Raw genomic sequence first — 57,671 nt, forward strand, 5'->3', positions numbered from 1 at the left:
CAAAATACCCCTTGGCAAAGCTTCATCATATTGAGGCAAATCAATATCTTCACAAAAAAGAGACATGGCGGTTTCGTCGTCATCATCGTTTTCTTCGCCGTCTTTTTCTATCCCCAAATCAGGGGTTTGCGCTATGTACCGATCAAAATCTCTTTGATCATTAAAAAAACCTACCCAAACAAATATTTTCTCTTCTGTCATTGTCATAAAAAAAAATCCCCTTACTGCATACAACCACAATAAGGGGAAACATAATGTACTTTTTAAAATCTACTTTTTGTCCGACTCAACGCCGTTATCATCTAATAAACCACAGTAGAAAGCCTCGTTGCCAGCACCTGACATGCATATAGGCGTGCTTTGGTTATCTGCCGAGGAGTTTTGAGTGGCTGCTAACGACTCCTTGTTCGTTTTGTTGTTTAGTTCGAGTGTATAATTCATCTTCATTTAGTATATATTATAGTATCAAATGATGAACCCGTGTTGAGTTCAATAACTATTGCTTTGATAAAAGCAAAACCTGATAGTCATGATAACTTATTTCGAAATAAGTTAAATAACCTACCAAAGATACGCACTAAAATCTGAAAACGATACAAAATATGCTCATTTAGAGAAATTTCGCTAAAGTCAAATCATGTAACAAAATGGAGTAAAAAAGCCTTTTAAATAGTTTAAGGCTACTTTATTTGCCAAAAACTCACAACTGCCAAAAGTTCTTTTGGATAATATGGGCTTTTAAAAAATAAATATCCAACAGACCGATAGCACTTGGCAATCAGTTGCGCACTATAGAAAAACGCCTGCCCTCTATGCGGTAACGGGTAGTTTTTTGTTGGCCGTTTTCTACTTCATGAAAAGAAACCACTCCTTTTTTGTCTCTTGATAAAGTACTGGTATAGACTGTTTTGTTGATTTTGCCATGGGTGTACAAATAACGCTGAATATTGGTGGGTTGCAGCTTTTTTTTGTGCAGTGCAGTAGCACTTAAATAGATAATTTCGCCACCTTGGTCTGCGGTGTAATAAAAAATCACAATTGCCCTCTTTCCTGTCAACTTGGCAAACGGATATACTACTTTGTCGCCAATGGCTGCTCCTTCGGGAAATAACTTTTGTGCTTGGCGTACATCTTTGCCAGTGTAAGTTTTGCCTACCTCAAGTTCGGGAACTTTGTTCAATACTTTTTTGGTGTATTCTTGTGCTTGGCTATAAAAACTGAGCAAGCACAGGCTGGCAATGAAACAGTATAAACGGTGATTTTTCATAGTATTTTTTTGATTAGTGAATAAGTAAAGGTAACGAAATATACTGGTTTTAATTTTTGATAATTCACCCATCCGGCATTTTAGCCGATAAAACACCTCCCTGAGTTTATCAACTGTCTCTTTATGTCCGTTAAATGTCCTTTGAGTATCCCCTTAAATCCTTTAGATTTGTATACATACATTAAGTGATCTTTCATAAATAATTTGAGCCATTAAAGTGTATCTATTGCCCTCATTCTTCTCAAAAAAAAAAGCCCCATAGCTTTGGCTATGCACCGTTTTTTTTGAATCGTCTGAGAACAATATATTTTCTTAAATTGGCACATCTTATTTTTTCCAGATCACTAATTCAAATAAAAAATGAGTTTAAGAGAAAAAAGCCCTGCCTTGTTGGTGGTAGATATTCAAAAAGGATTTGATGATATAGCTTATTGGGGAGGCGCGCGTAACAACCCTGATGCTGAAGAAAAAGCTGCCCAAATATTGAAAGCCTGGCGTACTGCCAACTTACCAGTTTTTATTATTCAGCATAGCTCTACTGAGCCCCAATCGTTGCTCAACCCTGCTCATCCTGGGTTTGAGCTACAAGACGCCTTTAAGCCTGAAGCCAATAAGTCGTTGATTGTAAAAAACGTCAATAGTGCGTTTATTGGCACCAACCTGCAGGCACAACTCGATGCGCAAGGCATTGATACAGTGGTGATAGTAGGGCTTACTACCAACCACTGTGTGTCTACCACTACCCGTATGGCGGGCAATTTGGGTTACCATACCTATTTGATTGCTGACGCTACTGCTACCTTTGATCGGGTTGGAATCAATGGAGAAAAATACAAGGCAGAAACGTTGCATCTTACTACCCTGGCAAACCTACGTGATGAGTTTGCCACAGTAATGAATACCGCACAGCTGCTCGAAGCCTTGTAGTAGTTACAAAGTCTGAGACACTTGTTGCCTGGGCAAAACCTCTTTTTGTCTATAGTTTTTAGGCAAATGCTTTTTCAGACTTTTTACAAAACGGTGGTAGTCTACTGTAATGGTGTGTCGTGGGGTATCTACTTGTCTGTAGTGTGGATGAGTCACCTCACGTTCACATAATTTGGCGATGTTTTGAGGACGTTGCCATTTTCCGGCAAGCTCACGTGCCATCAATTTACTTTGTAGCTCGGCACCTGGCCATATACAACCCAGTGGTTGAAACATGCCTACAAAATAAAGGTTTTGGTAGTTGGCATGAAACATTTTAAGGTACAAAGGCACCGGGCCTGAGCTATAGTCTATAAAATCTTTGTTGAAAAACGGATGCACCAATACAAAACCAGTACAGGCAATGATGGTGTCATATTCACCAAAGCTGCCATCTTTGAAGCATACTGTTTTGCCCTCCAAGCGTTCAATGTCACCTTTGGGCGTTACTTTGCCGTGCCGGATTTTGTATAGTAGTTCACTATTAATGGTAGGGTGGGTTGCCCCAAACCGAGTAGTGGGTTTAGGCAGTCCGTATTTTTCGTTTGCCCCAATCATCAAACTAATCATTAGGTCTGACAGGCGAGTGCGCAACCACGTAGGCAACCAATAAGTACGTGCCCCAAACACATCGGTGGGTACTCCCATCACAAACTTAGGGATGATGCGATACCCCCGGCGCCAGCTAATGCTGGTGTGCTTGCTCACCCGGCTGGTTTCTACTGCTACATCGCACGCCGAATTGCCTCCACCGATCACCAATACTTTTTTATCTCTGAAGGGAGTGGCTTTTTTGTAATTGTGGGAATGAATAAACTCACCCACAAACTCGCCCGGATAGTCAGGGTAACGTGGTTGCCAATGATGTCCGTTACACACCACCAAATCACTGAATACTTCGGTGCGGGTTTGCCCTTGTTGCTCAATGGTTACTTGCCAGGTGTCATTGTCTATGCGCTCGCAATGCTTGACCATTGTGTCAAATTCTATATGGTTGTATAAACCAAAGTGGCGGGCATACGCCTGAAAGTAGCGCCTTAGTTCATCGTGCGAGGGGTAGTCGGCAACACCAGGGTCAAAATCATCGAAGGTAAAGTCTTCGTACTGCGATAAAGTTTTAGAACTAATAATATGGGTAGTTTCAAATACACTGGAATGACTCTCATTTTCATTAAAAATCCAGTTTCCTCCTACTTCCAGGTTTCTGTCATAAGCTACTGCGTTCAGCCCCTCATCCAGCAGGTTTTTAAGCGCTGTAATGCCCGAAGGTCCAGCACCGATTACACAAATGCGTTTTTGATGGCTCATTGTTTTTTATATAATTGGGAGATTTATAAAAATGACAACCTTGTCACTTTTACAATATACAATAAAATGACAGGGCTGTCATTTTTTTCATTACCTTTCTTTGGTATATGCCCAAAATACTCATAGCAATGAACAAAAGACTACAAAACAAGCAACAAAACGACGCTGCTATTATGCAGGCAGCTATTACCCTTTTTGCCCAAAAAGGTATGGAAACTACTACTATAGGCGATATTGTAGCGACCAGTGGGCTGGCAAGGGGTACTTTTTATAATTATTATAAGAGCAAAGCCGAAATATGGGACAAGCTGGTTAACCAGTTGATAACACGAGTAAACGATACGCTCAAAACCCAGCGTCAAGGAGCCAAAACTGCTTATGAGTTTGTATATAGCGCGTTTATAGGATATGCTCAGGTGCTTTTGCAGCCGTTGGTGCTCCCGCTCATTATTAAAAACCAAGCCGCTTTTCGCAACAGCTTGTTTGCCAGCAATTCTTTACGTTCTATTTACAAAGACCTGGAAAACGACTTAAAAAATGCCCCTTTCTTTCAACAACTTGCCCCACAACAATACCGAATGATAAGTTATGCCATGGTGGGTAGTGGACTGGAAGTAATGATTCAATTGTTTGATCAAAAAGAGGAGTTGACTGTGGAAGAAGCAGGACGCTTTTTTACCGAGCTTTTTTTGGGAGGGATAGCCAACCTAAAACAAATCGATTAAAGCTACAGGTGATGATTGAAATAATACTACAAATCGCATTCGCATCAACTTTTATGAAAATCTTAATTTCTATAAACTGATTCATTGGCAGTTTAAAGGCTCCTTCAAAAGGTTACCGTTCAAACTTCCTTAATTGAAACGACTTCTCTTCTCCATTAATCAGACATTTCACCAATGCTTTGTTTTTCTTAATCTCTACTCTTTCAGAGAGGATATTCAATACATTTTTCTATTCAAACAATGCTCCCTTAAGAATATTTACCCTTCTCCTTCTGTGTTGTATGAATAAAACACTTGAGTGTATGAATATTCTAATATTGTTTTTTGTTTATAAATGGTGTTATTTGTTTTTTTTGACCACTCCCTCTCGAATATTTAGCGTATTTTGAATACTAAATTACCTTGTATTGATACTCTGTTTACCACTTTAATGTAAAAATTAACGCATTCATAAGATGTTTGCTACCTTGCCACAATATTTTAAACTTTTGTTAAATTTGAAATCAAACTTATGAGACACAAAAACATTTTTGTACTATTATGCAGTATATTGTTGTTGGTAAGTACAACAATAAGGGCGCAGAGTGTATCGGAAAAGGAAGCAAAACTGGTCGCTAAAAACTATTATTCAAGCAATTTATGGGCAAAAAATCAAGAGGCTCATTTTACAGTTACCAACATTCGGTCTGAGCTTAACCCTCAGGGGCAAGTGATGTTTTATATACTACAAATAAACAACACTGGATTTATGATTGTTGCTAACGACAAACGTGTTCCGGCAATATTGGCCCATGGTAAAACTGGCGGCGAAGATTTTAAAAACTTTGAAAGTCCAGAAATTCGCTATTTACTCAATCGGTACAAAAAACAAATTGCTTGTATCAAAGCTTCAAAAGTAAAGGCTACCCAAGCAACTGCCAAACAGTGGAATACGTTGCTTCGCAGCTCAAGGGAAAGCAAAGAAATTCCCTCTGAGGTAATTGTAGCACCATTGACTACTACCAAGTGGAACCAAATGGGGTATTATAACGACGCTGTACCCAACAACTACCCTACGGGTTGTGTACCTACAGCTATTTCTCAGTTTTTGCGCTACCACGGCACGCCTACCAAAGCTACTGGAACCAACTATTATAAAGTATCTATGAGTCAGACCAAACACTGGCTTAACCTTGAGCAAAAAGATCATGACTGGGAGGCAATGCCCAATGTATTGAATAGCCCCAATAAAGATGTAGCTGACTTGATGTTTTACGTAGGTGCCTCACTCAATGCGCACTATGATCAAGGCAATACAGGTGTGTATGAGCATCGCATAGCCGAAGGACTACAACAACATTGGGGGTATGCCAACACAGGACTTATTCCTCGGGCAGATTACAACGACCAGGACTGGGCAACTATGATCAAGGCTTCACTGGACAAATCATACCCTGTGGTGTATGTAGGCTACGACGATGCGGGTGGACATACCTGGTTGGTGGATGGTTACAGTGATGACGAATATTTTCATATGAACTGGGGCTGGGGGGGCGCCTGTGATGGTTGGTTCTCGCTCAATGATTTGACTAACTGTTTTGATTGGACGTTTGACATCAACGAAAAAATTATTCTGAATACTCCCAACGCTGAACCAATCTGGGCAGATTTGACCATAGAAAATCTGCATTTACAAGACACGGTTGTGGCAGGTGACAGGTTGGCGATAAACTTTGACCTCAAAAATATTGGAGATGCTTATACCAACCGAGGATTTAGGCTTAATTACTATTTCTCTTCTGAGCCCGTACTTAACCCTGACTCAGCAACAGTATTTCAGTCCTGGAGCGGCGAAAATATTACAAGACCTATGCCTTTCAGAAGTGAAAAATCACTGAGTATAAGCAGTACTATCAAGAAGGATTTGGCAGCAGGTATATACTACTTCATTGTGGTAATTGACGAGAAAGATGATATTATTGAAAGCAACGAAAACAATACCTTTGTTCAGCCTGTGTATATCAAAGCAAAGGAGGTTGTGGTAGACACGCCAAGCATAGATTTGATCGTCAACTCGGTAGCAGGTACGCCTATGCAGGTGCAGGCAGGTAAAAAAATATCTTATGCCTATGGCAGTGTGCGCAATCAGGGAACCATAAAGTCAGTGGCTACCACTCTAAAGTATTACATTTCGGCCCAGGCTACTTTCGACTCTACTGCCTTGTTTTTGGGCGAAAAAGAAATGAGGGCGCTTAATGGCGGATCAAGTAGTTACTATACTGTCTATGGTATAACGGTTCCGGAAGACATTCCAGCCGGCGATTATTATTTATTGTTTTGGGCAGATGCCAATAATGTCCAACCAGAAACTGATGAAACGAACAATATAAAAGCAAGCCGAAAGATTCGTGTAACTACTCCAACAAGCAGAACGTCGAAGAATATTCAGACACAAATACAGGTGTATCCCAGCCCAACTCAAAATACATTAAAGATACATTTGGGCGGAGTAAAGGTTCAAAATATAAGCGTTTACACGCTAAACGGTGTATTTCAACGAAATATAAATGCTATTGAGCAACAAGACGGCACAATAGTATACGATACCTCAGCTCTGAAAGCAGGCACTTATCTAATGAACATAAGTTTACCTGACGGGCACCAAATCATCAAACGCTTTCTGGTGTTTAAATAGCATCTACCCTATTTAGTGACATGTTCGTAATGACTGTCTGTTTTTACTGTAAAAATCGACATTTATATTGTCCAAGTTTCTTCACATTGGGTTAACTCAAGCCTTGAAAAAAACACGCTTTTTTTTCAAGGCTTTTTTATGACTAAAATCTAGATAGTGATCTTATACCAAGTCTGATTAAAAACCCATACAAACTCACTTGTAGTGGTCTTTTTTGGCAAGACCAACACAATGCAGGTTCTTCGCTATCGTTACCCGCTCTCTTGGTCAGCTGCGCTTAAAGAGGAGGGGACAAGCTTGGTGATGGCTTTTAGATGTAGACATACATTAGTATATGGGTAATGCAACGATTTGGTATTATTTATGAAAGATCACATAAGAGTTTGTCTAAAGGAGGTCTTATGATGCAATGCCTGTGGCTACCCAATCGAGGCTTGTTAGGTCATTGCGCAACATCATGATGGCATTCAAGACGCCTACGGTGAATCGTGCGATTATTCAGACCGTAGTCTGAAGGTACTATTTTCACAGATTGACCTGACTCTAAAAGATCAATTGTCATTCCCTTAAATTCTTGGTCATATTGTTTCATAAGTCCTCAGATAAAGGCCCTTCTAACTAATAAATTTATAAACCATTGAAAATGAGTATGCTATAAATTCGTTAGCTGCCTATGGAATAGGGAATAGCACTGATATTCATCGGTATATAAGGACTTGCGACTTGTCGCTTAAAGCTTGCCCCTGTTGGGGTTTCTTACCATCACAACAAATGTAGCAATGCCATTTTTGGGAAGGATACCTAAAACAAACCGATTAAAACTACCAGTGATAGTTAGAATAATACTATTTTAACTAGTTTTTAAACAAAAATTTCAATAAACAGATATTTTTATTGTTATATTTCTATTATAACCCAATAAGTCATTATTTAGAGGGCTAAAGTTCTTTAAATATGGGGCTACCCCAAATAACATACAATGTATTTTCTAAACAACATCATCATTCAAATGAATAATGCCATGAAAAAAACATACCTAGGTTATATTATACTATGGCTCTGCCTGCTCAGCGCCCCTTTGCTGGCACAAACCAACAAAAAACAAGTTACAGTAGACCGCTTATTTCTCACGTCCGACTTTCAGGTTGACTATTTCAGCCAACCCCGCTGGATAGAAGGTGGCAAAGCATATACGACGCTTGAGGCCTCAACAAAGCATAAAGGTGCCCGCGACATTGTTAAATACGATACCCGATCGGGTAAACGCAATGTACTAATTGATGCACAAAAACTGATTCCTTCCGGACAAAGTAAGCCTTTGTCTATTAGTAATTACCAATGGTCGGCAGACAAACAGCAATTGTTGATATTTACCAATACTCGCCGCGTGTGGCGTTACCATACCAAGGGCGATTATTGGGTACTTTCGCTCAAATCGGGCAACTTGAACCAATTGGGCAAGGGTTTGCCTAAGTCATCGTTGATGTTTGCCAAGTTTTCGCCCAATAATCAACAAGTGGCTTATGTAAGCAAGCATAATGTATATGTAGAACAACTGACTGACAATAAAATCAAGCAATTGACTTTTAATGGAACAGATAGACTGATCAATGGAACGTTTGATTGGGCTTATGAGGAGGAGTTTAATGCTAGAGATGGATTTAGGTGGAGTCCTGACAGCAAACAAATTGCTTTTTGGCAGGTAGACGCTCGCAATATCCGCAACTTTTATATGATCAACAACACCGATTCGGTATACTCGCAACTCGTTCCTGTGCAATACCCCAAGGTGGGCGAAACTCCTTCGGCTTGCCGGGTGGGGGTGATTGACCTGAACGGAGGCAAAACCCGCTGGATGGCTATACCAGGAAATAACCAACAAAACTACTTGCCCCGTATGATGTGGGGCAAACAACCAGGTAAAGTTTATGTACAACAGGTAAACCGCAAACAAAACCACCTCAAAGTATGGGCTTGTAATACTTATACAGGCAAGGCAAGCCAGATTTATACAGAAAAAGAAACTGCTTGGATTGATGTAGTTAGTCAAAGTGACTGGAAATGGCTCAAAAAAGGCAACGAATTTACCTGGACTACCGAAAAAGATGGCTGGCGACACTTATACAAAGTGGCTAAAGATGGTAGCAAACAACAATTGATCACTCAGGGCAATTTTGATGTGGTCAATGTACTAGAGATTGACCCAAAAGGTGGCTACTGCTATTTTATTGCCTCGCCCGATAACCCTACTCAACGTTATTTGTACCGTGCTTCGTTGTATAAAAAAGGCAAGGCTACCCGACTTACGCCCAGTAACCAACCAGGTACGCACAACTACAATGTGGCACCCGGAGGTAAATATGCCATTCACACTTACTCTACAGCCAACCAACCACCTGTAACGGAGCTAGTGACCCTGCCCAACCATAAGGTAATCAAGACTTTGATAAGCAACGACAAAATAAAGGCAACCCTTGCCAGTTTAAACATTCGCCCGATAGAGTTTTTTAGTGTAACCACCCAAGACAAGGTAACGATGGAGGGTATGATGATTAAGCCGCCCAACTTCAACCCTGCCAAAAAATATCCAGTATTGTTTTATGTATATGGCGAGCCTTGGGGACAAACTGCTCGCGACACTTGGTCGTGGCGTAACCTTTGGTTTCACTCGCTGGCACAAAAAGGATATATTGTGATGAGTATGGACAACCGGGGGACACCTTCGCCGAAAGGAAGAAAATGGCGCAAGAGCATTTACCGAAAAATCGGGGTGGTTAACTCGCGCGATCAGGCAATGGGTGCTAAAGAAATAATGAAATGGAAGTTTGTAGACGCCAATCGCATTGGCGTATGGGGCTGGAGCGGTGGAGGCTCTATGACGCTTAACCTGTTGTTTCGTTACCCAGAAATCTATAAAACGGGCATGTCGGTGGCTCCGGTAGCCAACCAACTTTATTACGATAACATTTACCAGGAACGCTATATGGGCTTAATCACCGAAAATAAGGAAGATTTTATAGAAGGTTCGCCCATCACTTATGCCAAAAACCTACAAGGCAACTTGCTGTTGGTACACGGTACTGGTGATGACAATGTACACTATCAAAACGCTGAGGCGCTCATCAATGAATTGATTCGCCATAATAAGGTTTTTCAGGTAATGCCTTATCCCAACCGTTCGCACGGTATCTATGAGGGGCGCAACACGTCGCGTCACTTGTATACTACGCTTACTCAATATTTGTTGAAAAACCTGAAGCCGGGCTCAAAGCCTTAAATTGCATATACCATAAACACGAAGCCCCGTAAAATGATTGTTTTGCGGGGCTTTTTGGTTGGAGGCAAAAACGGGAAGGTAAAAGCTAACCGAAAACATAACTTTAGCAGATACCTGAGTTGAATAGGTGGGTTACTTGCAGGAACATTGTTCAGGTTAGCCTTTAGTAAGGTTGTTGGGTGCTTTCACCTTGGGCAAACCAATCCACTCGTGGTCAATATCGTGCATCAGCAGCGCATTGTCAAATACTACTGACCCTTGCGGGAAAACTGCTTCATTCTCAAAAAAACTTGAATGCACTTCTGCTACTTCCAGCAGCGATACCTTCCAGTTATACGCTTTAAGCTCCAGCCCATCATAACTTCCTGCTTTGTGTTCAGGTGAATAACCTACTGAGCCTTGCTCAAAAAAATCGGACACACAACTCAAATCATCGAATACACTTTGGGTATTCCACTGCTCCGTTTTTTTTGCTTTAATCGATAGCGAAGTATCATCGTCGCTCACAAAAGCTACTTCATAATTGCCGTTACCCTCATTCACCGTAAAATTGGCCAAATGATGTACTCCTGGAAACACCCTGCCACCCGCCAAAGAGTTAAGCCGCGATGAAGTGTCACGCCTTGGTATATAAACCCCTTCCTTGCGTTTTCCGTTTTCTGTCCATTCTACAGCAATGCGGTGTGCACCATTTTCTGACCCAATGCCTATAGCTTTGGGCAATCCTTTGGGGCGAATCTCTTTGAGTCTGATCAGGCATATACCAGCAATGCCTTTGCCTTTGACTAGTTTGGGAGTAAAAGGAGGGGGTAAATAACGACGCAGTACCTCAGGCGCTATTTGGTAATTAATAAGTATACGGCGGTCTATCAAACCTTTTATTCGAGGGATTTTCATAATCTTTGTTGTTCGTTTGTTGGTATAACGCCTTGGGTCAGGAGATGGTTAACAATGAGTGAGTGTTAGTGTTACTTAAGACACTTTTTTTATAAAAAAACTCCACTAATGTGGGCTTGTATGGTAAAGTAAAACACTGTCCTGCGAATTTGGGTAATGCATAAATATTTTTATAATTTTAACTGCACAAATTTATTGTTAAGTGTACAAAGGTTAACTTCTTCGTAAAGAATTACTTATAATTATTTAAAAGACATTCTATTTCTATGAAACTTAAAAAAACTTTTACTTCATTTTTGAAAAAAATACCCTTAACTGCTCACCTGTTGCTGCTTGCTTTGATGCTGTTTTTGATGACCAGTTGTGGAGGCAAAAAGAACAACCAAAGTGAGACCAAAGATTCTACTGCCCAAAGCACCCCACCACCTGTTGCCAAACTCATGACTAACCAGGAGTTGTATAAGACTGAAGAGGTAGAGGGCTTGGAGGCTGCATTAAAAAAACCTGCCCATGTATACCGATTGTCTTTACAGCAATCAGGGTTAAAAACCCTCTCCGATGACATACAAAAACTGAAAAATCTGCAAAGTCTTGCCGTTGGCATGAATCCAGGACTAAATCTGGGGCAGGTAATAGGGCAACTGGAAAGCTTACCTTTGCTGCAAGAGCTCAATACAAGCGATAACGAACTTAAGCGCATTCCTGCGAATATAAAAAACTTACAGCAGGTACATTCTATTTGGTTAGACAACAACCCCACCCTTGACCTCAAGCAAGCCTTTACAGCGATGAGCGCCATGCCCAAGCTGGAAGAAGTATCTTTAGTAGACAGCAAAGTGATGGAATTGCCTGCTGACATAAGCAAAATGAAGGGGCTTAAAAGATTGGTAGTAAGCCACAATAAGTTACAGACTTTGCCTAATAGTTTTGATCAATTACAAAAATTAGAGTTTGTAGACTTATCGAGTAATAAAAAGCTTAATATATCTCAGGTATTGAACGAATTGGTAAAAATAAAAAGCCTGAAAAGGTTGTTTTTGAGCAAATGTGAGCTAAAAAAAATACCGGATACTATAGGTAAGCTCGAAAACTTAGAAGTATTGATACTGAACTCGAACCAAATAGAAACCCTGCCCGCTTCAATGAAAAATCTTACAAAACTGAAGGAATTGTATATCGCAGGCAATCCACTGGTACCCCAGGCAGTAGAGGGGCTCAAGACCTTGTTTCCTAAGGTAAGAATCACCAAATAATGGAATTGTCATAAAGATGTTTAAATTTGGACTCAAACGGCAAAGCCTTTTTAAAGTCAAATATGGGCTTTGCCATTGATCTTTTTTTGAGTTCAAAACGTGAGTTATGCCTTGTAGCCCACATAAATTTAGACAACAAACATGACAACATTTAAGACAGTAAACCCCAAAGAAGTATCCACGGGAGCATTTCACGGTTTTATGTTAGGTGCAGTAGCACCCCGTCCCATCGCCTTTGCCAGCACCATCGATAACGAAGGAAATGTTAACTTAAGCCCATTTAGTTTTTTCAATGCTTTTGGTGCCAACCCTCCTACGTTGATTTTTTCTCCAGCACGCCGTGTGCGTGACAACACTACCAAACACACCCTCGAAAATGCCCAGGCTACCAAAGAGGTCGTGATCAATATTGTAAACTACCCTATAGTAGAGCAAATGTCGCTGGCAAGCACCGAATACGACCAAGGTGTGAATGAGTTCAACAAATCAGGCCTGACCGAAGAGCCCTCTTTATTGGTCAAACCTCCCAGGGTAAAAGAAGCCCCTGCTGCATTTGAGTGCATAGTAAAAGATATTATCGAAACAGGAACAGAAGGTGGGGCAGGTAATCTCATCGTTTGTGAGGTTGTAATGGCGCATTTTAATGAAGCCATTCTGGATGAAGATGGTAAAGTAGACCCTTTTAAAGCTGATTTGGTAGCGCGTATGGGGGGCAATTGGTACTGTCGTGCCAACGGTGATGCTTTGTTTGAAATAGAAAAACCTATTCGTAATAAAGGTATCGGAGTAGACCAGTTGCCCGAAGCTGTGCGCAACAGCCATGTATTGACCGGGAATAACCTGGGTAAATTGGGCAATGTAGAAAAACTGCCTGAATCTGCTGAAGTAAGCAAGTTTAGCGAAAGCGATGCCATACAAGCTGTGCGCAAAGAAACGGGTGATCTACAGGAAAACCTACATCGCCTGGCGCAAAAATACCTGGCCAACAATGAGGTAACTCAAGCCTGGTTGACACTGTTGCAAAAGTAAGGATACATTTAAAATAGCGGTTGGCTGTGAACCGCTGGTTGTAGGGTGAGCGCTATGGCTAAATATTACTTGCCAATTTGCAAATATGATAATAAACATACCACAAGATTTTAATAACAAGTAAAAAATCTGCGTTAAATAAAAAATCTGCATATTGTTTGAGTAGATAGTTTAAATCATACTATCTACTCATTTTTTTTTGTATCCTAAATTTAATATCATTGTTAAAAAGTGATTTATTGAATCAAATCAATTATTTTGCTGATTGACACAACAAGTGGAGTATTAAAAACCGAGTAAAGGCTATTTATTAAAATACAAGCGTTTGGCAGTCCCTCAGGATCGTTTATCAGTTTGTAGTTTGTAATTACTTATCATTTATGAGTGTGAAAAAAAGAAATCGTTTATCTTACTTTATTCGTCTGGACTTTAGCAGCATACAAGGACGCATTACATTTGTGTTTGTCCTGCTTGCTTTGCTAATGTTTAGTGTGATTCTCTTGATTAACTACACCTGGCTGAGTAATAACCGACAGTATAAAAAAATCATAGACACCACCCAACCCATTCAGCGTCATAGCATTAGCCTGCTCAATACTGCCAAGCAAACCCAGGTAAACCTACATAAATACCTGATATTAAAAGATACCACTTACAAAACCAAAAACCGTAAAATCTGGTTACTCACCATTCCTGCACAAAAAGACTCCTTGTTGTTTAATTTGGCTCAAAACTCAGACAACACCCGCCTGGCGTATGTTAACATTACCCAACGCCTTGAAGAACTCAGACAACTACAAAAACAAGCCGAAATAGTATACCAACGAAAAGATGTAGTGCTTGCCATCCGTCAGTTTTTAGTGTCAGACCTTCCGTTGGCATTGAGCGAGCTGGAGAAAGCCGTAAATAGAATGACAGGTATTCAAAAAGACAGAGAGATAGAGTTGCTGGAAGAATATGCCAACAGCAACCGCAAACGTTATGTCATATTTGTAGTGTCATTGGTGGCGATCATCTTATTCCATTACTTTTTGGGAGCATTTATTATGACAGCCCTCATGAGCAAAATTATGCCAATAAAAACACAGATTGCTAATTTGAGCAAAGGTGATTTGCCCGACCCTTTGCCCAAAAAATCAGATGAGTTTGGCTCTACTGTGCGTTACATCAATGAGTTGTCTCACAACCTCAAACTGGTGAAAAACTACGCCAATCAGGTGGGAGAGGGGCGTTTTGACTCTAACCTTACCATATTTAACGAAGGAAGTGAGCTAGGAGTAGCCCTAAGTGAAATGGGAAGAAGCCTGCAGAAGGTATACGATGAAGAGCAGTTGAGAATATGGATTACAGATGGTTTGGCTAAGTTTGCCGAAATATTGAGGCAAAGCAGCGATGATTTAGACCACCTGTGCTATGAGGTAATCTCACAGTTGGTAAAATATATAGACATTGTGCAAGGTGGCATATTTATTCTCAATAATCATGAAGCTGCTCCTTTCTTTGAACTTCGGGCGTCGTATGCTTATGATAGAATGAAGTTTGTCGAACGAAAGGTTTCGGTAGACGAAGGCTTGATTGGTAGGGTATACAACGAAAAAGAAATGGTATATGTAGAAACCATTCCCGAAAACTACCTCTATGTAGAGTCAGGATTGGGCGAAACTCCACCCAAAACCTTGGTTTTGCTGCCCCTCAAAAACGACAAAGAAATAGAAGGAGTAGTAGAGTTGGCTTCATTCCGCAAGTTTGAGCCACACGAACTGGAGTTTTTGCAACGCCTCAGCGAAAGCATTGCTGCTACTATTACTGTAGTAATTACCCATCAAAAAAACGAACGAATGCTTGCAGAGTATCAAGAAATGACCTCTACCCTGAAAGAGCAACAAATAGAGCTGCAGCAAAACTCTGAAGAACTGCACATAGCCAAACAAGAAATTGAAAAAAAATTAAAAGATAGCCAAGCAAAGCAGTAATAAAAACAATGCTTTGACCAAGTGGTTAAACAGAAGTTGTGAAGAAAAGCTTATTGAAAACAAACCCAATACATATACACTGATGATATGGTTTTTTTATTACGAGATTATGCCCGTACAATTTATTTTACAATCATAACTATAGGCGCATGTATTTTAATTACATTGCCTGTTCAAGCCCAGTTATTGCCTGCCCGAGAAGAAGAAGCAAAATATGATGAAGGCAAACTGGAGATCATTTGCCAGTCCATTAAGTTTTATTTGAGTGCCAACGCCAGAGAAAATGCCAGCAATGCTATAGGTTGTAGTTCACTGGAAGCTATAGAACAAACCATTCCGGAAGATTACAGGGCAACCAATCGTTTTTTTAACCTTTTTAAAAAGAAACGGTATCGTAGCTATGGCCGTGGTAAGTTGGATAGAAGACTTGAAAAACTAATCAAAGACATTAATACTGAACTACAAAAAACTCGTCAGGACACTGCCTGGACTAATAAGTTGGCGAAACTTATTGAACGCTTGATAAAAGTGAAAGACCTGGTAGTACAAGGCAAAAGTGTAAATAGCATTAACGAAACAAGTGATACCAGCCAGCAGGCAAATGTGCCAACAAGCACCACGCAACAAAAACCAAAAGAAAAGACACCAAAACAAACAGATGATAGCCCAATGAGTATTTTTTTATCTATAGTATCTTTACTTGCCGTAATTGCCCTGGGGGTGATGGCTTATAGGTTTTTTCAGAAACTGAACGAGATACAAGAACAAATTGCCGATTTGGATGAGGCTTTTAAGGAAAAATACAGTCGCCTCGACAACCGAATAGATACGATGACACCAGTAAGGGATTTTCGGTCTGTTTTTCCGCAAATACAGCAGTTAAACGACGATATTCATGCATTGGGACAAGAGATACAGTTGCTAAGAACCCGAAATCAGTTTAAAATTTCGCCCGAAGAACTATACGCCAAGCGAACCGAACACCTCGAAACCCATAGTTACAGCCCTGAAATAAGAATTTATTATGCAAAATTTCATCCTGAGCAAAACGGTTTTATGCATCAGGAGTTTCATACCGAACCCAGCAAAGAATACATTTATAAAATAGAAATAAGTACCCAAAACCCGTTAGAAGCTTATTATCAAGTAGTAAGCCGCAATGAATACCACCACTTGGCGCTCAACTATGAGGGGTCTATGCTGGCACCTGTTGCCGAATACCTCAACCGTCCTGTCAATGCTTATCGCATCATTACCAAAAAACCGGGCAAACTCAAGAGAGAAGAAAATACCTGGGTGATTACCGACAAAGCCCAATTAGCGTTTGAATAAACATTAAAGCAAGGTTTGATGGCTAATTTATCAAGCCTTGCTTTACATTAAAAATAAATAGTACAATTAGGCAACCATTCCTTGATTTGTGCCTGTCCTCTGCTACGCGGCACCCGCAATGCTGCTACTGGGTTGTTGCATATATACAATTTTTGCAAACTTTGCAATTGTCTGATTTCTTCGGGCAAAGAGGAAATTCTGTTGTCGGCAATCCCCAATACCCACAAACCTTGTAACTCTCCTATTTGTGGAGGCAAAGTAGTAAGTCGATTACTGCTCAAGTGCAACTCCCTTAAATTTTGCAGTTGACCTATAGTAGCTGGCAGGCTGGTGAGTTTATTCTGACGTAAATCAAGCACTTGTAAGTTTGTCAAGTTTCCTATAGCTTCAGGCAAAACACTCAACTCATTTTTATGAATATCAAGCTCTTGCAAGTGATGCAGTTGCCCTATACTTTCGGGCAGAGCTTTAAGTTTGTTTTCGTTGAGCCATAAGGTAGTCAAACTAGCCAATTGTCCAATTTCATAAGGCAAAGCCTGTAGTCCATTTTTATACAAATCAAGCTTATGCAGACTGTGTAATGCACCAATAGACGCAGGGAGGTGTGCTATTTGATTGTCATACAGATCAAGTATTTGCAAAGCCTTCAATTGCATGATCTCTTTAGGCAAAGTAGTAAGCTTGTTTTGTCGCAATTCAAGCGTTTGCAGATTTCGTAACAAGCCAATTTCGGTGGGGAGTTGGGTTAACTTATGATTGTTTAAACAAAGGGTGGCTTGGTTGAGGTAAGCAAGGTGAGCCGCTTCTATTTTTTGTAGTTGCTTGTCAAAAATACTTTGGTATAACCTTAGGTAGCTTGTCAGGTATACTTCCAGCTCGGGAGCATTGCGTGTCATTTCTAAAGCACGGTTTACCTCGGTGGGGTTAGGCGAGTGCAAAAAATCAAAAAAAATTGCTTGATTGCTCATAGGTTGTAGAAACTTGACTCAGGGAATAATCATTGTTGGTAATCAAGTATTTAGAAATTAAAACAGGCATTTAAAGCTAAGAATTTTTTTTCTGATTTTAAAACATACCTATCAGTTAGTATCAATAGCGAGTTTCTACATCGTCGTGAGGCTAAATTAACTTCGCCAAGCTCAACACAACTGCTTCAATCATAGATTCAGTTTAAAAATATGGGTAGTGAAAGCCGCATAAAGCGCGCAAGGGATGAATTTTAAAAAGCCCTCAGCGCAAAACAGCCATTATTCAAAAATAACCTTACAATCAGGCAACCAACTCGTAATGAGTGCCCTTTCTTTGGTAGAAATGGGGTTTCCTTTAAGATACAGCCATTTTAGTTTTTTTAGTTGAGCAATTTCAGGTGGGAGTTTGCTTATTTGATTGTTCTGTAGATGTAAAGAAACAAGCCCAGTCATTTTTTTAATATCAGCCGGAATGCTTTTCAGACGATTGCTTTTCAAGTATAAATATTTTAATTGAGCCATTTGGGTAAGCACTTCTGGGAAGACTTCGAAAGAGTTATACCGACAAAACAGATGTGTTAGTTTTTTCAATTGAGCAAGGCTGGCTGGTAGTGTAGTCAAACGGTTACGGGTAAAATAAAGCCTGGCGAGGTGAGACAGGCGAGTAATGGATGAAGGTACTTTAGTGAGTCCACGATTGCGTAAATCGAGTTTAATCACACTATCAGGGTTTGTGAGCGCTATTGGTAAGGCAGACCGAGGATTGTTTTGGGCAACAGCAATAGGAGTGCTATTCAATGCCGCAAGCTTGTCATCATCATCACCTTCTGCCTCACTTTCATATTCGAGCATTTGCTTGTTTGCCAGTATAGCTTTGCTCAAGGCAAGAATGTTTTTACCATTAAAATCGCTTTGGTACAGTTGGTGGGCTTCTTGAAACAAACGGAGGGCATTGGCTCTATCTCCTTTTTCTATAGCTATTTTGCCCAAATATATTTTACAATATGCGATTGCTCGATGATTACCCGTGTTTGGCGAGCTTTTTATTTGTTTTAAAAAGTGACCAAAATCTTTTTGTGCTTCATCGTTTAAGTGAAGGTAATATTTGATCAAACCACTGATAAAATAAGAAACATAATGGGCATGGTTGGGAATAGAGAATTTGAAAGATGCAGGAGGTTCTTCCAGTTGGTGAGTAATTTGTTTTTTTACATTTACTACTTCTATCCAGCACGTCAGGCTTTCTTCCCCTGATTGAGCGTTGCGGTCGCCATAGACCACCAGCCCCCGATATTGGCAGGTTTTGGCAATGAGTTTATCCACCTCAAGCGCAGGTTTTGCCTTATTAAAAAAATAGTCATTGTATTTTTCTACGGCTACCTTGTTTTGGTATGCTAAAGGTACTCCTTGTTTGATCTTACTTACCAGTTTTACAGCAAAACTAGGGCGTTTTGGGTTAAAGTGTGCTACATCTACCCTAAATGCAGTTGTTTGAGGTTTACAAGGCACTTGTACGATGCTTGATTTTGGCAAAGCTTGTTGCATTGTTTTTTTACCACTTTTGCCCGAAAACTGAATTGCATACCAAGACACAACCAATACACCTATCATACCAACAAAACCACCTAGTTTTATATTATTAATAATAACCTTGTTGCCTTTTACCTGGTCTTTTTGGGTGTTTTCTATATTGACATTTCCACTCACCTGATTATGATTCAATTGGGTTTTTACTTTCCCTTGGTTGTGAGTGTTTCCGTTGTTTTGTTCTGGGTTAGGATTATTTGTGTAAGTACTCATAGTAAAGTATTTGGCTGTGATAGCATCATCACCCTATAGAATGAATAGAGTTGCAATCTAACAGGAAAAGCGGATATAACCAGTTAAAGTTAGGCAATCATTTTTCACTTTTTTTGGCAAGGCATTACTTCTTTCTACAAAGTTATAACTCCTGAGAGTAACATTTCTCCTCACTACTAAGGATATGCAAAATAGTATTTTTTGAGGAGAAAAAAACGCTTGATTATCAACTATTTGCGGTCAATTAATTCACCATTAATATTTACTGCAATGACAATACCATCAGGTAAAATACCAAAAGCCCAGCCCAGCGATTGCCCTACGCTTATCATTGATGAAGCATATCAGGTTTGGCTCTGTTACGAAGACTCCAAAGTAGAAGTTAAAATGACTCCTTTGTGCAAAGCCCTTTATTTGTTGTTTTGGCAAAATCCTCAAGGCATTATTTTGTATGAGTTACATACTTATGAAAGCGAATTGCTAGAAATCTATAAGCACCTGAGCCCGCATCATAGCTATTGGTTGATGCAAGCCAACATCAACCGTTTGGTCAACAGATATAATAACTCTATCCACGAAAAACTGTCGCGAATAAAGCAAGTCTTTCTGAAATTGCTACCTGCCGATCAAGCAAAATATTTTTATATTGTAGGCAAACGAAGAGACGTAAAAAAGATAGTGTTTTGTAGTTTGCCTCCGGGGACATTTATTTGAGAAGCACATTATTTTTCAGTAAATTAGGTTTTTAAAATACTGATCGTTATAATAGCGTTATGGGTAAGAGTAAAAAGTTTTCGGACAGAGAAAAAACCAGGGCAGATATTATTCAAAAATCGGCAATCTTATTCAATAAAAAAGGCTATTTAAGCACTTCTATTGGCGATATTGAAAAATGTACTGGGTTTAGTCGAGGGAGCATTTACGGAAACTTTGACAGTAAAGAAGAAGTAGCACTAGAAGCGTTTAGGTATAATTTTCGTCAAATGTTTTCGGGCATCAAGGCAATGGTAGACGTTGCTACCACTGCCAAAGACAAATTATTGGCTTATCCACGTTACCACAGGCAACACCATCCATATTATATCAATAGGGGTGGTTGTGTGGTGCTCAACACCTCTGTAGATGCTGACGACACCAACCCTGCCCTTAGTGCCAAAGCTGTGCAGTATATCGGAGTATGGGAAAAGTCAATCAACTATATACTTGATTTGGGCGAAACCCAAAACGAATGGAAAGCCCCCATCAACCGAAAGGCTTTTTTTGCACGCTTTGTTGGTTTAATTCAAGGAGGAATTTTTTTGACTAAAACCACCAGCGATGATGAGTATTTGTTGGGCAACCTTGCCTTGCTTGAAGAGTACATTGAAGATATGAGTAAATAATTTTTTTTACATTTTAAAATACCATTCAGTATTTTAAAATAAAAGCTGATACATAATATTTTTTTACGCTTTAAAATAACGATCAGTATTTTAAACGCAAACACATTATAAACCTTAAAAAAGATAATAATGAGCAATTTAAAATTACAATTAATCAAAACCAGCCTAACCTTTGGCGCCTTATTTACACCTCACCGAGTAATGAATTACTTTTGGGACAAAATGTTTACTACCCATAAACGTAGCCTTAAACCACCACATACACAAATACTGGATGCTGCCAAAAAAGAACGTTTTGAAGTAACCTTGTTTAACAACGAGCCAGCTACCATTCATACTTATAGTTGGGGCACAGGCAAGCAAACCATACTTCTGTTGCACGGTTGGGAGTCAAAGGCAGCCGATTATTATAAGTTGATTCCTTTGTTGCTTCAGCAGGGATACAAAGTTTTGAGCCTCGATTTTCCAGCCCATGGCAGCTCCAACCAACTACAAACCAGTTTGCCTGAATTTATCAAAGTTGTGCGTCAGTATATGCAGGCTCATCTAGAAATAGAAACTATAGTTGCCCATTCGCTGGGAGGAACTGCTGCTGCTACCTGGTTAGGCGAACAAACGAATGCCAAGGTAAAGCAGTTGATAATGATCGGCAGCCCCATCATACCTAAAAACTTTTTTGAAGGAGCGTTCAATTTTTTTGGAGTGCGCCGCAAAGTCAGGACATTATTTTATGCCAAAGCTCACCGTACTTTTGGCAAAGGGATAGAAGATTTTGCTCTTGCCAATGCTTTGACTACCACAAACCAAGCTACACAAGTGTATGGTATATATGATGTAAAAGATCGGGTGGTTTCAATTGACGAAGTAAAAACATATGCCAGCCAAAACCCCGCAGTACACATGCAGTATTTTGATGGAGTAGGACACCATCAAATGATTAAGCACCCAGAAGTTTTACAAGCTTGTCTGAGTATTTTGGCGCAAGCGCAAGCATAAAGTTATAGTGTAAAGTCAAGATTGCTTTACCAATTCTTAAAATTTAATCGTTATTTTGACATTGTATTTTCACCTTGACTTTACTTTTATGAAAAAAACTTTCCTATTCGCCCTGATTTCCTTTGTGTGGTGCTTCCATCAATTTTGTCAAGCTCAGACAGGCACTCAATTGGTGGAAGCCAATCAAAACGGGTTTTATTACCATGGTCGGATCAATTTTGCCAACCCTAAGGCTCCAGAGTTTTATTGGCCAGGTACTTCGGTTGATTTTATTTTTCGTGGAAGTAAACTACTTAAAATCTTATTGGAAGATGAAAAAGGAAAGAACTACTTCAATGTGATTTTGAATAACCAGCATACCAAACCCTATATACTTAAGTGCCAAAAAGGAAAAAAGAAGTATGCGGTGTACAACAATCTGGATGCTAGTAAAAGCTATTCGGTGAGTATCTTTAAGCGTACCGAAACTGATGAAGGTTACACAAAGTTTATGGGAATTGAGTTGGACAATGGAGCAAACCTTGCAATGGTGAAACGAGCCTACTCACCTCGGATCGAGTTTTTTGGTAATTCGATTACTGTAGGCATGGGCAACGAAGACCCCACCGGGAGAGACAATATGAATCCAGCAAAAAAGAACAACTATTTATCGTATGCAGCCATTACTGCAAGAGACTTGGGGCTTGACTATAGATGCACTGCCAAAAGTGGTATAGGAGTCATGGTAAGTTGGTATGACTTGATTATGCCCGAAATGTACAATCGTGTACACCCTGATAAACCAGCGTTAAAACACGACTTTAAGAGTTGGGTACCCGACATTGTGGTAGTGAATCTTTTTCAGAACGATAGTTGGTTGGTAAATATGACCAGAGACCCTAATCACAAAAAACGTTTTAAGCAGGGGAAACCCACTCCACAGCAAATTGTGCAGGCATACGTGAACTTTATTAGTAGCTTACGCAAGGTGTATCCTAAAGCTAAAATTGTGTGTACTTTGGGGTCAATGAACGCTGTAAGCCCAGGTAAGCCTTGGAAAGGCTATATTCAACAGGCAGTAAACCTAATGAAGAAATACTATAAAGATCAGCAATTGTATACCTTATTTTTTGCCTATAATAACCGCAAAATTGGGCATCCTACCGTGGCAGATCATATTAAAATGGCTGATCAGCTCAAAAAGTTTTTGAAACAAAACATATTAAAATAAAACCGTATATAGGCTAATGGTGATAAGCCTATCAGCCATTAGTCTACATACAACCAGTTACTTTTGGTATACTCTTTTAGCCAAGGTGCATCTACCACTTCCAGGTGCAAGGGCTGGTCGGCTTCTACTGTCAGCAACAGCATTGCTCCATAAGCCAAAGTCTCTTGTCTTTTGTACTCTAGCTCGGCTACCTTCACCGACTGAGTTACTTGGTTATTGTCTGGTTCCTGATGAAAAGGTTTGCCAGTGTGCCCGTAAAAATGGTATGTTGGACGCAATGCATCCAGTGCCGGGCGTAACTCTTTCATCCCATAGCCAGGGTCGGTCATATCGGTAGGCACATCGTGCGAAATAAGTATATCTATAGTTGGCTTGGCGCTCAGGGTTTGTCTCAATTGACGACGTTCATAGGGTTGAATGAAAGTAGCATTGTCACGGTTTTTACGATCGCCAGCTCGCCCAACCCCCAATACGTTCAGGGTGGCGTCTTCGTAGGTAAACTGTTGGACATGTCCCGATTTACACACAAAAACCCGTTTGTAACAATCTACTGGAAACAGGGTTTGATCAGGACTTAATTGCTCCAACCCATCCAAAAACTCGTGATCTTCGTGGTTGCCCCTTACACATACCATCTGGCAATCGGTTTTTTCTAACACTTCCTGGGCTTTTCGATGGGGAATAGTGAAATAATCGTGAAAACCCAGCTCGCTTCTGTCTCGTCTGGCAAAACGCAAGGTAGCAGTATCTAAGTGATCCAGTTCTGGAAATATACCCACATCACCACATTGTAAAATCAAGTCAATATTTTGCCCGGTTTCTCTTTGGTACCGTTCTACCAGCTTGAAGGCAAGCAAAAGTCGACCATGTAAATCGGCAAAAATAGCTACTTTCATAATAATTGTATTTTGTGAAGTTAATTATTTATGTGTTCAAATGTTATTTGCACAGCTTGGGTGTAAGTTTGTGTCTTATTACCATAAAGTGACCCAGAAAAAAAGCAAAGGTGAGTTCACAGAATAAAAGTGCAAAGTTATCATTAAAAATACCTTTGTTTGATTTAAATTAAGATTATTGTCTCATTTTAACTGTTGTAAACGTAAAGGTTTAAATAAAATGTAGTGTAAAACTGGGCAGAACAAATTGCCAAAATTTACCCTTCGGTAAAACAGTTTGAGCGAATTCTGGTGAACTTATGTATAAAAAGTCCCTACTTTAGTAGTCAATCCTGCGTTTAGAATAATTGAAAAAACTCTTATTAAACCCTATACATTAGCTAATTAATTGATATACAATATGAGAAAATTTGTAGCACTAGTAGTTTTTATCGGTGTAATTAGTGGCTTTATTACGCCAACTTACGATGGCTACCGTACCATAAAAAACGACGTGTTTAACCCTGGTGAACACCTGGAGTATATAGCACATTATGGACCTATCAATGCGGGAGTAGGCATTGTTGATGTAAGTAAAAAACTGTTTTACCTTAATGGCAGACTTTGCTATAGAGTAGATGTTTTGGGTAAATCAGTGGGAGCCTTTGATGCCATTACCCGGATACGTGACACTTGGCGTTCTTATATAGACACGTCGGCTTTTGTAAGCCATCGTTTTTATCGCCATATCGAAGAGACCGATTATCGTCGAGATGAACTTACTCATATAGAACCTTCCAAAAACAGAGCTACTATGCGTTATGAGCAATGGAAGGAAAAAAGAAATGGAGCTAAGTCTAAACTTGAAAAAGGGAACAAAGTTGTAGTGGTGCCAAGAAATGCCCAAGACATGATTAGTGGGTATTATTACCTGCGTATGTTAGATTTTAATTCTTTAAAACCAGGTCAGATTATTACGATTCCAGGATTTTTAGAAGACAAAATTTATGACCTTAAAATAAGGTACAAAGGAAAAAGTATAGCAAAAACTAAATTTGGGAAAATTCATGCCCATAAATTGGTACCTATTATGCCTAAAAATGGGCTGTTTTCTGGTGAAAACTCGATTCGTTTTTGGGTATCAGACGATGGCAACAAAATACCTGTAAGAATAGAAGCCGATATGTTTATAGGCAAAGTAGTGATAGAAGTAAAGAGCTTCCGCAACTTGCGCCACAAATTTAACTTTAAAAAGAAGAAGTAATATTTTACCTCGTTTTGACAAGCCCGGATGTTTAACCATAAACATTCGGGCTTTTTTTGTGTGGCTAAAATTAAATATAAACAAAATGCCTCTGGCTTGGCAACTCACCTGTCTTTATGATTTTACCCACAAAAGTAACCTGAGATTATGCTTGAGTTTTTGTAAGTTTGCTTGCCTTAAAATTGATCTATAACACTAAAACTAGAAAAAATGCAAGGATTAAAATATACTGTAGACATTGTAATGTGCATTGATGCTACTGGAAGCATGCAACCCATCATTGATAAAGTGAAAAATAATGCCCTGAAGTTTTATGAAGACCTCAACCAGGTAATGGAAGAAAAAGGCAAGGCTATAGATACTTTGCGGGTAAGGTTGGTTGCTTTTAAAGATTACTATTATGATGGAGAGGAGTCTATGAAGGCTTCAGAGTTTTTTGTTTTGCCTGATCAAAAAGAGGCATTTAAAAATTTTGTTGATGGCATTGAAGCCGACGGGGGGGGAGATGAGCCCGAAACTGGCTTGGAAGCAATAGCCCTTGCCATAAAGTCGCCCTGGAATAAAGTTGGCGATAAAAAACGACAAATTGTAGTAATGTGGACAGATGCCAGTGTACATCCGCTTGAAAAAGATGCAGGGGCTAAGCCTACTCACTACCCAGCAGATATGCCTGGTAATTTTGATGATTTAACTGACTTGTGGGATGGACAATATATGAACCGGGCAGCAAAGAGGCTGATTGTTTATGCACCAGATGCCTATGCTTGGACAGATATTGCTAACCACTGGGAAAATACGATTCAGTATCCTTCGAAAGCTGGTGAGGGGTTGAATGAGGTAGACTACCAAACAATTTTGGATGCTATAGCCAGCAGTGTATAATAAAAATGAGTACAAAAGAGTAGAAGGTGTCTTTACTAATTGTATAATACACCGTTGCGGTAACTCTTCTGGTGGTGATCTATTACAACTTATAAGTAAAAAAAGTTTTTTAAACTTAAAAAAAACCAGGTTAGACACAGTTTTTGCATGTAGTAAGAGATGCAAAATTGAAGAGTTATATACAAGTATTAGTTTTTTGCTAATTTTAACCCGTAAATTCTTTTTTTTGTGGTAAATTTGCCAATGCTATTTTAAAACTGACCAAAAGTTTTCTTTTTCTTGTACATAATAAAATCAGGTACATCAAAGTAACTAACAGATCAAATAAGTAAGTTTATTATCATGTCTGAACAAGCCATTACCCAATCCAGCAATTCTATCAACACAGTTGACAGACGAAACCCGTTTCCGGGATTGCGTTCATTTAAGTATGAAGAAAGCCACCTCTACTTTGGACGCGACAACCAAATAGAAATGGTGCTGAATAAATTAATTAAACACCGTTTTGTTGCCGTTGTCGGAACATCAGGAATCGGTAAATCATCTTTTCTCTATTGTGGATTGTTTCCCACACTTTTTGGCGATTACCAAACCGAATATAGTAACAAATGGGAAGTATGTACTTTTCGCCCCGGAGAGTCTCCTATCAAAAACCTGGCACAGTCCATCACTGACGAAGCAGTAAAAAACAACCCCGAACTAGATGCTGAAATGACATTTAATGTAGAGTATTCTACACTCATGAGTAGCTCTACTGGGTTGGTTGATGCCTTCAAAGGCAAATACGAAAAACATCAAAAAAACTACCTCATATTTGTTGATCAGTTTGAAGAACTTTTCAGATTCAAAGATATTGACTCTAGTACTACAGAAGAAACGTTAGCATTCATAAAATTGTTGCTTACTGCCACAGAACAGAATGATGTACCTATATATGTAGCACTTACAATGCGTTCTGATTTTGTGGGAGATTGCTCTCAATACCCTAACCTGACCAATGCGATTAATAACAGTCAGTTCTTGATTCCGCAAATGACCCGGAATGAGAAAAAGGCTGCAATCGAAGGACCTATCCAGGTAATGGGAGCTGGCATTGACGATCGCTTGGTACAACAAATATTAAATGATGTAGGCGACAATGCCGATCAGTTGCCTATTATGCAACACGCACTCATGCGTACCTGGGATTATTGGGAACAAAGCTCTATTCATGGCGAACCTATCAACACTGGTCATTATGAAGCCATTGGAGGAATGAAAACCGCTTTGGAAGTCCATGCAAACGAGGCTTTCAATGAATTGAATGATGAGCAAAAAAGGACTTGTGAACTTATTTTTAAGGCAATTACCCAAAAAGGAGACGATGGTAGGCGTGTACGTCGCCCAACCCAGTTGAGCGAAATAGCAGCAGTAGCTGAAAAGTCTATCGAAGAGTGTATTGTAGTGATCGATAACTTTCGTCGTGCCGACCGTACCTTATTAATGCCCCCTCAGGAGGTTCCATTAGACGAAAATAGCGTGATAGACATCTCGCACGAGAGTTTGATGCGTATTTGGGGAATGTTGATTTTTTGGGTAGATGAAGAGGCTGAATTTGTAAAAGAGTATTTAGGGTGGGCAATGGCTGCCGAAAATCACCAATCAGGACAGGGTGGTCTTTTGAAAGATGCTGACCTTAAACTGGCTCTTGCCAAAAGAGAAGAGAAAAAGCCCAACCTTGCTTGGGGGATGCGTTACCATCCGGCGTATGAGCGCACCATGTCTTTTCTCGATTTTAGTAAAAAGTCTGATGAAGAGGCGATCGCCAACCGCAAGAAATTGGCAGAAAGGCGTAAGCAGATTTTTAGGGCAATATTTGCGTTTATCTGTGTAATTATGGTAGGGGCGCTGATTGCTTCTTACTTTGCTTATGAAGCCAAACAAGAGGCCAATAAAAACTTAGGAGAAGCTAAAGCCCAAAAAGAAAAGGCGGTGGCAAGTGCCAAAGCAGCAACTGTAGCTCAGAAAAAAGCAGTAAAAAGTGCTGAAACAGCAAAAAAAGCACAAGGAAAAGCATTGGCGGAAGCAGACAGAGCAACTAAAGCCCAAAAGGCCGCTCTGAGAAGTGCAAAACTTGCAAGGGCTGCCAAAATCAGGGCATTGCAAGAGAAAAAAGCAGCTGATGAACAACGACAGAGGGCGGTAGCTGCCAAGGCTTTGGCAGATACAGCTACCAAAAAAGCAGAGCAAAGTGCGATTGTGGCAACCAAAGCCAAAGGAGTAGCTGAGCAAGCCAAACAAGCAGCCGATAACCTAAGTAAAAAGGTGATTGCTCAGAAAATGGGACTGCGTTCTATTCAATTAACTGATCATATAGAACAAGCCTTAGTGGCTCAGCAGGCATACCATATTTTCAAAAAATCAAATGTCAGAGGTGAGACACAAGACCCTAACATTTACGATGGACTATACTACGCTATCAAGAGGTTGTCAGACCCTAATTATAATCAATTTAAAGGACACTTTTCTACCATTCGCTCACTAGAACCTACATTTGGTAATGTAATATATTCTACGGGTAGTGATGGAACTATTCGTAAGTGTGATGTAGGAAACGATTTGTCTACTGGGGTAGATGTTCCTGCATTGGTGACTACCGGGCAAGTAAACCGTTCCTTATCATTGAGCCCTGGTAAAAAAGTAATGGCTTGTGCCGGAAACTCAGCTACTATCAGGCTTTACAATGTAGCCAATGACGGAAACCTTAGCATGGCAAGCAGAATTAATACAGGGCAAAGCGAAATCCGAAGGATTGTAATGGCTGGAAATAATGTATTGTATGCACTAAGTGCCAATGGGGAAATTACTTATTGGGAACAAAAAGGACGTAGATGGAAAAGTGAGCCTGTAGCACAAGATAAAGCTACTTTGATGGCTGCTAATAGTCAGAAAGTGGCTTGGAATAAGGCAAAAAATGTAATTGTTTATAATAACCGTGTGACAACCAAAAGTTATGAACTAACCATCAGCAATCAAGATAGAATCGTTTCTCTTGAGTTTAGCCAGGATGGAGCTTGGTTGGCAGCAGGTACTCAGGCTGGTTTCTTGTATTTGTGGAGTGTAGCCAATGGCAAGCCCGTTTCAATGGGCACAGAGCAATCACTGCCTCGTCACCTTGCCCGAATTAATAATATTGCATTTAATTATAACGATAGTGGTAAAGCGACCCTAATGGCTACTGGTAGTTGGGACAAGTCGGTACGTATTTATGAGCTAAAGAATTTAGGTAAGTCTCCCATTGTTTTAAATGATCACCGGGATTGGGTTTGGTCTATTTGTTTTAGTGGTGATGGCACCAAGTTACTTGCTGGTTGTAAAGACAACCTAATACGAGTATGGCCAACAACAGTAGAAGCCATGAAAGATGTAATAGCGTCTACTGGGAAAGTTAAAAGAAATATGAGTATTAAAGAATGGAATCGTCACGTGTCTAAAAACATTAACTATGCACGTACCTTCTCTAATATGAAAGATGGAGCAGGAGTAAAACCTGAGCATAAGCGGAGAGAAAAAGAGTAAGAACTTGTACTGTTTCTGCTCTGCAAAAGAAAATGACCAGGGTAAGTAAATGATCTTTTCAAAAATATTATTTACTTACCTTTATCTGGATTTACCCAAGATAATAAATAACATAGTTCGGTATAATACTATGCTCGTACTTGATCAAGGGATGAACTGAGAATAAGATTTATTGGAATAGTAAAAAAGAGTAGGTGAAGGTGCTATAAATGATCAAAGTTCGCTTTTTGAATTCTGTGAGCTGTATAAATTTTTAGCAATGAAGAAGGACAACGCTATTCTGCAAATATATCCTTAAACTTGGCCTTGACTGAGTGCTAGTTTTACGGAAAAATTGAAAAAAGACTAACCAGATAATTGACAATGTTAAAACGAATTTATCTCTTACTGTTTGCCTGTTTGTTTGCTATGGCAGGATACGCCCAAAAAGAGAAAGCCTGCAAGGATAAACTGAAAGATGCTACCAGGGCCTACGATGAAGGGCGTGTAAGCGAAGTGGAAATTTTGATAAAAGATTGCTTAAAGGACTTAGATCGCGCAAAACAAAAAGAAGCTTATCGTTTGCTCACGCTTAGTGGTCTCTACCTTGATGATAGGGACATGGCTGAGCATAACATGCGTGAGTTTTTAAGAATAGAAAAAGAATACAAGCCTGTGAGAGGTACTGGCGAGAATGCTGATCAACCAGAGTTTGTAGAGCTTTTTGATAAGTTTCATACCAAACCTATTTACCTTTATGGTTTAAAACTAGGTGTATCATACAGTGTTACACAATCTACTATGACTTTTAGTGTAGATGATAACGCCAAGACTGGTATATTTAAGCCACGAGTAGGTTTCTTGATAGGAGGAATGTTTGATATTCCTGTGACTGATAATCTACACGTGGGAGCAGAAGCCTACTATGCCACTCGCAACTATACACACACAGAGAGTTTACTTGGTTTTACTGATGTAGTTTTTCAAGAAAACCAATCAATGGTAGAGGTTCCTATATATGCACGCTATTTATTTGGCAATACTGATAAGCGCTTCAGACCTTTTGTTACAGCAGGTGTTTTTGCTGATTTAGTTCTATCATCAACAGCTGAAGTTACCAGAACTGATTTAATAGGCGACACTAAGAAAGAGTTTAAACTGCTGGGTGAGGATATGACGCCTCAACGTAAAAAACTGAACTTTGGAGCAATGGTTGGTGCTGGGTTTTTGCTCAAAACTAAAGGTGGTTTTTTTACAGTGGATTTTCGTTATAATTTTGGCCTGACGAACATTGTAAAGACTTCGGAAAGAGGGGCAAACGTTCCACTGATTTATCGTTACGGTTATATAGACGATAATATGGTAATTAGCCCTTTTACATTTTCTCTAGGGTTTTTTATCCCAAAATACAACCCAAGGTTAAAGAAAGAATACAGGAGAGTAGTGCCTCAGAAAAGTGGAAATCGCAAGAGAAAGAGAAGGCGAAAGAAGTAGTGGTACAATGGCATTGCTACTATTTGGTACTTGAAAATAAGCATAAAGTCGTATAGTAATTACCGTTTTTTTGGTATGACTAACAAAGTAAAAATCACAATAAGGATATGGCAGATACACCTAACAAACTAAAAATTCAGCGAAAGGCTTATGTAGGGGCAACATTGAAGAAGGATAATACAATGACTGGTGGCACAATTCAGTCAGATGGTTCAATCACTGTAGCAATTAACCCTGCAAACCTAAGTTATTCTGTAAATGTCAAATATGATGAAGTAGAGATTCCTGGTAGTACTCATCCAGTGGCAAGGTTTAAAAATATTCAACCAGAAAGTGTAAGTTTTGACCTGATCTTCGATGGTACAAATATGATATACCAAAACGATGAAGGGGTACTGGAAGAAATTGAAGCTTTTAAAAAGCTAACTTACGGCTATAGTGGTACACATCACGACATTGGTTACTTAGAAATTTCCTGGGGTTCGTTTATTTTTGAGTGTAGACTAACTTCCTTATCTGTAAAGTATACATTGTTTGATGAAAAAGGAAATCCCATCAGAGCTACTGCATCTTGCCAGTTTCGTAGTCATACTTCACCAGACGAAGAAACTAAAAAACAAAAACAAAGTTCTCCTGATTTGACCCACGTAAAGGTTGTAAAAGCAGGGTATGGGTTAAGGCATATGTGCTATGAAATATATGGTGATACCAAACTAGATGTAGCAGTGGCAAAGTTTAATGGTTTTACCACCCGCTATGTGTCTGAGGGTACGGAAGTGATATTACCACCTCTACAGTCAATCTAATTAAAAATGCAGCAAAAACAAGAAAGTGACGGTCAACTCATTCATTTCCAAATCACATTGGACGAAGCAAATGTCATATTCAAAGCTTTGGGACAAATGCCTTTTGCTGATGTATATGCGTTGATAGGTAAACTAAATGAGCAAGCAAACCGACAACTTAACCATCCAAATTCTCAACAAAATCAAACACGTGACTAACCTGTAAGTTTTATGGCAGAGCCTCAATTCATAACCGACGATATATTAGAAAATAAAGGGTTTAACAGCGAGTTATTATTCGAAGAAGGACTTAAAATTATCCAACAACTTACGGGTGGTTTTTGGACAGATTACAACGCGCACGACCCAGGTATCACTATACTGGAGTACCTTTGTGATGCTATAGTAGAGCTTAACAGCCGTGCTGATGCAGCAATTGAAGATCACCTCTACAATAAGGCAACAGATAAAAAAATATTTTATGAATCAAGCGAAATACTATCTTGTAACTCATTGACAATTAGCGACTACCGAAAGCTGATTTTGGATGAATTACCAGAAGTGAAAAATGTTTGGTTTTTTCCTACCGACCCATTAGAAAATTCACTAAACGGCTTATATAAAGTATATGTAGATATTCATGACGAATTGGAAACAGAGGAGGTACAACAGAGAATAACCATACAAGTTAAAGATATATTTTGCGCAAACCGTAATATATGTGAAGACATAGATGAAGTTGTAATTGTAGATACTTTGCCTATTCATATTCAAGGTGATATTGAGGTACGGCGTATGGATGAGGTGGAGAATATTCTGGCGCATATTTTATTTGATCTGAATGAGTACTTTAACCCTACAGTAAGTTTTTACTCTCTGAAAGAGATGATAGAAAAAGGGTATAGTTTAGATGAAATATATAATGGACCTTTGTTGAAACATGGCTTTATTCGTCAGGAAGAGTTGATCCCAAAGACTGAAAGAATACTTATTTCTGAAGTGATTAAGATCATCATGCAGATAGATGGCGTGTCAAGTGTAAAAGACTTGTACTTGCAAATAGATGGCAAAACGCATGATAACCAAATAGAAGTAGGAAAAACGTTGATTCCAGTGCTTGTTTTTGATACAAATTTAGAACAAGGAGGAAACAGTATTAATTTCTATAAAGGAGATGTAGTTTATAACTCTCTTGACTTAATGCTTACCAAGCGCAAGTACAACGAACTTGAGTCTGCCCATAAAAGAGTTTATCGTCAAAACGAAGAAAAAGTAGAGGTGCCAGAAGGACGCCCGTTAGATATACAAAGCTATAGTTCTTTACAGTATTTATTTCCAGAAGTTTACGGCATTGGAGTACAGGGTGTACCCAATGGAGGTGGTGAGTTAAGGAAAGCCCAGGCAAAACAACTTAAGGGTTTTTTATTATTATTTGAGCAGTTATTATCTAACCACTTGGCTCAATTGGCCCATGTCAAAGACTTATTCTCAACAACCAATGGAATACAGCAAACATATTTCCATCAAAACTTAGATGTTGTTCCTGACGTAGAGCCTTTGTACAGAGAATCAGAAGGTGATTTTATAGACAATGGAGTAGATGGTGAAACCAAGATTCCATTGAATTATAAGCAAGGGTTGCCTAAACTAGTACAGGCTCGCGATAACTTTATCGACCGTCGTAACCGTATTTTAGATTTTTTACTTGCCATTCATGGCGAAGATTATATGAGGTATGCAACCTCTCAAAAAAACTATTATTTCCGCACTAAAGATTATCAAAGTTACCTGATAAAAAATAAGAGTCGTTTCTTTGAACACTTGGTGAAAATGAATCAGCATCGCTCAAAAGCGTATGATTATCGCAAAGAGTTGATTGGAACAGAGAATGTACCAGGTTTAGAAACAAAAATTAACATTCTATTAGGCTTTGGATTTACCCCAGAATCAAAACATCATGAATTGCCTAAAAAGCATCCTTTGCTAAAACCTTTTGACGATCGCAAACTACAATTATTGGATGACACTGCTCCTAACCGATTGAAAAGGCAATGGACAAATGAAACAAATATTGACCAGGTAGGGTTGAATGAAGCCATCATAGAGGAGAATTATGACTACATAGATACGAGTGACATTACTCTAGCAGAGAAAACGGCAGAGTATAGGCAGCAACTATTAGAAAAAGCCGTGTTTATGCGTACTAAAATCATAGATAGCACTTTTTTGGTATATGGACTTAAGCTAAAAAATTATCAGGTCGGTGAACATCCAATAAATAATGAAAAGTATTGTACTGTTTTTGTGAAACCTGATAGTCCTCAACCACTGTTAATTGGTGAGTATGATAATATAGAAGATGCTACCAACAATGTTCAGGTGGTGGTAGATTATCTCAGAAACTTAAACATACAAAGCGAAGGTTTTTACTTGTTTGAGCATATATTATTACGCCCTGATGTTGAAGATAAAAAATTTGGTATATACCTTACAGATGAAAACGGAGATAACTTTCTGCGCTCATTTGAAAGGTATGAGTTTAAAGAGAGGATTACGAAAGTAAAAGAATTAGAGCCTCATTTAAATGTTTATGAACATTATTCAGTAGAAAGACGCGATGACGGTGATTTTGAAATTCATTTTCATACAGCCGATCAAGGCATGCAGTTTGTTAGTCTGAAAACGTATGAATCGGTGCAAGAAATCCACGAAAAAATGGAGCGTGTGTATAAGTTTCTTGCCAATAAAGAAGACATCAGGTCTTATGAAGAGAAAATAGCTTTTTATATTCAAAACTCTGACGATGATGATTTGGTGCCTGAAAGTTTCTTTGCTTATCAAGCTACTTTGCTTTTGCCTAGTTGGACAGCGCGATTTAGTGATTTGGAGTTTAGGTCAATGTTTAGAGACACAGTAAATGAGTGTAAGCCTGCAAATGTCAAAACTCAGTTGATGTGGTTGGATATTGATAAAATGAAAACCTATGAAGCCTTGTATTATAAATGGACAGATGCTAGAAGAAAGGACAACAATAAGGCAGAAAATGATATTTTGAATAATCAAATGACACAATTATTGTTAGAACTTGCCAGTAAAAAACAGGTTTAATACCTGATAGATTAAAAATATTTCAGCAAGGGTGGATTATCCACCCTTGCTTTTTTTATTGATAAATTTATACCAACCATTCTACATTCATTACTTTAGGCATCCAAGGCAGTTTAATCATCCCTATTGACCAAGGCAGTTGTTGTAACAATACGTCTACTCCACTTTCTTCTATTTTCAAAAACCAGTTGCCTTCTTTTATTTCTAGCCTTCCTTCACGAATAAAGAACGAGCCACGAAGTGTATCTGCGGGTGAATCTTTGAGGATACTCCAGTTTTGTACTACGGCTTCTAGCAATTCTTCACAAGTTTCTTTTTCTTCATCAGTAAGAAGGACCTTGCCAGAAATAAAGGGGTCTGTAATTTCCATTCCACATAAGACCTTATTAAGCACTAACTCATGCTCTCCTGCTTCCTCTGTTTTTGTTGCCAAATATTGTAATATGTATACAGCTCTTTCTTTTTCAGTATCACCTTTGAAGCCCACCTTACTTTTCTTTCTCTTTTTTTGTGGGTTTTGGGGTAAAGGTGTTTCTGTTACTGTAGTTTCGGTGAGTTTTAGCATTTCAAATAAACGCAGCAGGTATGGGTGTAAAATTATAAGACCTGCATTATTAACATACATTGGCTGATCAACTACTTGCTTACGTTGTTCGTTGGCAGATTTGAATATTTCTTTTTTTATTCGCTCATAAGTTTCTTTCTCGATTGCTTCAGCTTTACTTTGTTCAACAGCATCATCTGTTTCTTGTTTCTTTTGTTTGGTTGTTTGTACCCATACATCATCTACCCATTGAATAATCTCAGGAGTTTGCTTAGCAAGTAAATCTATTTCAGCTGAAGAAAGTGAAAGAGCAAAGTGTTGAAAGTTGGTAGAATACTTTGTTTTCAAGGCTGTCAGCCAAATGTTAATGTCTGCATTTATAATGTTCTTGGGAAGTTGTTTTTGTATTAAAAAGTAGCGTAGATAATAAATCAGTAAATCTATATCTTCTATTATTGATTCAGCATCAATAATTGGTAAAGAAGAATCAGTACTTTTACTTTGATTTTGGTCAGTACCTTTCTTTTTTTCTTTATCATCAATGGTTTGGTCTGAGTCAGTACTTTCCCTTTTTTCTTTACCATCAATGGTTTGGTTTGAGTCAGTACTTTCCCTTTTTTCTTTACCATCAATGGTTTGATCTGAGTCAATGCTTTCCCTTTTTTCTTTATCATCAATGGTTTGGTCTGAGTCAGTACTTTCCCTTTTTTCTTTATCACCAATGGTTTGATCTGAGTCAGTACTTTCTCTTTTTTCTTCACCATCAATGGTTTGCCCCTGACTTACTTCTTGGGTTGTATCATCAGTACTTTCTTCTTTTCGTTTAGCATCCTGTACTTGTTTACCACTTTTTGTATCATCATCTATTTTGTCTTTACTAGTACTTGGTGTTTTGTCATCCACCGTATAGGGCGGAGTTTCACCTTTAAACCCTCGTCCTCCTATGAAGCTCCAGTTTTCAAACGCTGGGATGTTTTGCAAAAATAAAGCGAGGCGATCTGAAATGTATACAGATGGTTCTACTTCAATGATTTGGGTGACCAATGTATACACAAACTCCTCTGATGTTTGTTCAATAAAACGTTGTAATATGTGAACATTAAGTAGCTGAGATAAACTATAGTATTGGTTGTTAAAAGCTGCTTCAACCAAGTTTGCAATGGTTTCTTCTAAAGAAACAACGGGTTGATCGGTAGTATGTGCCAGGCTTCTTTGTACTTGAGCTACTGCAGGTAATATTCCTTTGGTAAAAAGCTTTTCTATCACTTCTTGAACATCTGTAGTAATGTTTTGTTGTAAAAAAGCTTTTCTTGTTTGATTAACATCTTGGTACAATGAGGCTAGTACTACGTCTTGGTCTGCTTTTATGAACTCAGGGTAATGACTCAGTACTTCTTGAATTTTTGTTTTTTTAAACTGCCAACGTTCATAAGTGTTTAGTGATGTGGTAATGTGATCTGTAATAGTAGCAAAACTATTGATAAGAAAAAGGTTACGTTCAAAACCAGCTTGACGGGTTTCCCACAGAAGATCAATAATTTGTTCCCAAGCAACTTTCTCTTCAATTTTGAATACGCGAGTGATTACTTTTACATATTCGGACATCCAGCTACTTTGACCAGGTAAAACTTGCTCGATAAGCTCAATGATTTTCCCATCATCAAGTGCCTGGCTCATCTCAGTTTTTTTTATGTCTTGTGTGTCATGTTTTTCCGAAGATGTTGAACTTGTCGCCTCATTGTCTGAGGGTGGGAAATCTTCAGATGATGAAAGTGTAGTTGACTCTTGTGATGTAGGCTGAGTTTTACCAGATACTACATCTTGTGTAAGTTCATTGGTTGACAGTGCTGTTGCCCAGTATTGAGCAGAAATATTTTTTACTTCTTTTATTTCTTGCGCCAGTTGCTCTAGAACAGGAATAGGGGGAATAGCCCACATTTTTTGGTCTTGCAAAGTGGGTATACTGCTAGGGATGGCAACTTTTGGAACAAGTTTTTTCCAAATTTGAGGAAAAGTTTTTTTTAAAAACCGTTGTCTAGTAAAAGTTTGCCTTCTTAGCTCCCATAAACTATCCAAAATAGTTTCCCAAACCTGAGTAGAAGTAGCATCTAATAAAATGGTTAGAGTATTGCCGTATTTCCAAAACCACTCTACTTGATTGGTGTCTACTATTTGACCCAAAAGTTCTTTAATTCGTTCAGAGGTATCAGCATTTTGAGTAGCCTCTATAATATCTTTTGAAAAATCTTTCAGAGTGAGTGTCTGATGATCAAAAGTAATTTGTAATTGTTTAGCTGCTTGCTCCCAGTTATGGGTAAGTTGAGGCAATACTTTGGCAGAAAGCAGGTTGATATTGAAAGTTTTGTGTGTGCTCTCCCATAAATAGTCCAAAATATTTTCCCATACTTGTTGTCTTGACAAGTGCTTAAGTATTCCCTGAACATTTTTAGCGTATGCCATTACAATTTCTGCTTCTTCATCCGAAAGAAGTTGTAATAGTAAATGGTGAATTTTTTCGTCAGAAGTATAGACTTCTTTTTGTAGCTTTTCTCTAGATACTGTGGTAGTGAGTTGCTGTAATGAAGATGCTAAGTGGGGGTTAAGTGAGAGTTTGTCTATGCTTAATTGGAAAAAAAAAGCTTCTACTTGTTGAATTGGTTGATTAGCTAAGGTCAATAATTTATCTAAAATTTTTTGTATAATCACTTCCTCCTCGTCTGAACCCCAATTAAGGAAAATCACTTGCCAAACTACAACCCTTACTTGCTCTTGGACTAATGACAAAAACTTTGGAGAACTTATTTTTTCAAAGTCTTGAATAATTCGTTTTAGTCTGGTACTTCTTTCAGGTGATATAGCCTTTATTACTTCCAGTAGTTGGTAGTTAGGAATTTGATCTGCCAGACGGTATAAAACTTGCTGATCATTTTGAGACTTCTCGATGAGCTGTATAAGTAAATCTGGGGTCGATTGAAATACAATTTCAAATATTTTTGTGATCTCTAATTTTTCGCTTGTATATTCTCTGTTTCGTGTTAAATAAGCTTGCCACGCATTTTTAGCCCACCAAGGCAGGGTTCCTGTTTTCAGAAAAATGCCTAGTGCTTTAGATAAGCCTGCATCAGGAGAGCTAATTTCTGCATCATCTACAGCTGAGTAACTTACACCTTTTAATCTAAACAATAAAGCTCCCAACGACTCACGCAATTGTCTTTCATATAATTCAGGCAAGTCTCTTTCAAAGTGTTTGAGTGGAACAGTTTCCAAGTCAATAATCAGTGATTTAACCTGAATGAGCTGATGTGCAGGCACCAATTCATTTAACACCTTTTCAGTAATGGCTAATAATCTGTCTTTGATTAAATGATTGAGGGTATATTGAAACCTAAAAGCTTCTTTTTCTGAATTAAACTGAACATCAAAAAGCATCTCTTGTATAGAATGATGTTGTTTATTTGGGTCACTCATAAGGGTTCAATGGATTATATTTTAATTAGACAGACAAAGGTAAGGCATTTGAAATTAATAGAGACTCTTTGGCTTGACAAAAGTATGAATGGAAGAAGGTAAATTGATTATGATAGGTATAGCTTAGCTACATTTCAATGGTATTAGTTTGTATAAATTTACTATTTTAATGTGTTATACAAATAAAAAAAAAGATGTTGAGTTTTTGGTGTTATTTTTGTTAAAGTGTAGCTCGCAAAGCTGACACGATTTAGAAAGTTTTTGCTAAAAAATATACACCTCACACCTTATAACTGAAGTTAGATTTTATAGTATATTTTCTTGATTTCTGAACTAGTAAAAGTATGAGTTAGCATAAGAATTTAAAAAAAAACTATTTTTGTGAGTACAAATAAATACCATCAGCCTTTAAGTAGTATAGAACAAAAAATAGTGTGAAGAACTGTAGAAAAACTGTCGAAAATTATCGTTTTTTTGCAGAAAATCTATTACCTTCACACCCAGTAAGAACAAAGCTTTAAAAACCTAAACGCAAAATGATTTTATCCACCCTTGATGCTGTTGCACAAGCGATGAGTGAATATTTTAGATCAAGCTATAGTGACAATGCTCCTGAAATAAATATTTCTAATTTGGTGAATTCTGACGGAAAATCAGCCATTGATGAAAACACTGATCAGATTGTAATCACACTTATCAATATTCAAGAAGAACGCAACGTAAATAATGGTCGTACCAGTAATCTTAGTGCTCCTTACTTTATAAACTTATATTTATTGATAACATCCTTTGCTGGTAAAGAATCAAAGTATACGGATTCCCTCCGTTATATATCAAGTGTGTTGAGCTTCTTTCAACATAACCACGTACTTTCCCATCAAAATTCAAAGTTGCCAGATGAAATTAGTCAATTGGTTTTCGATTTCATAAATCATGAAACCCAACAAGTCCAATATATATTCTCTATGTTGGGTGCTAAGTACTCTCCATCATTGATTTTTAAGGCTCGTTTGTTCCCTATAGAAGAAAACAATAACATGGGTAGTTTTCCAAGGATAGGTGGTATTAATTTTTAGATGCTATAGTTTTATATATATACAAGACCTCAATAATTAAGGAGGTATAATCGTAACAACTACTATTAAATAATCCTCACTACTACAAAATATATGCTAGAGGTAGAATTAAGATTTGGAACATTATTTACATTAGCAATAGAGCATAATTATCTTTCAAACAGGCTTGGAGGAAACTTTTCGCTTAAACCTAGTAATCATACCTTACACTTGATGAAAAAACTAGGTTTGCACTATAAAAACAGTGCTCAAGCCATGGTTTTTAGTCATCATGAAATGGATGCGTTTGAATACCTCGTAAGAAGACATGCATCACTCAAGTTTTCTTTTTGGCTATACCAAAACGATCTACACTTTATTAATTATACATCACTATTACCCAAAAACATTAGCAAAGACATTGTTTACTTAAGCAATTCCTACTCAGAAAATCAGGGTTCATTGCTTCACGCACGTGACTTTGTGGCTAATGAAGACTGCCTACCCGTCTTTTATGGGCAAGTGCCATTTCCTATACAAAAAAAAGCAAATAAAGTACAACTCCTTGATGAGTATGGAGGAATCGTGCATACACAAGAACTAGAAGCAGAACAAAATTTTTCTTACCGTGACCGGAACCTTACTGAAGGCATGTATACATTGGTGGCTAATGGTGAACGAAAATCATTTCTGTTTTTTCATGAAAACTTGGTACCTAAACCACTGGCATGGGTCGAGATAAACTGGAGCGAGAAAATGCTGGATAATATCTTAGGGCAAATAAATAAAAATAAGAAAAATGAACCATACAACTTTATGGTTTCATTTGAAGAACGTAAAACTGTTTGGAGATATATTATTATTCCCAAATATGAAAATCCTTCTAACTTAGAGGTCAGAATGATTGAGGGGCAAGACAAAGTGACATTTTCGAAACCCGTAGAAGGTAAATTTTATAATCAACAAGCATATATATTCGAGTCTAATCAACTCTTGAGTATGAAGGAACGACCTAATTGTTCTTTTGAGCTGGTAAGCGGTTCAAAAATTATCAAGAAGTTACTTCCTGCACCATCTCCTGAGTTGATTAAACCATCATCAGATAATCTAAAGTTTTACTCTGAAATAATTGTCTATATCTAAACAAAAGCGTTATGGCTAAAAACGTAGCAACTCCCGGAGTATATATTGAGGAAAAGAATGCTTTTCCTAACTCCGTAGCTGCAGTGCCGACAGCAGTTCCTGCTTTCGTTGGTTACACTGCTAAAACTACTCGTAACGGGCATGGTATTGTAAATACTCCCGTTCGTATTAGTTCACTTACTGAATACCACAACATTTTTGGTGGTGGTTTTCAAGCTTCTTTCAACATTGTTGAGGCTAACCCACAACAATTTGACTTTGAGGTAAGTGGTAAACAATACCAAGTAGTACCTGAACGTGATTCACGTTTCTTACTTTATGATAGCATCCGTCTTTTCTTCGCAAATGGAGGAAGCACTTGTTACATCGTTAGTGCTGGTGGTTATTACCGCGATGCAGATGCTAAATCTGCCCCAGCAGCAACTAAGCCTGGCGATAAAAATGCCAAGCCTGGTGACAAAAAAGTGCCTGAAAAACCACAAGGTGGTAGTAAGCAAGTAAATGCAATTTCTAAAAAAGCTTTAGAAGAAGCATTGAACACCCTTGTAGGTGAACAAGAGCCTACTATTTTGGTTATCCCAGAAGCGGTAATGTGTGAGGCTAGTGACTGCTATGCTTTACAGCAGGCTATGCTGATGCAATGTGGTCAAAAGATGAAAAACCGTTTTGCTATCCTAGATGTTCATTCAGGATATGAGAAACGTTCTTACGATGCTAAAGATGTGATTACTAGATTCCGTGAAGGTATTGGTAACAACAACCTAAACTTTGGTGCTGCTTATTACCCTTGGCTCTACACTTCTATAGTTCAAAAAGACGAAGTTAGTTTCAAAAACATTAGCAATGCAGATGTTTTAGAAAAACTATTGAGCGCAGAAGCGGGTGAAATCAATGCTGATTCAAAGCGTGCTGAAGAAGCTAAAAATGAAATCAAGAAAATTAGTGCTACTGATACTAACGAAGAAAGTTTAAATCAAACTTTAACTACTATCAGTCCTGCATTCAAGAAAGTTGCAAATAGCGTAAGAGCACAGTTAAACATTCTTCCTGCAAGTGCGGGGATGGCTGGTATTTATGCTTCTGTAGATGATGCCCGTGGTGTATGGAAAGCTCCTGCAAACGTAGGATACAACAGTGTAATTGCTCCTGTAGTTAAACTAACTAATGCTGAGCAAGAAGACTTAAACATTACTGCTACTGGTAAATCTATCAATGCTATCCGTTCTTTCGTAGGTGAAGGAACAGTAGTATGGGGTGCCCGTACTTTGGATGGTAACAGCCAAGACTGGAGATATGTCAACGTTCGTCGTACAATGCTTTACATTGAGGAGTCTGTTAAAAATGCAGCTAAATCGTATGTATTTGAGCCAAACGACAACGGCACTTGGACTTTGATCCGTGGAATGATTAATTCATTCTTAAATGATGTATGGAGAGCAGGTGGTTTAGCAGGAGCTACTGCTGATCAAGCTTATAATGTAGAAGTAGGCTTAGGAAACACTATGACTCCACAAGATATCTTAGATGGTTTTATGCGTATTTCTGTAAAGGTGGCTGTTGTTCGCCCTGCGGAATTTATCGTAATTACCTTCCAGCAGAAAATGCAAGAATCTTAATCATTTTTAACCTACAACTATTATTTGCAATAATTTAAAATATTTATATCATGGCAGATGCTAATTCTAAATGGCCAATACCTAAGTTTCACTTTAAAGTAACTATTGGTGGTGAAGACATAGGTAGCTTTCAAGAAGTTTCTGGTCTGAAAAAAACTGTAGAAGTTATCGATTATCGTGGTGGCGATAGCGTGGAATTCTTTATGCAAAAAGTTCCTGGACTACAGAAGTTTGATAACCTTACTTTAAAGCGTGGTGTGTTCAAAGACGAGAAGCAATTCTCTGAGTGGATGAAAGAAGTACGTGATAACTTGAGTAATGATGACTTGGGTGAAGCTCGTAAAGATATCACTATTGAACTACTAGATGCTGGCCAGGCTGCAGTAATGACCTGGACCATCGTTAGAGCGTTCCCTGTAAGTGTTACTTACCCTGACTTGAACTCTACTGCGAACGAAATCGCTGTTGAATCTATTGAGCTTGCGCACGAAGGTATCAACGTTGAAGGCGTAGATTAATAATCTAAAATAAGACAAATAAACCTGCCGAAAATTGGTTTCGGCAGGTTCTTTTATAATACCAAGTTTTGCTTACCAGTGATTCTCATAAATTGTTATTATCAAACTTTTGGGTGCTTAAAGAATAAAATAAATTAGTATGTTCGGATTATATCAACCACCTCCTGGTTTTCATTTTACTCTAAAAATAGTAGACTCTCCTACAGGAAGTGGACTAACCCTGGGAGGTTTAGCAAAAGGAGCTTTGGCAGCCGCAGCCGCAGTTGCTTATGATAACAGTTTTATGGAAATATCTGGTCTATCAGGGTCAGTACAAACTGAGACGATAGTAGAAGGAGGAGAGAATGAAAAAGTATATAAACTGCCCAAAGGCAAAGACTTTTCTAACTTAGTACTTAAGCGTGGACTGGTTACGCTTACTTCTGTTCTTCAGAACTGGTGTGAGGAAAGTTTGACAAGTTTAGACTATAAATTTACGCTTAAAGATGTCACTGTAATGTTGTTGGATAACAAACATTCACCTGTCAAAGCGTGGAAGCTGGAAAGGGCATATCCTGTAAAGTATGAAGTGTCAGGTTTTGATGCTATGACTGGTAAGTTGATGATCGAAAATATTGAATTATGTTACCAGCGTATTACCAGAGATAAGGCTATCGAAATGTTAGTGAAAGCCAACCAAGCCGCTCAAATGGCTTCTATGGCTTCGGCTGCTATAGGTGGTGCTGGAAGCATAGCCAAAGCTGCTACTAGCGCAGTCACTGATGCAGCGAGTGATGTAGTAGATACTGCAGCTGTTGGAGCAGCGGGTGCTGCTGCAGTAGGAGGCGGTACAGATGCAGTGGGAAAAGTCATAGACAAAGCTGATGAAGCAAAAGATGATATTAAAGATGCAAAAGACGATGCTAACGATGCTATTGACGACAACACATAATTAAAAAGTAAAAGCATTGATTGTTTGTTTTCATGCATGCCTGTTGGTCTCAAAAGATTGTGTACTTTGGGGATGATATTTTTAAACTTCACATGAATTATTATATGCCCATTGAGATAAAAGAATTGATTATAAAAATAAATGTAGAGGAACAAACAAACCACCTACAGCAAGATACAAAACTAACATCCTTGGATAAAGAAGCTATTATAGAAGAATGCATTGATCGGGTAATAGCTGAAATTGAATACAGGTTAAGTGATTAATCAATGGAAAAACCTTCTTAATTAGTACAAAATCTAATAATATGGCACAAACTCCAAAGACCCTTGTAAATGTACAAGTTTTTGCAGGCAAAGATGGCTCTACAGCCATGCCTGGAGAGTTTCTATTAACATCCGTAGAGATAAAAAAAAGCATCAATAAAATACCCCGAGCAATTCTTACCTTTGTTGATGGAGGAGTGGCTGAACACGAGAAGTTTGCAGTAATTGAGTCTGGGTTGTTTGACCAATGGAACAAGGTGGTGATCAAGGCTGGTTACAACAATGTAATTGATAAAACCCCTTTATTTGAGGGATATATTTTTGACCAAGATTTAAAATTAGGCTCACCCAATAAATTTACAGTCACTTGTTTCAATCAAGCAAAGTACTTGACCTTGACTAGTTTAAAGGATGTACTAGAGAAAAAGAAACCAATTGAAGCAGTAGACTTTGTCTTGAAGAATAATGAGCATAAATCTAAAGTAAAAGGCAAAGTAAAAGACACATCCAAATCAAAAGCAGAAGCAAAAGATCAAATCATTTTAGACCCCCAAGTCAATTGCTGGAAATATATTTTGGATAATTTATCTAACTATATTGCTGTCCCTAATGATAAAGAGCTCTCTATAGAGGCTCCTGATTTTGCCCAAACGCCTTCTGACTTTCAAATTAAATATGGTAAAAACCTTCGCAGTTTTGAGGTAAAAGAAGCCTCCACAAGTTTGCGAGCCATTGAAATTAAAGGTTATGACGAAAAGAGTCCTGATAAACCATTAGAAGATACAAAAACTGCTAAACAATTATACGGATCTTTTACAAAATACTTAAACTCCGATTCAGGATCTGTCTTTGATGTGAATAAAATCCCAGAGTACATCTCTGGTACACATATACACACCAAAGCAGATATGGAAAATATATTAGAAACCCGTAAAACTCAAAACTTGCTGGGTTTTAAGTCGGGTAAAATTGTAATATCTGGAAGTAATGAAGTAGAACTGGCAACGATGGTGGAGGTAGAAGGGTTGCCAACAGAGTATAGCCAATCTTACTTTGTAGGTGGCATAGAGCATAAAATAGCCAGTGACTGGGTAACAACTCTCAAGATTGGTTTAGAAAGCAACGGTTTAGGTGCTACAGGTAGTGGAGCTTCAACAGGAGGCTCTTTGGGGAGTTCCAGCAGCAGCTCTTCTGGTGAAGGTGCTTCTGCTTCTGGTAACCTTACTTTGGGTGTAGTTCACTCTATCCATGAGGACGCTAACGGTACTTATAAAATTAAGGTAAATATTCATAAGTTTGGAGATAAAATCGTAGAGGCACGTATGGTGCAGCCTTATGCAGGGAATGGACTAGGTAAAGACGCACAGGATAAAGGAGAAGGTATGCTGTTTTTCCCAAATGTAGGATCAGAAGTAATACTCACACCTATAGAAGGAGATGAAAATTATTGGGTAATATTAGGATGTTTATATAGTCCTGTTAGTAAGCCAAGTGCTGAGGTGAAGGAAGGAGCTGCTCAACCTGATGAAAAGAATTTGCATAAATCTATTGTTACCAAACACTTTGTGTTAGATTTTTTTGATGATGACGCTAAAACAAGAATGACTCTTGCCAGTCGTGATGATGGAAAAACAGCGTTAAATGCTAAAAAATATCAAATTTCAATGGATATTAAAGATAAGCCAAATATCCAGATCTTATTTGATAAAACTTTTATCAAATTGGATGAAGAAGAAGGGGTAATGATTGACTCTGCTAAAAATATTACCTTAAAAGCTAAAGATGATATTTTACTTGATGCAAACAAGATTACAATAAAAGCAAAAGCTGATGTGGCCGTAGATGGTCAAAATGTTAATGCAAAAGCTAAAGTAGCTTTCAATGCAGAAGGTGCACAAGTAGCTGTTAAGGGAAAAAGCATGGTAAATGTTGAGTCTAGTGGACCCGCAGCAGTTAAAGGTACACCACTAAATCTAGGTTAGAATATTTAATTTAAATTATACTAATATGCCAATGCCTCTTGTAATGGGAGATCCAACGTCAGGCCCCACTCTGGCAGGTGTGCCAGGAGCTGGTACAATGATTTCTACAAGCCCAACAGTTCTTATTAAAAATAAGCCGGCTTGTACAATCACTGACCAATCTGGTCCTACTGGTCCTGTAATACCGCCACTTAAACCAACGGTTCTTATAAAAGGAAAACCAATTGCATTAATGGGAGCTCCTACTGCTACAGGTGCCACTACAACGGGTACAGTAGGAACAGTTAATTGCTAGTAAGAAGTTTTACTGATGATATAAAGTTCAATGAAACATAAAAAAACATTCTTAGGTATAGGGTGGGCATTTCCTCCAACTTTTGATAAACGTATTAAAAGTGTAGAAATGGTTTCTGAGGAGGAAGACATTCGCCAAAGCTTATTTGTGCTACTGTCAACCAAACAAGGTGAAAGAATCATATATCCAGATTATGGAAGTGATATTCAATCTATGATTTTTGAGCCTATCGATGTGAATACAACAACTTATTTGAAAGAAACTATTCGTCGGGCAGTGCTCAACTTTGAACCTCGTATAAGTTTAGACGAGGTAAATGTAGAACAAGATTCTGAAGAGGAAGGGTTGTTACTTGTGACGTTGGTATATACGATTCGAAAAACCAATACCCGAACCAATATGGTATATCCATATTATATAATAGAAGGAACTGATTTATAAATAGCTTACCTATAGTTGATAAATAAATACTGGTAATGGATACAATACAAAACGGTAGATATAGTACTAGCCAGGATTCACGCCTGTTTGACGGATTAGATTTTGATTATATAAAATTAGACGAAAGGTCATTAGAAGATTTATTGCTTTTTGTCTCAAGCTTTTCCAAGCTGGTCAATTTTTATGGCACAAACAATAGAATTGATGGTGATTGGTCAGACTTTTTGAATGATGAAATTATAGTACTTGCTTCAATCAAGCAAGTGGACCCTATACGTGCAGAAAACCGTTTTCGTAAACTATTGGATAAAGCTAACTACTTTAAACGCAAAGATAAAAAGCTACAATATTTGAGGCTTTGTTTTGAAGAAATCCATTATTTAGCATCCCTGTTTGAACACTGGTTAATGGAATTGAAGTCGGTTGAACACTTTGCAAATATTCAAGTAAATGTTCGTGACGATATTTTTAATGCTATTTCTACTAAGTTGGCGCCTGCTTTACAAAAACTAAAAGCATATGATTTTTTGGCAGGTCATGAAGATGCCTTGGATACAAAGATAGGACTAGACTATAGTTCATTCAGTTTTTACTGGGAACTTGACAAAGAAGAGACACACAGTATAGATAGTGTATTTGCTGGGGCATCTATCAAAGAAAAAGTACAGTCGTTGTCATATAAACTGGATGGTGTGTTTCAAGCTTTTTATGAAACCTTAATTTACTTTAAGAAAAAAGCGGATGATTATATTGCCCAATCGTTTGCTAATGACACTCATTATCCCGAAATAGCCCTTCTCATTTCTTTCCTTAAGCTATATGGTGTAGCACAAGATAACCTGAATAGTTTATCTAAAAAATATGTGGATTTTTATTATCGTACAGTGCTTCGCCAAGCTCCAAAGTCTCCAATACACGATAATGTATATTTAACGTTTGATATTGCTGACAATGCTTTATTTTCTAATATAGAGACAGGTGAGAAATTGATTGCAGGAGAATATGAAAGTGGTGAAAGTATTTTGTATGAAGTAGACCTGCCAATGCAGGTAAATAGGGCTAAGGTTCACACCCTTAAAAACATATTTATAGACAAACGTTTTTTAAATATACGTGGTATTCCTAAGAAGTTAATTACCAATATACTATCGTCTGATATTCCGCGCAACGAAGTAATCCCTTCTGCTGAAACATTGATTCAAAAAAACTATCCTACTTTTGGTGAAAGCCAAATGTATAAAAGTGTTTATGAAAAAACAATGCAAGATGCGGAAGTAGGCTTTGTAATAGCATCACCCAGTTTCTTACTGAGCGAAGGTAAACGAGAAGTAAGTATTACTTTTGAATTTGACCAAGAGTCTTATAAAAACTTAAACCAGTATTTGGCGGATATTAGTCACACTACAGAAGATACAGAAGAAGAAGTTTTTATTAAAAGTTTTATTGATGCTTTTCTTATTTATATCACAGGCGAAGAAAAATGGCATCAAGTATCAAAGTATGTAGTTACTCGTGATAAAGAGAATGCCCAACTTGTTTTACGTTTCGACCTAGAGCCTTCTGAACCCGCCTGGGTACACTATAACCCTGAGTTACATGTTGGTAACTTTAAGGCTGAACTGCCTTTGGTTAAAGTTGTACTAAATAGTAATTCGTATATATATGGCTATTCTTTACTCGATGCCTTGGCTTTAGATCAAATCAATATTGAAACTAAAGTAAGTGAAGTAAAAGATTTACTGATGTATAATCAGGAAGGAGCCATAAGCCCCGCAAACCCCTTTTACCCTTTTGGTGCCCAGCCAAACAGAGGGGCATATTTAATAGTAGGTAAGAGTGAGATATTTCAAAAACCTTTAGATGACTTAGCCGTTACCTTTGAGTGGTTCAACTTGCCAGAAGATAATGGTGGCTTTCATAGTTATTATGAAAATTATGCTGGATTAGACATTGATAACAATGTTTTTGAAGTAAAACTATCCATATTGGACAATGGGCGATGGTATCCGGAGGAAGGGGAAAAACGCCAAATGTTTAAACTGTTTAGAACAGAAGAGGAAGGGGTTCATCCCAACGAGCCTCAGCCACAAGGTAAGTTAGCAGAAGAAACATCAATTGATTATATAGATATATCTAAAATTAAGTTACCGCCTAACTATAAGGATATAAATGACGACTTAGATTATGATAACACCACCAGCCGTGGTTTTATTAGGCTAGAACTTACTAACCCACCAGAAGCTTTTGGTCATAAGGTATACCCAGCCATAGTTTCTGATATTGCTATGCAAAATGCTAGTGGAGGCATTGTGGGTAACATTAAAAAAGGTATTGCGCAGTCGAAGCCTTTGCAAATGCCTAATATTCCAATGGCTCCGCAAGTGCGTAAATTGACTTTGAGCTATTCATCTTCATCGGCCATTACCCTGCATGAGCGTTCCCAGAAAAACGAGGATAATAGCCGTGGGCAGTTTTATCATATCTATCCTTTTGGAGATAAGTTGGTTTATCCAGATAGCTCTAAGCAGATCACCCCTTTATTACCTGAATTTAACTTTGAAGGAAGTTTATTAGTTGGTTTTACTAACTTAAACCCCCCACAAACGGTGTCACTAATGTTTGACATGGCAGAAGGTTTTACTATTTCTTCAGAGGAAGATCCTCCTGTAATTGAGTGGAGCTATTTGGTGAATGATGAGTGGCAGGTGCTATCTCCTTCAAAAATATTGAAAGATGAAACTAACGGTTTTATAAATACTGGGATTATATTAATAGAACTTCCTTATGGCATACAAAAAGGAAATACTATTCTGGATGGAAATTTGTTTTGGCTGAAAGTATCCGTCATTAAAAATATTGAAACTGTATCAAGGGTGCAAAATATATCTACTCAGGTAACTACTGCCAAGTTGATACCAAACGAAGATATGGGGAGCCACTTACAAAAGCCTTTGCCTGCCTTTACGATTGACCGTCCTTATGGCAGTATTAATGGTATTCAGGACATTATACAACCCCTAGAGTCTTTTGGAGGACAGCCAACAGAAAAAGAAGAGAAGTTTTATACACGTATCAGCGAACGCTTAAACCATAAGCAAAGGGCTATTACAGCTTGGGACTATGAGCGTTTGATTCTTGAAAAGTTTCCTGCTGTATACAAAGCCACCTGTTTGCCCAATATGTCAAGTAAAAATTTGGATGCACCAGGAAGCGTACTATTGGTTGTTGTTCCTGAAACTAAAGGCAGTAAATCCCTAGAGCCTAAAGCCAGCAGTGATCTGCTGTATGACATTAAAGCTTATTTGCAAAAGTTTATTTCACCGTTTACTCAACTTGAGATCAGGAACCCTGCATACGAAAGGTTGAAAATTATCTGTGAAATTAAGCTGGCAGAAGGGTATAATTATGGTTTTTATATCCAAAAGCTGAACGAAGAGTTAAATAAATACCTGATAGGTGGTTTGATGGCCAACCAAGGTACAGTAGAACTCGGTGGAAAGATCAATATATCTGATGTATTGAGTTTTATGAGAACATTGCCTTACGTAGATTTTATTACAAAGTTTTCAATGATTCAGGTTGCTCAAGACTTTTTGGGTAAGTTTGTACTACTTGATACTGCACGAGCAGGCGATGAACAATCTTTCCTCAAGGCTACTAAACCTTGGTCTGTATTGATTCCTTCTGAGGATCATCAGATTACTATATTGAACGAAAGAGTTGAGTTTAAGCCTTCACAAGCAGGTATTGATGACCTAGAATTAGGCAGTGATTTTATTATACAAGAATAAAAAAGATTAACAGCAATGTCGCTACAGAACAGAGATACACTTAAAAGCTTTTTCCGTAAAGGTCAAATGCCTTCAGAACGCCATTTTAATGATTTAATCGATTCCATGATTAACAAAGTGGATGATGGTTTGTCTAAAAACCTTGATGATGGTTTGACCTTATCACCTATTGGCAGTTCAAAAAAGTTAATGAGCTTTTTTAAGAGTATTGAAGATAAAAGCCCTGCCTGGAGTATAGAGATTGACAGTGGAACAGCCAACCTTGATATTAACAACAATCGGGGAGAAAGTGTGGTATCTCTAAAGAATGATGGAAGGGTAGGGGTAAATAACAATGACCCTGAGTATGAGTTGGATGTGAATGGCTCTATAGGCATGATAGGGCGTGTAGGTACTTTTCATCAAGGAGAAGTACTTGCTGATGGAAAGTGGCATCCTGTACTTACTGAGTTAGATGGGTGTCATATATTAGAGGTAGCTGCGGGTGTTGGTAAGAAAAAGACTGGGAAGTATTCTGTAATACACGCGATGGCTTTGAGTACCTTTGGTAAATCTAAGAATAAGATTAACATTACACAGGCTTATTATGGTGTAAAGTGTAATAAAATACAGTTGAGATGGACTGGAACAACTTATAAGTACAATCTGGAAATGCGTACTCGTTGTAACTATGGCGGAGAGTTTTATGTGAAATACTACATTTCCAGTTTATGGTTTGACAAATGGATGGATGAAAGTCCTAAGTAAAACGCAAAAATAAAGTGTTCCAGTAGAATGAGATATTCCCGCTGTGCGGGATTTACAACTTGTTGGCGGATAGTGCAAAATTCACTATTTTACTCAAGTAAAAGATTGCTAAATTTTTTAACCAGCTACCTATTCCGTCTTCTCTAAAATTTTTGCTCCCAAAAAATCCAGGTTTGTTTTTGCCTCAGGATGCACAAGTTGAATATCCCTGTAAATAGGTTCTTGAGGTAATTGATCGATAGTTCGAGACAATATTATCTTAAATCTAAAGTCTTTTTTCCTTCCTTTACTCTTTATCCTAAATATATCATTTACTTTGGCGCGAACCCAGCGTATATTATGCTCGTTATGAATAATTACTACTCCTTCACTTTGAAATAAAAAGGCTTCATTTTGTTCTTTTGCTTCTTGTTGAGTTTTAGGATTATTAAGGTAAACAGTACTAAAGCCGTGTTCTTCCAACAATGTTTTGAAAAGGTGCATATCACTGGTGGTGTTTACATCAGGCATCAGGTACACTTGCCCCTCTATAAATTCCTGTGACAAATCAATAGCATCATCATCGTTATTAATAGTATTGTGGTGTTTTAGCTTACTTAAAATAATATCTTTTAACTCTTCTATAGTACATCTATAAATGTCTCCTCCTATATGGAGGTTTTCTTCTATCTTTAGGTTGTTGATATAACGTTTATACTGTTCATTGTCTAATTTACTATTAGTTATCCAAATGACACGCTTTCGAACATTTTCGTCATCTTCTTGCTGTTCTTTCGAGTATTTGGCAGAAACTTCATTCTGAATAGCTTCAATTGTATTATTTACTCCATCTTGACGGTGGTCTATTTCTTCTCCAAACAAGTGAATTACGAGGTCTGACTGTTTTAAGTCATTGTATATAACACTTCTTATTTCTGTGGGTGGATGAATAGAGTAATTAACACTTGGAATTACCCTAAATCCCTGGCTAATGAGTTCTTGTTTAAGTTTTTCTCTAAGAGGGCTCGATTGAGGGCTTACTTGACTCAAAAAAACTGTTTGTTGAGTGATAGTTGTTCTATCAGGGGAGTCAGATATTTGAGTACTGCTACTGATTTGCTTTACCTGTAATGCTATGTCTCTGGCTAGTTCAAAAGTTTTAAATAAAAACTGGTTAATTTTACTTGAAAGTAATACTTCTTCTGAGATAAGTTCCCCTGATTTAGTATTGTGAGCATAAAAAGCTATTTGTTTTGCTGTTTCCGAATTTTCTGGAATAGCGTCAACTTTTACTATTTCCCGTAAAATTTTATAAAAATGAGCATTGTTATATTCTTTACCCCAGTTGTTAAGCTGAGCCACTTGCTCTTGCCATTCTGGGTTCTGTATATTTTGTGCAGAGTAAACGCCAAGAATAAAAGTAGGTATGTCTTCACTTCTTGTATTACTTAGTACTTCCTCAATTGTTTGCCAATATATGGTAATATTATGCTTTTCGTTTAATGCATAGGCCAAGTAATTTTTGAAAGCTTTATGCCACTTATCGTTTTCAGAAGTATAATCAACTGTTACAATATTAATCGTTGAGTTCATGAGATTCAATTTTTGGAAATTATATCAAGCCCTTTTAATAATTAACCGACGATGGTCTTAGTATAGTCTAAAATTGAGTTTGGAATTTCATCATGAAATGATTGCAACTCGTTAAAAAGCTCTTTAGATATTTTATAGACAGAAGTTGGTTGGGTAGTTACAAGCTCTACATTACTGATTGTTTCATTGATAAAATGCCAGTTATGTGCCATTTCTTTTGCCTCAAATCGAGCAAATTCTCCCTTTTCTTTATTTTTCAAAACAAATTCACCTGAGTAGATCACATAGTAGTCCATGTCTTCTATGTTATCGTAAATCATCACTATTTTTTGGGCGTCAAACTCTTGTAACGTAGCAATTTTTGCTATTTCTGAGAGCACAAGTCCTGGAATATTTTTTAGTTCGTTGATACTTGTAAAGAAAGTAATAATGTCAAACTTCATATTAGGAGCAATGCTGCTAATACTTTGCCCTCCTATTACTTCGCTACTATTTTCGGCTTCATCATTATTATTGGCTGCTACTACTTTAGATGCAGCCTCTTTGAGTGTGAGGTACTGATTTTTAAACTGAAACCTTTGTGCATATATTTCAAACTTCTCTCGGTCAAGTTGGTACAAGGCTTCACAGGCAATTTCACTTAGGATAATGTCAGGGTTTACAATGTTTGATACCAAAAGCTCCACATTCTCTTCGCTACCATCTTGCAATAATTCGCGAATTGCACAAGCCTTTGTCCATTTGTTTACCCATTTATAGTCCCTTTGTACTAAAGCAATAAGCACCTCTTTTTTATCCATTGTTTCTTTGGTAGGAAGGACAAAGCGAGTACGATTGATTTTTTCCTCAAAATTACTAATGCTTAAAATTGGAAGAATCATAGGTTTGACTTCTTCTTTTAGCATCATGTCTAATAATCCAAAAGCAAATTCAGCTTTTTCAGGATCTCCACTGCTTAAGTTTTTCTTAATAAGTGCTACTTTGTTAGTATCGTATAGTAAAGATAGTAAGCTGTAAATTTTTTCGTAGTTATAATCAATTTCAGAAAGTAAAGCATTTTTGAGAATATCAGAACAGCTGGCATTGTCTAATACTTGTGACGCTACCATATTCCATATAATTACTCCACATACCTCTTCGAGTTCTATGATTACAGGAACCGCTTTTGAGTCTTCAATTGTATAACCACACCTACCCAACATTTCTAATGCCATAGAGGCAATATTTTGGTTTGAGTAATTGATCTTTGGTAACAGTAAATCCACTGCTTTTTGGCTTCCTACCCAACCATAAGCTTGTACAATGCGTAGCTGTACAATTTCTTTTTGTCCTGTAGCATAAAACGCAGAATCTAATGAAGGGAACAGGCCTTCACCAGTGGCTACAATTGCCGCAAAAGCGGCGTTGCTGTATTGTGGTTCGCCCAGCTTTTCTATCATAAAATTATGCAATTGTTTGTTGCTGGCGTGCGCCGATGCTGCCACTGCATAATACCTTACCAGTGATACTGGATCACGAAATAATTTATTGAGTAATTTTGTTTTGATGCTGTCATCAGCGTAGGTACATAAAATAGCTCCAAATACACGTTCGAGGAATAGTTTTGACTGCGTAAGTTGCTCGATATATTTAATTTTTGCAAGGCGAAACTTTGCTCCTTGAAGCGTATCATAGGTTTGGCGAATGAGTTCTGCATTATCCAATACTGAGAAATACCTTAACTCCATGATTTTTTCAAGAATAGGTAGTGCGTCTAAAATACAAAACTTAGAAGCTTCTATAAGGGCTGTCTTTTGAATAACAGTATCTTCTGAAGTTAATAATTTTAATATAGCTTGCTTATATATAATAGGATCAAGTATGTTAAGAATATTTAAGAACGTTGGAATTTGAGGTGTGTCTCGATGATCTATTTCTTGTACAATTTTTTCTGGTAGAGTAATAAAGCCTACTTCTTGGCTTTCTTGCTCTTCTCCCAGTTTTTGTTGAATAATTCGCTGATACTCGCCGTGCATTAGTTTGATGATAGCAATTAATATGACCAGCAACCCTAGTGCAATGTAGATATTATCCATGGCAGATATGCTGGTATAAATTGATAGCAGGTAAAGGGCTATGCCTGCCAGAAAAAAGCCTAAATCTTGCGCAAACCCTTCCAACTTAGCCTGAGTGTCAAATCTTAGCCTTACATCAATGGGGAGCAAATATAATCGATAAATAGGTGAAACAATGGCGTTTCTTAACACGTCGTGGATAAACTTACTGGTCATAAGCAGGATAAAAAAGAATATAAACCTTTTGGCGTCTAGTGTATAGCCTAATCCGTAAGCAGCAGCCAGCGTCAGGAATATAAAAATAATAAGCAATATTGGGTGAAGGCGAAGACTTTGGGCTAGTCCAAAACGGTTTACTACATACCGATACACATACCAGCTTACAACTAATGATGCTGATACTACAATTCCTCCAAATATTGATAAAAAGTCTACGAGTTCGTCAGAGCGTATGTATACTGTTTCGACAACAGATAAGAACCAATAGTCTAAAAACAAAGCAACAAAAATGGATAAAATAGCAAAAAAGACCAGGTATAGAACAAATCGGTTGTTAAGTAATTTAAATGCATTGTTGGTACTTCTAATCAATTGTGCGCTATCGTTCAATACACTTAAAAAACGGTAGCGGCGGCTTATGCCTATAATGGAGTAGGTGGTGGCTATTGTAATAAAAAAAGCGCTAAGAAATAACAGCAATACAGTAGAAAGACCTGATATATTGAGAATTTGAGGAATAGCAAACAATGCAATAATTTGCCCGATAGCTAAGCCTGCACTTACCTTTCCTGCGAGTCGTTTACTTTCTTGTACGTTAAATATACGCCCAAATGTGCCCCAAAATATCAATAGCGCAATACTATTGAGAGGTCCCATAAATATAAGCGCAAAACGTATTGCATTGGGGTGTAGGTTGAGGTAGACGCTGGTAAATATAGCAAGTAATGTAAATGCTATGAGTATAAAAAAACCATTGGTTAGGCTTGAGAATGAGAAGTAAGGCTGAGAATAGATAAATATAGCAGATAGTACCATACTTGATATTCCGGAAATAATGAAAACTTCTGGTAATTGACTTGCGCTAAACTTTTGTAAAAACAAAGTAATAGCTCCAATGTCATAAAAAGCCAATGCAGCTCCAATAAAACTACCAAAGATAGAGAGGTGCATTACTTCTTTATTTAGTTGCCTGATCTGACTCATAACATTAGGAAATGGGGATTGTTAAATAGGGGTTAAGATTTTTATTTTTTTTGCTCGAGTTTTTTTGCTTGTTCTTCTTCAAGCTTTTTCATCTTTTTCAGCAAGTCATCTAGTTTTTTCTTTTTGCTATCCAGCGTCTTCATTTTTTTATCAATACTATCTTTTTGTTTTTTGATTGTATCTACTTGTTTAAGTGCAGCACCTTTTTTCGAAGCAAAAAGTTTTTGGAAAGGTTTTACAAATATAAAAGCAAGTCCTTTTATGGGTAATACTAATACTCCAGCTACAGCATCCCAAAAACCTTTACCTGCACTAGGATCATCCAGAGCAATCAGTGAATTGTAAAAGCGCCTGCCTGCACGGTTAAATTTATAGTAGCAGGCCAAGTCTAGTTGAGCAATGGTTTTAGGTTTTATTTTTATATCTAATGTGTTGCTCGAAATTAGTTTACATATATTATCGTCAAATAACTTAGAATTTCTAATAAGCTCATTGCCATCAGGTGATTTTTTGAAAGTATAAAAGTTTTGTTTCTCATCAAGTACCACCAATACCCAGTCTTTTTTGTACTTGATTGCAAACAATTTATAAGCGATCTGTTGTAGTGATGTACCTCGATAACTAACTGCCATTTCTTCAAGAGTTTTGGCGCAAGGTGGAGGTGGTTGGGGAGGACTAGTTGGCAAATCTTGACTTTGACCACTCCCTAAAGCGAAAAGTGATAGTATAATTAAGAAAAAAACCTTCTTCATAACACAAATTAATGTTTTTTTATTGGGAATTTTGTTACTCTATGGCTAGATTTATTTATTTTTGCACAAATATAAATTACAAGGTTTGAAATTGTATGAGATATGAATATAAAACATTACATCAAGCAAACATTTTTTAAAAAAAAGTAATTTATAGCTAAGGAAGCACGAATTTTGTATCAGGCATTATGCTTTTTTCAATTCCCTTGAATTTAGCACAAAAATTACTATTACAAAATCATATCTTAAGACTTAGTTTATCAAACAACTAAAGTTATTAGAGTTTTCCCG

General features: G+C 37.9%; 42 protein-coding genes. 30 read left to right on the forward strand and 12 right to left on the reverse strand.

Annotated elements, in window-relative coordinates:
• The 3 genes from M23134_RS31210 to M23134_RS31215 form a co-directional block, all read right to left on the reverse strand.
• Positions 1-201: immunity 22 family protein (locus M23134_RS31210; RefSeq protein WP_198145120.1), on the reverse strand; the 201-nt coding region annotated here is incomplete at its 3' end.
• 69 nt (positions 202-270) lie between these two features.
• Positions 271-447 (reverse strand): hypothetical protein, encoded by a 177-nt coding sequence (locus M23134_RS41500; RefSeq protein ID WP_002703504.1) that lies wholly within the window; start codon positions 445-447, stop codon positions 271-273.
• Positions 448-778: 331 nt separating this feature from the next.
• The gene (locus tag M23134_RS31215; protein WP_157558742.1) at positions 779-1,267 is read right to left on the reverse strand and encodes a hypothetical protein; all 489 of its coding nucleotides are present in this window, start codon (positions 1,265-1,267) and stop codon (positions 779-781) included.
• Between the two features lie 360 nt (positions 1,268-1,627).
• Here M23134_RS31215 and M23134_RS31220 point away from each other — a divergent pair, with 360 nt between their 5' ends.
• Entirely contained in the window at positions 1,628-2,194 is a 567-nt protein-coding gene (locus M23134_RS31220; protein WP_002703509.1) for a cysteine hydrolase family protein, read from the forward strand.
• Positions 2,195-2,197: 3 nt separating this feature from the next.
• Here the strand turns inward: M23134_RS31220 and M23134_RS31225 are convergent, their stop codons facing one another.
• A complete protein-coding gene (locus tag M23134_RS31225) occupies positions 2,198-3,541 on the reverse strand; it encodes a flavin-containing monooxygenase (protein WP_002703511.1) in 1,344 nt (447 codons plus the stop codon).
• 128 nt (positions 3,542-3,669) lie between these two features.
• Here M23134_RS31225 and M23134_RS31230 point away from each other — a divergent pair, with 128 nt between their 5' ends.
• The 3 genes from M23134_RS31230 (at position 3,670) to M23134_RS31240 (ending at position 10,217) form a co-directional block, all read left to right on the forward strand.
• On the forward strand, positions 3,670-4,266 hold the full coding sequence (locus tag M23134_RS31230) for a TetR/AcrR family transcriptional regulator (RefSeq protein ID WP_045114714.1): 597 nt from the start codon (positions 3,670-3,672) through the stop codon (positions 4,264-4,266).
• Positions 4,267-4,777: 511 nt separating this feature from the next.
• Complete coding sequence (locus M23134_RS31235) at positions 4,778-6,940, forward strand: C10 family peptidase (protein ID WP_045114715.1); 2,163 nt, start codon at positions 4,778-4,780, stop codon at positions 6,938-6,940.
• 1,021 nt (positions 6,941-7,961) lie between these two features.
• Positions 7,962-10,217 carry a S9 family peptidase gene (locus M23134_RS31240; RefSeq protein WP_045114722.1) on the forward strand — a complete coding sequence of 752 codons (2,256 nt, stop codon included), beginning with the start codon at positions 7,962-7,964 and terminating at the stop codon, positions 10,215-10,217.
• 156 nt (positions 10,218-10,373) lie between these two features.
• Here the strand turns inward: M23134_RS31240 and M23134_RS31245 are convergent, their stop codons facing one another.
• Positions 10,374-11,114, reverse strand: coding sequence for a DUF2071 domain-containing protein (locus tag M23134_RS31245; protein ID WP_002703519.1), 741 nt, complete (start codon positions 11,112-11,114; stop codon positions 10,374-10,376).
• A 266-nt stretch (positions 11,115-11,380) separates the two neighbouring features.
• On the opposite strand from M23134_RS31245, the gene M23134_RS31250 reads away from it, so the two are divergent.
• The 4 genes from M23134_RS31250 (at position 11,381) to M23134_RS31265 (ending at position 16,701) form a co-directional block, all read left to right on the forward strand.
• On the forward strand, positions 11,381-12,367 hold the full coding sequence (locus M23134_RS31250; protein ID WP_002703520.1) for a leucine-rich repeat domain-containing protein: 987 nt from the start codon (positions 11,381-11,383) through the stop codon (positions 12,365-12,367).
• A gap of 141 nt (positions 12,368-12,508) precedes the next feature.
• On the forward strand, positions 12,509-13,396 hold the full coding sequence (locus tag M23134_RS31255; RefSeq protein WP_002703525.1) for a flavin reductase family protein: 888 nt from the start codon (positions 12,509-12,511) through the stop codon (positions 13,394-13,396).
• Positions 13,397-13,776: 380 nt separating this feature from the next.
• Entirely contained in the window at positions 13,777-15,369 is a 1,593-nt protein-coding gene (locus tag M23134_RS31260; protein WP_002703527.1) for a GAF domain-containing protein, read from the forward strand.
• A gap of 87 nt (positions 15,370-15,456) precedes the next feature.
• Positions 15,457-16,701, forward strand: coding sequence for a hypothetical protein (locus M23134_RS31265; protein WP_002703529.1), 1,245 nt, complete (start codon positions 15,457-15,459; stop codon positions 16,699-16,701).
• Between the two features lie 47 nt (positions 16,702-16,748).
• Here the strand turns inward: M23134_RS31265 and M23134_RS31270 are convergent, their stop codons facing one another.
• Entirely contained in the window at positions 16,749-17,669 is a 921-nt protein-coding gene (locus M23134_RS31270) for a leucine-rich repeat domain-containing protein (RefSeq protein ID WP_002703531.1), read from the reverse strand.
• A 279-nt stretch (positions 17,670-17,948) separates the two neighbouring features.
• A complete protein-coding gene (locus tag M23134_RS39205; RefSeq protein ID WP_002703533.1) occupies positions 17,949-19,469 on the reverse strand; it encodes a leucine-rich repeat domain-containing protein in 1,521 nt (506 codons plus the stop codon).
• A 270-nt stretch (positions 19,470-19,739) separates the two neighbouring features.
• On the opposite strand from M23134_RS39205, the gene M23134_RS31280 reads away from it, so the two are divergent.
• From M23134_RS31280 to M23134_RS31295, 4 genes are all read left to right on the forward strand, one after another.
• Positions 19,740-20,183 (forward strand): hypothetical protein, encoded by a 444-nt coding sequence (locus M23134_RS31280; RefSeq protein WP_002703536.1) that lies wholly within the window; start codon positions 19,740-19,742, stop codon positions 20,181-20,183.
• Positions 20,184-20,242: 59 nt separating this feature from the next.
• Positions 20,243-20,851 carry a TetR/AcrR family transcriptional regulator gene (locus M23134_RS31285; RefSeq protein ID WP_002703538.1) on the forward strand — a complete coding sequence of 203 codons (609 nt, stop codon included), beginning with the start codon at positions 20,243-20,245 and terminating at the stop codon, positions 20,849-20,851.
• 129 nt (positions 20,852-20,980) lie between these two features.
• Complete coding sequence (locus M23134_RS31290; RefSeq protein ID WP_002703539.1) at positions 20,981-21,847, forward strand: alpha/beta fold hydrolase; 867 nt, start codon at positions 20,981-20,983, stop codon at positions 21,845-21,847.
• An 88-nt stretch (positions 21,848-21,935) separates the two neighbouring features.
• A complete protein-coding gene (locus M23134_RS31295; protein ID WP_045114725.1) occupies positions 21,936-23,057 on the forward strand; it encodes an SGNH/GDSL hydrolase family protein in 1,122 nt (373 codons plus the stop codon).
• 38 nt (positions 23,058-23,095) lie between these two features.
• Here the strand turns inward: M23134_RS31295 and M23134_RS31300 are convergent, their stop codons facing one another.
• The gene (locus M23134_RS31300; protein WP_002703543.1) at positions 23,096-23,953 is read right to left on the reverse strand and encodes a metallophosphoesterase family protein; all 858 of its coding nucleotides are present in this window, start codon (positions 23,951-23,953) and stop codon (positions 23,096-23,098) included.
• Positions 23,954-24,353: 400 nt separating this feature from the next.
• Here M23134_RS31300 and M23134_RS31305 point away from each other — a divergent pair, with 400 nt between their 5' ends.
• The 7 genes from M23134_RS31305 to M23134_RS31335 all read left to right on the forward strand — a co-directional run bounded on the left by M23134_RS31305 (position 24,354) and on the right by M23134_RS31335 (position 35,002).
• Positions 24,354-25,196: a DUF3108 domain-containing protein gene (locus M23134_RS31305; protein WP_002703545.1), complete on the forward strand. Its 843-nt coding sequence runs from the start codon at positions 24,354-24,356 to the stop codon at positions 25,194-25,196.
• A 210-nt stretch (positions 25,197-25,406) separates the two neighbouring features.
• Complete coding sequence (locus M23134_RS31310; protein ID WP_002703547.1) at positions 25,407-26,078, forward strand: vWA domain-containing protein; 672 nt, start codon at positions 25,407-25,409, stop codon at positions 26,076-26,078.
• 342 nt (positions 26,079-26,420) lie between these two features.
• Positions 26,421-29,636, forward strand: coding sequence for an nSTAND1 domain-containing NTPase (locus tag M23134_RS31315; RefSeq protein WP_002703548.1), 3,216 nt, complete (start codon positions 26,421-26,423; stop codon positions 29,634-29,636).
• 363 nt (positions 29,637-29,999) lie between these two features.
• Entirely contained in the window at positions 30,000-31,109 is a 1,110-nt protein-coding gene (locus tag M23134_RS31320; RefSeq protein ID WP_045114717.1) for a porin family protein, read from the forward strand.
• A gap of 107 nt (positions 31,110-31,216) precedes the next feature.
• Positions 31,217-31,915 carry a CIS tube protein gene (locus M23134_RS31325; RefSeq protein ID WP_002703552.1) on the forward strand — a complete coding sequence of 233 codons (699 nt, stop codon included), beginning with the start codon at positions 31,217-31,219 and terminating at the stop codon, positions 31,913-31,915.
• A gap of 6 nt (positions 31,916-31,921) precedes the next feature.
• On the forward strand, positions 31,922-32,113 hold the full coding sequence (locus M23134_RS31330) for a hypothetical protein (RefSeq protein WP_002703554.1): 192 nt from the start codon (positions 31,922-31,924) through the stop codon (positions 32,111-32,113).
• Positions 32,114-32,125: 12 nt separating this feature from the next.
• Positions 32,126-35,002 carry a hypothetical protein gene (locus M23134_RS31335; protein ID WP_002703557.1) on the forward strand — a complete coding sequence of 959 codons (2,877 nt, stop codon included), beginning with the start codon at positions 32,126-32,128 and terminating at the stop codon, positions 35,000-35,002.
• Positions 35,003-35,069: 67 nt separating this feature from the next.
• On the opposite strand, the gene M23134_RS31340 is transcribed toward M23134_RS31335, so the two are convergent.
• Entirely contained in the window at positions 35,070-39,014 is a 3,945-nt protein-coding gene (locus M23134_RS31340) for a contractile injection system tape measure protein (protein WP_157558743.1), read from the reverse strand.
• A gap of 536 nt (positions 39,015-39,550) precedes the next feature.
• On the opposite strand from M23134_RS31340, the gene M23134_RS31345 reads away from it, so the two are divergent.
• From M23134_RS31345 to M23134_RS31395, 11 genes are all read left to right on the forward strand, one after another.
• Positions 39,551-40,090: a DUF4255 domain-containing protein gene (locus M23134_RS31345; protein WP_002703562.1), complete on the forward strand. Its 540-nt coding sequence runs from the start codon at positions 39,551-39,553 to the stop codon at positions 40,088-40,090.
• A gap of 93 nt (positions 40,091-40,183) precedes the next feature.
• Positions 40,184-41,212, forward strand: a complete 1,029-nt coding sequence (locus M23134_RS31350) for a hypothetical protein (RefSeq protein ID WP_002703564.1) — start codon at positions 40,184-40,186, stop codon at positions 41,210-41,212.
• Positions 41,213-41,223: 11 nt separating this feature from the next.
• Positions 41,224-42,828: a phage tail sheath family protein gene (locus tag M23134_RS31355; protein WP_002703566.1), complete on the forward strand. Its 1,605-nt coding sequence runs from the start codon at positions 41,224-41,226 to the stop codon at positions 42,826-42,828.
• Between the two features lie 50 nt (positions 42,829-42,878).
• Positions 42,879-43,346 carry a phage tail protein gene (locus tag M23134_RS31360; RefSeq protein WP_002703568.1) on the forward strand — a complete coding sequence of 156 codons (468 nt, stop codon included), beginning with the start codon at positions 42,879-42,881 and terminating at the stop codon, positions 43,344-43,346.
• Positions 43,347-43,485: 139 nt separating this feature from the next.
• A complete protein-coding gene (locus tag M23134_RS39210; RefSeq protein WP_002703569.1) occupies positions 43,486-44,277 on the forward strand; it encodes a phage tail protein in 792 nt (263 codons plus the stop codon).
• A gap of 32 nt (positions 44,278-44,309) precedes the next feature.
• Complete coding sequence (locus M23134_RS31370) at positions 44,310-44,543, forward strand: DUF5908 family protein (protein WP_045114718.1); 234 nt, start codon at positions 44,310-44,312, stop codon at positions 44,541-44,543.
• A gap of 41 nt (positions 44,544-44,584) precedes the next feature.
• The gene (locus M23134_RS31375) at positions 44,585-46,525 is read left to right on the forward strand and encodes a phage baseplate assembly protein V (RefSeq protein ID WP_002703573.1); all 1,941 of its coding nucleotides are present in this window, start codon (positions 44,585-44,587) and stop codon (positions 46,523-46,525) included.
• Between the two features lie 97 nt (positions 46,526-46,622).
• Positions 46,623-46,820 carry a PAAR domain-containing protein gene (locus tag M23134_RS42805; protein WP_394330671.1) on the forward strand — a complete coding sequence of 66 codons (198 nt, stop codon included), beginning with the start codon at positions 46,623-46,625 and terminating at the stop codon, positions 46,818-46,820.
• A gap of 30 nt (positions 46,821-46,850) precedes the next feature.
• On the forward strand, positions 46,851-47,261 hold the full coding sequence (locus M23134_RS31385; RefSeq protein WP_002703576.1) for a GPW/gp25 family protein: 411 nt from the start codon (positions 46,851-46,853) through the stop codon (positions 47,259-47,261).
• A 35-nt stretch (positions 47,262-47,296) separates the two neighbouring features.
• Positions 47,297-51,052 carry a baseplate J/gp47 family protein gene (locus M23134_RS31390; RefSeq protein WP_002703577.1) on the forward strand — a complete coding sequence of 1,252 codons (3,756 nt, stop codon included), beginning with the start codon at positions 47,297-47,299 and terminating at the stop codon, positions 51,050-51,052.
• A gap of 15 nt (positions 51,053-51,067) precedes the next feature.
• Positions 51,068-51,799 carry a hypothetical protein gene (locus M23134_RS31395; RefSeq protein ID WP_045114720.1) on the forward strand — a complete coding sequence of 244 codons (732 nt, stop codon included), beginning with the start codon at positions 51,068-51,070 and terminating at the stop codon, positions 51,797-51,799.
• Positions 51,800-51,928: 129 nt separating this feature from the next.
• Here M23134_RS31395 and M23134_RS31400 read toward each other — a convergent pair whose 3' ends face one another.
• The 3 genes from M23134_RS31400 to M23134_RS31410 are packed head-to-tail and all read right to left on the reverse strand — an operon-like array spanning position 51,929 to position 57,380.
• A complete protein-coding gene (locus M23134_RS31400) occupies positions 51,929-53,371 on the reverse strand; it encodes a hypothetical protein (protein WP_002703579.1) in 1,443 nt (480 codons plus the stop codon).
• Positions 53,372-53,412: 41 nt separating this feature from the next.
• Positions 53,413-56,628: an MFS transporter gene (locus M23134_RS31405; RefSeq protein WP_002703580.1), complete on the reverse strand. Its 3,216-nt coding sequence runs from the start codon at positions 56,626-56,628 to the stop codon at positions 53,413-53,415.
• Positions 56,629-56,669: 41 nt separating this feature from the next.
• Positions 56,670-57,380, reverse strand: a complete 711-nt coding sequence (locus M23134_RS31410) for a hypothetical protein (RefSeq protein ID WP_157558745.1) — start codon at positions 57,378-57,380, stop codon at positions 56,670-56,672.
• Positions 57,381-57,671 lie beyond the last annotated feature (291 nt).

The organism is Microscilla marina ATCC 23134, assembly GCF_000169175.1.
In the GTDB taxonomy this organism is placed as follows: domain Bacteria; phylum Bacteroidota; class Bacteroidia; order Cytophagales; family Microscillaceae; genus Microscilla; species Microscilla marina.

Excerpts from the sequence above, each read along its gene's own strand:
- M23134_RS41500 (WP_002703504.1), bottom strand. The coding sequence starts at position 447 with ATGAAGATGAATTATACACTCGAACTAAACAACAAAACGAACAAGGAG.
- M23134_RS31215 (WP_157558742.1), bottom strand. The coding sequence starts at position 1,267 with ATGAAAAATCACCGTTTATACTGTTTCATTGCCAGCCTGTGCTTGCTC.
- M23134_RS31220 (WP_002703509.1), top strand. The coding sequence starts at position 1,628 with ATGAGTTTAAGAGAAAAAAGCCCTGCCTTGTTGGTGGTAGATATTCAA.
- M23134_RS31225 (WP_002703511.1), bottom strand. The coding sequence starts at position 3,541 with ATGAGCCATCAAAAACGCATTTGTGTAATCGGTGCTGGACCTTCGGGC.
- M23134_RS31230 (WP_045114714.1), top strand. The coding sequence starts at position 3,670 with ATGAACAAAAGACTACAAAACAAGCAACAAAACGACGCTGCTATTATG.
- M23134_RS31235 (WP_045114715.1), top strand. The coding sequence starts at position 4,778 with ATGAGACACAAAAACATTTTTGTACTATTATGCAGTATATTGTTGTTG.
- M23134_RS31240 (WP_045114722.1), top strand. The coding sequence starts at position 7,962 with ATGAAAAAAACATACCTAGGTTATATTATACTATGGCTCTGCCTGCTC.
- M23134_RS31245 (WP_002703519.1), bottom strand. The coding sequence starts at position 11,114 with ATGAAAATCCCTCGAATAAAAGGTTTGATAGACCGCCGTATACTTATT.
- M23134_RS31250 (WP_002703520.1), top strand. The coding sequence starts at position 11,381 with ATGAAACTTAAAAAAACTTTTACTTCATTTTTGAAAAAAATACCCTTA.
- M23134_RS31255 (WP_002703525.1), top strand. The coding sequence starts at position 12,509 with ATGACAACATTTAAGACAGTAAACCCCAAAGAAGTATCCACGGGAGCA.
- M23134_RS31260 (WP_002703527.1), top strand. The coding sequence starts at position 13,777 with ATGAGTGTGAAAAAAAGAAATCGTTTATCTTACTTTATTCGTCTGGAC.
- M23134_RS31265 (WP_002703529.1), top strand. The coding sequence starts at position 15,457 with ATGGTTTTTTTATTACGAGATTATGCCCGTACAATTTATTTTACAATC.
- M23134_RS31270 (WP_002703531.1), bottom strand. The coding sequence starts at position 17,669 with ATGAGCAATCAAGCAATTTTTTTTGATTTTTTGCACTCGCCTAACCCC.
- M23134_RS39205 (WP_002703533.1), bottom strand. The coding sequence starts at position 19,469 with ATGAGTACTTACACAAATAATCCTAACCCAGAACAAAACAACGGAAAC.
- M23134_RS31280 (WP_002703536.1), top strand. The coding sequence starts at position 19,740 with ATGACAATACCATCAGGTAAAATACCAAAAGCCCAGCCCAGCGATTGC.
- M23134_RS31285 (WP_002703538.1), top strand. The coding sequence starts at position 20,243 with ATGGGTAAGAGTAAAAAGTTTTCGGACAGAGAAAAAACCAGGGCAGAT.
- M23134_RS31290 (WP_002703539.1), top strand. The coding sequence starts at position 20,981 with ATGAGCAATTTAAAATTACAATTAATCAAAACCAGCCTAACCTTTGGC.
- M23134_RS31295 (WP_045114725.1), top strand. The coding sequence starts at position 21,936 with ATGAAAAAAACTTTCCTATTCGCCCTGATTTCCTTTGTGTGGTGCTTC.
- M23134_RS31300 (WP_002703543.1), bottom strand. The coding sequence starts at position 23,953 with ATGAAAGTAGCTATTTTTGCCGATTTACATGGTCGACTTTTGCTTGCC.
- M23134_RS31305 (WP_002703545.1), top strand. The coding sequence starts at position 24,354 with ATGAGAAAATTTGTAGCACTAGTAGTTTTTATCGGTGTAATTAGTGGC.
- M23134_RS31310 (WP_002703547.1), top strand. The coding sequence starts at position 25,407 with ATGCAAGGATTAAAATATACTGTAGACATTGTAATGTGCATTGATGCT.
- M23134_RS31315 (WP_002703548.1), top strand. The coding sequence starts at position 26,421 with ATGTCTGAACAAGCCATTACCCAATCCAGCAATTCTATCAACACAGTT.
- M23134_RS31320 (WP_045114717.1), top strand. The coding sequence starts at position 30,000 with ATGTTAAAACGAATTTATCTCTTACTGTTTGCCTGTTTGTTTGCTATG.
- M23134_RS31325 (WP_002703552.1), top strand. The coding sequence starts at position 31,217 with ATGGCAGATACACCTAACAAACTAAAAATTCAGCGAAAGGCTTATGTA.
- M23134_RS31330 (WP_002703554.1), top strand. The coding sequence starts at position 31,922 with ATGCAGCAAAAACAAGAAAGTGACGGTCAACTCATTCATTTCCAAATC.
- M23134_RS31335 (WP_002703557.1), top strand. The coding sequence starts at position 32,126 with ATGGCAGAGCCTCAATTCATAACCGACGATATATTAGAAAATAAAGGG.
- M23134_RS31340 (WP_157558743.1), bottom strand. The coding sequence starts at position 39,014 with ATGAGTGACCCAAATAAACAACATCATTCTATACAAGAGATGCTTTTT.
- M23134_RS31345 (WP_002703562.1), top strand. The coding sequence starts at position 39,551 with ATGATTTTATCCACCCTTGATGCTGTTGCACAAGCGATGAGTGAATAT.
- M23134_RS31350 (WP_002703564.1), top strand. The coding sequence starts at position 40,184 with ATGCTAGAGGTAGAATTAAGATTTGGAACATTATTTACATTAGCAATA.
- M23134_RS31355 (WP_002703566.1), top strand. The coding sequence starts at position 41,224 with ATGGCTAAAAACGTAGCAACTCCCGGAGTATATATTGAGGAAAAGAAT.
- M23134_RS31360 (WP_002703568.1), top strand. The coding sequence starts at position 42,879 with ATGGCAGATGCTAATTCTAAATGGCCAATACCTAAGTTTCACTTTAAA.
- M23134_RS39210 (WP_002703569.1), top strand. The coding sequence starts at position 43,486 with ATGTTCGGATTATATCAACCACCTCCTGGTTTTCATTTTACTCTAAAA.
- M23134_RS31370 (WP_045114718.1), top strand. The coding sequence starts at position 44,310 with ATGCATGCCTGTTGGTCTCAAAAGATTGTGTACTTTGGGGATGATATT.
- M23134_RS31375 (WP_002703573.1), top strand. The coding sequence starts at position 44,585 with ATGGCACAAACTCCAAAGACCCTTGTAAATGTACAAGTTTTTGCAGGC.
- M23134_RS42805 (WP_394330671.1), top strand. The coding sequence starts at position 46,623 with ATGATTTCTACAAGCCCAACAGTTCTTATTAAAAATAAGCCGGCTTGT.
- M23134_RS31385 (WP_002703576.1), top strand. The coding sequence starts at position 46,851 with ATGAAACATAAAAAAACATTCTTAGGTATAGGGTGGGCATTTCCTCCA.
- M23134_RS31390 (WP_002703577.1), top strand. The coding sequence starts at position 47,297 with ATGGATACAATACAAAACGGTAGATATAGTACTAGCCAGGATTCACGC.
- M23134_RS31395 (WP_045114720.1), top strand. The coding sequence starts at position 51,068 with ATGTCGCTACAGAACAGAGATACACTTAAAAGCTTTTTCCGTAAAGGT.
- M23134_RS31400 (WP_002703579.1), bottom strand. The coding sequence starts at position 53,371 with ATGAACTCAACGATTAATATTGTAACAGTTGATTATACTTCTGAAAAC.
- M23134_RS31405 (WP_002703580.1), bottom strand. The coding sequence starts at position 56,628 with ATGAGTCAGATCAGGCAACTAAATAAAGAAGTAATGCACCTCTCTATC.
- M23134_RS31410 (WP_157558745.1), bottom strand. The coding sequence starts at position 57,380 with ATGAAGAAGGTTTTTTTCTTAATTATACTATCACTTTTCGCTTTAGGG.